At 68.9% G+C, this 56,808-nt stretch carries 53 protein-coding genes and 1 tRNA gene (2 of these 54 running past the window's edge); 45 read left to right on the plus strand and 9 right to left on the minus strand.

Annotation, left to right across the window (positions count from 1 at the left end; translation table 11 throughout):
* From nrdR to QWG60_RS03910, 14 genes are all read left to right on the plus strand, one after another.
* Nucleotides 1-482: the 3' portion of a transcriptional regulator NrdR gene (gene nrdR / locus QWG60_RS03845; protein ID WP_016856619.1), read on the plus strand. The gene continues 4 nt to the left of window position 1, outside the view; only the last 482 of its 486 coding nucleotides appear in the window; its start codon lies beyond the left edge, outside the window; it ends in the stop codon at nt 480-482.
* A complete protein-coding gene (gene ribD, locus QWG60_RS03850) occupies nt 479-1,609 on the plus strand; it encodes a bifunctional diaminohydroxyphosphoribosylaminopyrimidine deaminase/5-amino-6-(5-phosphoribosylamino)uracil reductase RibD (protein WP_146907888.1) in 1,131 nt (376 codons plus the stop codon). The genes nrdR and ribD overlap by 4 nt, the downstream gene beginning before the upstream one ends.
* Before the next feature lie 193 nt (nt 1,610-1,802).
* Nucleotides 1,803-2,969 (plus strand): bifunctional 3,4-dihydroxy-2-butanone-4-phosphate synthase/GTP cyclohydrolase II, encoded by a 1,167-nt coding sequence (gene ribBA, locus QWG60_RS03855; protein WP_035597745.1) that lies wholly within the window; start codon nt 1,803-1,805, stop codon nt 2,967-2,969.
* An 85-nt stretch (nt 2,970-3,054) separates the two neighbouring features.
* Entirely contained in the window at nt 3,055-3,546 is a 492-nt protein-coding gene (gene ribH, locus QWG60_RS03860) for a 6,7-dimethyl-8-ribityllumazine synthase (RefSeq protein ID WP_046079221.1), read from the plus strand.
* On the plus strand, nt 3,543-4,043 hold the full coding sequence (gene nusB, locus QWG60_RS03865; protein ID WP_046079220.1) for a transcription antitermination factor NusB: 501 nt from the start codon (nt 3,543-3,545) through the stop codon (nt 4,041-4,043). Before ribH ends, nusB begins: the two co-directional genes overlap by 4 nt.
* A gap of 13 nt (nt 4,044-4,056) precedes the next feature.
* A complete protein-coding gene (gene thiL / locus QWG60_RS03870; RefSeq protein WP_146907890.1) occupies nt 4,057-5,010 on the plus strand; it encodes a thiamine-phosphate kinase in 954 nt (317 codons plus the stop codon).
* Nucleotides 5,007-5,480, plus strand: coding sequence for a phosphatidylglycerophosphatase A family protein (locus QWG60_RS03875; RefSeq protein ID WP_035597758.1), 474 nt, complete (start codon nt 5,007-5,009; stop codon nt 5,478-5,480). The genes thiL and QWG60_RS03875 overlap by 4 nt, the downstream gene beginning before the upstream one ends.
* A 50-nt stretch (nt 5,481-5,530) precedes the next feature.
* Nucleotides 5,531-6,772, plus strand: a complete 1,242-nt coding sequence (locus QWG60_RS03880) for a DUF945 family protein (RefSeq protein ID WP_146907892.1) — start codon at nt 5,531-5,533, stop codon at nt 6,770-6,772.
* 78 nt (nt 6,773-6,850) lie between these two features.
* Nucleotides 6,851-9,280, plus strand: coding sequence for an endopeptidase La (gene lon / locus QWG60_RS03885; RefSeq protein ID WP_146907895.1), 2,430 nt, complete (start codon nt 6,851-6,853; stop codon nt 9,278-9,280).
* Nucleotides 9,281-9,572: 292 nt separating this feature from the next.
* Entirely contained in the window at nt 9,573-10,577 is a 1,005-nt protein-coding gene (gene thiB / locus QWG60_RS03890) for a thiamine ABC transporter substrate binding subunit (RefSeq protein ID WP_146909019.1), read from the plus strand.
* 53 nt (nt 10,578-10,630) lie between these two features.
* Nucleotides 10,631-12,250, plus strand: a complete 1,620-nt coding sequence (thiP, locus tag QWG60_RS03895; protein ID WP_222593867.1) for a thiamine/thiamine pyrophosphate ABC transporter permease — start codon at nt 10,631-10,633, stop codon at nt 12,248-12,250.
* Nucleotides 12,234-12,890 carry an ATP-binding cassette domain-containing protein gene (locus QWG60_RS03900; RefSeq protein WP_046079214.1) on the plus strand — a complete coding sequence of 219 codons (657 nt, stop codon included), beginning with the start codon at nt 12,234-12,236 and terminating at the stop codon, nt 12,888-12,890. The genes thiP and QWG60_RS03900 overlap by 17 nt, the downstream gene beginning before the upstream one ends.
* Nucleotides 12,891-13,059: 169 nt before the next feature.
* Nucleotides 13,060-14,904 (plus strand): dihydroxy-acid dehydratase, encoded by a 1,845-nt coding sequence (gene ilvD, locus QWG60_RS03905; protein WP_146909023.1) that lies wholly within the window; start codon nt 13,060-13,062, stop codon nt 14,902-14,904.
* A gap of 91 nt (nt 14,905-14,995) precedes the next feature.
* The gene (locus QWG60_RS03910) at nt 14,996-16,087 is read left to right on the plus strand and encodes an oxidoreductase (protein WP_046079212.1); all 1,092 of its coding nucleotides are present in this window, start codon (nt 14,996-14,998) and stop codon (nt 16,085-16,087) included.
* A gap of 111 nt (nt 16,088-16,198) precedes the next feature.
* Here QWG60_RS03910 and nudE read toward each other — a convergent pair whose 3' ends face one another.
* Nucleotides 16,199-16,786, minus strand: a complete 588-nt coding sequence (nudE, locus tag QWG60_RS03915; RefSeq protein ID WP_046079211.1) for an ADP compounds hydrolase NudE — start codon at nt 16,784-16,786, stop codon at nt 16,199-16,201.
* Nucleotides 16,787-16,996: 210 nt separating this feature from the next.
* Here nudE and yrfG point away from each other — a divergent pair, with 210 nt between their 5' ends.
* The 10 genes from yrfG (at nt 16,997) to QWG60_RS03965 (ending at nt 27,957) form a co-directional block, all read left to right on the plus strand.
* Nucleotides 16,997-17,674, plus strand: a complete 678-nt coding sequence (gene yrfG, locus QWG60_RS03920) for a GMP/IMP nucleotidase (RefSeq protein WP_046079210.1) — start codon at nt 16,997-16,999, stop codon at nt 17,672-17,674.
* Entirely contained in the window at nt 17,671-18,051 is a 381-nt protein-coding gene (gene hslR / locus QWG60_RS03925; protein ID WP_035594179.1) for a ribosome-associated heat shock protein Hsp15, read from the plus strand. Before yrfG ends, hslR begins: the two co-directional genes overlap by 4 nt.
* 130 nt (nt 18,052-18,181) lie before the next feature.
* A complete protein-coding gene (gene hslO / locus QWG60_RS03930; protein ID WP_046079209.1) occupies nt 18,182-19,057 on the plus strand; it encodes an Hsp33 family molecular chaperone HslO in 876 nt (291 codons plus the stop codon).
* 217 nt (nt 19,058-19,274) lie between these two features.
* Nucleotides 19,275-20,828, plus strand: a complete 1,554-nt coding sequence (locus QWG60_RS03935) for a phosphoenolpyruvate carboxykinase (RefSeq protein WP_107182264.1) — start codon at nt 19,275-19,277, stop codon at nt 20,826-20,828.
* Between the two features lie 141 nt (nt 20,829-20,969).
* A complete protein-coding gene (gene msrB / locus QWG60_RS03940; RefSeq protein ID WP_046079207.1) occupies nt 20,970-21,476 on the plus strand; it encodes a peptide-methionine (R)-S-oxide reductase MsrB in 507 nt (168 codons plus the stop codon).
* An 86-nt stretch (nt 21,477-21,562) separates the two neighbouring features.
* Entirely contained in the window at nt 21,563-23,962 is a 2,400-nt protein-coding gene (locus QWG60_RS03945) for a Tex family protein (RefSeq protein ID WP_146909025.1), read from the plus strand.
* A 127-nt stretch (nt 23,963-24,089) separates the two neighbouring features.
* On the plus strand, nt 24,090-25,721 hold the full coding sequence (gene gshA / locus QWG60_RS03950; RefSeq protein WP_046079205.1) for a glutamate--cysteine ligase: 1,632 nt from the start codon (nt 24,090-24,092) through the stop codon (nt 25,719-25,721).
* A complete protein-coding gene (locus tag QWG60_RS03955; protein WP_107182266.1) occupies nt 25,718-26,269 on the plus strand; it encodes a disulfide bond formation protein B in 552 nt (183 codons plus the stop codon). Before gshA ends, QWG60_RS03955 begins: the two co-directional genes overlap by 4 nt.
* An 83-nt stretch (nt 26,270-26,352) precedes the next feature.
* A complete protein-coding gene (gene rsd, locus QWG60_RS03960) occupies nt 26,353-26,844 on the plus strand; it encodes a sigma D regulator (protein WP_035594197.1) in 492 nt (163 codons plus the stop codon).
* Between the two features lie 138 nt (nt 26,845-26,982).
* On the plus strand, nt 26,983-27,957 hold the full coding sequence (locus QWG60_RS03965; protein WP_046079203.1) for a malate dehydrogenase: 975 nt from the start codon (nt 26,983-26,985) through the stop codon (nt 27,955-27,957).
* Nucleotides 27,958-28,101: 144 nt separating this feature from the next.
* Here QWG60_RS03965 and QWG60_RS03970 read toward each other — a convergent pair whose 3' ends face one another.
* Nucleotides 28,102-28,758 carry a histidinol-phosphatase gene (locus QWG60_RS03970; RefSeq protein WP_035594203.1) on the minus strand — a complete coding sequence of 219 codons (657 nt, stop codon included), beginning with the start codon at nt 28,756-28,758 and terminating at the stop codon, nt 28,102-28,104.
* A gap of 183 nt (nt 28,759-28,941) precedes the next feature.
* Between QWG60_RS03970 and QWG60_RS03975 the strand changes: the two genes are divergently transcribed.
* On the plus strand, nt 28,942-29,436 hold the full coding sequence (locus QWG60_RS03975; protein WP_035594262.1) for an RNA pyrophosphohydrolase: 495 nt from the start codon (nt 28,942-28,944) through the stop codon (nt 29,434-29,436).
* Nucleotides 29,437-29,511: 75 nt separating this feature from the next.
* A complete protein-coding gene (ptsP, locus tag QWG60_RS03980; protein WP_146909068.1) occupies nt 29,512-31,776 on the plus strand; it encodes a phosphoenolpyruvate--protein phosphotransferase in 2,265 nt (754 codons plus the stop codon).
* Nucleotides 31,777-31,784: 8 nt separating this feature from the next.
* Here ptsP and QWG60_RS03985 read toward each other — a convergent pair whose 3' ends face one another.
* Nucleotides 31,785-32,579 (minus strand): NRDE family protein, encoded by a 795-nt coding sequence (locus tag QWG60_RS03985; protein ID WP_146909027.1) that lies wholly within the window; start codon nt 32,577-32,579, stop codon nt 31,785-31,787.
* Nucleotides 32,580-32,687: 108 nt separating this feature from the next.
* Between QWG60_RS03985 and QWG60_RS03990 the strand changes: the two genes are divergently transcribed.
* The 7 genes from QWG60_RS03990 to QWG60_RS04020 all read left to right on the plus strand — a co-directional run bounded on the left by QWG60_RS03990 (nt 32,688) and on the right by QWG60_RS04020 (nt 40,012).
* On the plus strand, nt 32,688-33,833 hold the full coding sequence (locus QWG60_RS03990) for a response regulator (RefSeq protein WP_290130918.1): 1,146 nt from the start codon (nt 32,688-32,690) through the stop codon (nt 33,831-33,833).
* Between the two features lie 145 nt (nt 33,834-33,978).
* On the plus strand, nt 33,979-34,779 hold the full coding sequence (lgt, locus tag QWG60_RS03995) for a prolipoprotein diacylglyceryl transferase (RefSeq protein ID WP_146909031.1): 801 nt from the start codon (nt 33,979-33,981) through the stop codon (nt 34,777-34,779).
* Between the two features lie 78 nt (nt 34,780-34,857).
* Complete coding sequence (locus QWG60_RS04000; protein WP_146909034.1) at nt 34,858-35,685, plus strand: thymidylate synthase; 828 nt, start codon at nt 34,858-34,860, stop codon at nt 35,683-35,685.
* Nucleotides 35,682-36,221 carry a dihydrofolate reductase gene (locus QWG60_RS04005; RefSeq protein WP_146909036.1) on the plus strand — a complete coding sequence of 180 codons (540 nt, stop codon included), beginning with the start codon at nt 35,682-35,684 and terminating at the stop codon, nt 36,219-36,221. The genes QWG60_RS04000 and QWG60_RS04005 overlap by 4 nt, the downstream gene beginning before the upstream one ends.
* 89 nt (nt 36,222-36,310) lie before the next feature.
* Nucleotides 36,311-37,342, plus strand: coding sequence for a ProQ/FINO family protein (locus tag QWG60_RS04010; protein ID WP_246124675.1), 1,032 nt, complete (start codon nt 36,311-36,313; stop codon nt 37,340-37,342).
* 475 nt (nt 37,343-37,817) lie between these two features.
* Nucleotides 37,818-38,894, plus strand: a complete 1,077-nt coding sequence (locus QWG60_RS04015) for a porin (RefSeq protein WP_146909038.1) — start codon at nt 37,818-37,820, stop codon at nt 38,892-38,894.
* Nucleotides 38,895-38,995: 101 nt separating this feature from the next.
* The gene (locus tag QWG60_RS04020) at nt 38,996-40,012 is read left to right on the plus strand and encodes a hypothetical protein (protein WP_146909040.1); all 1,017 of its coding nucleotides are present in this window, start codon (nt 38,996-38,998) and stop codon (nt 40,010-40,012) included.
* Nucleotides 40,013-40,059: 47 nt separating this feature from the next.
* Here the strand turns inward: QWG60_RS04020 and QWG60_RS04025 are convergent, their stop codons facing one another.
* Nucleotides 40,060-40,278, minus strand: coding sequence for a hypothetical protein (locus QWG60_RS04025; RefSeq protein WP_146909042.1), 219 nt, complete (start codon nt 40,276-40,278; stop codon nt 40,060-40,062).
* Between the two features lie 336 nt (nt 40,279-40,614).
* Between QWG60_RS04025 and QWG60_RS04030 the strand changes: the two genes are divergently transcribed.
* Together QWG60_RS04030 and QWG60_RS04035 are read left to right on the plus strand one after the other, a co-directional pair.
* The gene (locus tag QWG60_RS04030; RefSeq protein WP_146909044.1) at nt 40,615-42,624 is read left to right on the plus strand and encodes a sensor domain-containing diguanylate cyclase; all 2,010 of its coding nucleotides are present in this window, start codon (nt 40,615-40,617) and stop codon (nt 42,622-42,624) included.
* Nucleotides 42,625-42,771: 147 nt separating this feature from the next.
* Nucleotides 42,772-43,899: an alkene reductase gene (locus QWG60_RS04035; protein ID WP_107182273.1), complete on the plus strand. Its 1,128-nt coding sequence runs from the start codon at nt 42,772-42,774 to the stop codon at nt 43,897-43,899.
* Between the two features lie 147 nt (nt 43,900-44,046).
* On the opposite strand, the gene QWG60_RS04040 is transcribed toward QWG60_RS04035, so the two are convergent.
* Nucleotides 44,047-44,123, minus strand: a tRNA-Arg gene (locus tag QWG60_RS04040).
* Nucleotides 44,124-44,235: 112 nt separating this feature from the next.
* Here QWG60_RS04040 and QWG60_RS04045 point away from each other — a divergent pair.
* Both QWG60_RS04045 and QWG60_RS04050 read left to right on the plus strand, forming a co-directional pair.
* On the plus strand, nt 44,236-45,027 hold the full coding sequence (locus QWG60_RS04045; protein ID WP_107182274.1) for a methyltransferase domain-containing protein: 792 nt from the start codon (nt 44,236-44,238) through the stop codon (nt 45,025-45,027).
* A complete protein-coding gene (locus QWG60_RS04050; protein ID WP_046079193.1) occupies nt 45,024-46,037 on the plus strand; it encodes a class I SAM-dependent methyltransferase in 1,014 nt (337 codons plus the stop codon). Before QWG60_RS04045 ends, QWG60_RS04050 begins: the two co-directional genes overlap by 4 nt.
* Before the next feature lie 86 nt (nt 46,038-46,123).
* Here the strand turns inward: QWG60_RS04050 and QWG60_RS04055 are convergent, their stop codons facing one another.
* Nucleotides 46,124-46,534, minus strand: coding sequence for an EF-hand domain-containing protein (locus QWG60_RS04055; protein ID WP_146909047.1), 411 nt, complete (start codon nt 46,532-46,534; stop codon nt 46,124-46,126).
* A gap of 278 nt (nt 46,535-46,812) precedes the next feature.
* Nucleotides 46,813-47,346 carry a transcription elongation factor GreB gene (gene greB, locus QWG60_RS04060; protein WP_082090894.1) on the minus strand — a complete coding sequence of 178 codons (534 nt, stop codon included), beginning with the start codon at nt 47,344-47,346 and terminating at the stop codon, nt 46,813-46,815.
* Between the two features lie 150 nt (nt 47,347-47,496).
* Here greB and QWG60_RS04065 point away from each other — a divergent pair, with 150 nt between their 5' ends.
* The 6 genes from QWG60_RS04065 to cysN all read left to right on the plus strand — a co-directional run bounded on the left by QWG60_RS04065 (nt 47,497) and on the right by cysN (nt 52,641).
* Nucleotides 47,497-48,138, plus strand: coding sequence for a hypothetical protein (locus QWG60_RS04065; protein WP_046079191.1), 642 nt, complete (start codon nt 47,497-47,499; stop codon nt 48,136-48,138).
* Nucleotides 48,139-48,216: 78 nt separating this feature from the next.
* On the plus strand, nt 48,217-48,864 hold the full coding sequence (locus QWG60_RS04070) for an NUDIX domain-containing protein (RefSeq protein ID WP_246124676.1): 648 nt from the start codon (nt 48,217-48,219) through the stop codon (nt 48,862-48,864).
* 1 nt (nt 48,865) lies between these two features.
* Entirely contained in the window at nt 48,866-49,312 is a 447-nt protein-coding gene (locus QWG60_RS04075) for a DUF1249 domain-containing protein (RefSeq protein ID WP_035594237.1), read from the plus strand.
* Between the two features lie 58 nt (nt 49,313-49,370).
* Nucleotides 49,371-50,105: a metallophosphoesterase gene (locus QWG60_RS04080; RefSeq protein ID WP_046079189.1), complete on the plus strand. Its 735-nt coding sequence runs from the start codon at nt 49,371-49,373 to the stop codon at nt 50,103-50,105.
* Between the two features lie 128 nt (nt 50,106-50,233).
* Nucleotides 50,234-51,211 (plus strand): sulfate adenylyltransferase subunit CysD, encoded by a 978-nt coding sequence (cysD, locus tag QWG60_RS04085; protein ID WP_146909051.1) that lies wholly within the window; start codon nt 50,234-50,236, stop codon nt 51,209-51,211.
* A gap of 2 nt (nt 51,212-51,213) precedes the next feature.
* Nucleotides 51,214-52,641, plus strand: a complete 1,428-nt coding sequence (gene cysN / locus QWG60_RS04090; protein WP_046079188.1) for a sulfate adenylyltransferase subunit CysN — start codon at nt 51,214-51,216, stop codon at nt 52,639-52,641.
* 194 nt (nt 52,642-52,835) lie between these two features.
* Here the strand turns inward: cysN and cmoB are convergent, their stop codons facing one another.
* Entirely contained in the window at nt 52,836-53,828 is a 993-nt protein-coding gene (cmoB, locus tag QWG60_RS04095) for a tRNA 5-methoxyuridine(34)/uridine 5-oxyacetic acid(34) synthase CmoB (RefSeq protein ID WP_046079187.1), read from the minus strand.
* 1 nt (nt 53,829) lies between these two features.
* A complete protein-coding gene (cmoA, locus tag QWG60_RS04100) occupies nt 53,830-54,573 on the minus strand; it encodes a carboxy-S-adenosyl-L-methionine synthase CmoA (RefSeq protein WP_046080386.1) in 744 nt (247 codons plus the stop codon).
* An 82-nt stretch (nt 54,574-54,655) separates the two neighbouring features.
* Here cmoA and pgi point away from each other — a divergent pair, with 82 nt between their 5' ends.
* Nucleotides 54,656-56,347 carry a glucose-6-phosphate isomerase gene (pgi, locus tag QWG60_RS04105; protein WP_082090893.1) on the plus strand — a complete coding sequence of 564 codons (1,692 nt, stop codon included), beginning with the start codon at nt 54,656-54,658 and terminating at the stop codon, nt 56,345-56,347.
* 55 nt (nt 56,348-56,402) lie between these two features.
* On the plus strand, nt 56,403-56,808 hold the 5' portion of the coding sequence (locus QWG60_RS04110; RefSeq protein ID WP_146909054.1) for a YqiA/YcfP family alpha/beta fold hydrolase. Its footprint extends 221 nt past the window's final position; only the first 406 of its 627 coding nucleotides appear in the window; the start codon lies at nt 56,403-56,405; the stop codon falls past the right edge of the window.

Below are 56,808 nucleotides of genomic sequence, written 5' to 3' on the forward strand. Positions count from 1 at the left end.
ACTGTCCCTTCTGCGGCGCCTCCGACACCCGCGTGACCGATTCCCGACTGGTCGTCGACGGCGATCAGGTGCGGCGGCGGCGCCAGTGCGCGGCCTGCGGCGAGCGCTTCACCACCTACGAGACCGCCGAACTGGTGATGCCGCGGGTGATCAAGGGCGACGGGTCCCGGGAGCTGTTCGACGAGGCCAAGCTGCGCGCCGGCATGCTGCGCGCCCTGGAGAAGCGCCCGGTGAGCGCCGAGTCGATCGAGGCCGCGGTGGAGCGCATCCGCCAGACCCTGCGCGCCCGCGGCGAGCGCGAGATCCACGCCCGGGACGTCGGCGAGGAGGTCATGCATGCCCTGAAGCGCCTCGATCAGGTGGCCTACATCCGCTTCGCCTCGGTCTATCGCCGCTTCCAGGACATCGACGAGTTCCGCGCCGAGATCGACCGCCTGGCCCAGGAGCCGAGCTTCCAGCCCGATGGGTCCGGTGAATCATGAGCGCCGTGGTCCGTTCCCCCGAAAGCTGGATGGCCCGAGCCCTGGTGCTGGCCCGGCGCGGCCTCTATACCACCGACCCCAACCCGCGGGTGGGCTGCGTGCTGGTCAAGGACGGCCGCCGGGTCGGCGAGGGCTGGCACCAGCGCGCCGGCGAGCCGCACGCCGAGGTTCACGCCCTGCGTGACGCCGGCGAGGCCGCCCGCGGCGCCACCGCCTACGTCACCCTGGAGCCCTGCTCCCACCACGGCCGCACCGGCCCCTGCGCCGAGGCGCTGGTCGAGGCCGGCGTGGCGAAGGTGGTGGTGGCCATGCGCGACCCCAACCCGCTGGTGGCCGGCAACGGCATCGCCCGACTGCGCGCGGCCGGCATCGAGGTCGAGGTCGGCCTGCTCGAGGCCCAGGCCCGGGCGCTGAACCCCGGCTTCGTCTCGCGCATGGCTGCGGGGCGGCCCTTCGTGCGGCTGAAGATGGCGATGAGCCTCGACGGCCGCACCGCCATGCGCTCCGGCGAGTCCCAGTGGATCACCGGGCCCCGGGCGCGCTGCCAGGTGCAGCGCCTGCGGGCCCGCTCCAGCGCGGTGATCACCGGCGTCGAGTCGGTGATCTTCGACAATTCCCGGCTGACCCTGCGCGCCGATCAGCTCGAGCTGCCCGATGCGGAGGCGATCGCCGCCCGCCAGCCGCTGCGGGTGGTGGTCGACTCGCGCCTGCGCCTGCCCGAGGCGGCGGCCTGTCTGCGCGAGCCGGGCCGTACCCTGGTGGCCACCGTCGACGGCCACGACGCCGAGCGCCGTGCTCGGCTCGAGGCCGCCGGCGCCGAGGTGCTGGCGCTGCCCGCGGGGAAGGACGGGCGCGTCGACCTGGCGGCGCTGCTGGGGCATCTCGCCGAGCGCGAGGCGGTCAACGAGGCGCTGCTCGAGACCGGCGCGACCCTGGCCGGCGCCATGCTCGATGCCGGGCTGGTCGACGAGATGCAGCTGTTCGTCGCTCCGACCCTGCTCGGCGGTGAGGCACGGCCGCTGTTCGCGCTGCCGGGCCTCGAGACCATGGCCGAGCGGAAGCCGCTGGAGATCCTCGACATCCGCGCCGTGGGCCGCGACTGGCGCATCACCGCGCGCCCCGCCTGACGGCAGGACGCGCCTCCTCGCCGCGCCGTTCCGAGGGCGTCGCCCGGCCGCCCGATGGGCGCCGTCGGGCGAGCCACTACTAGCGCCGGCGGTCACGCCACGGTACCCTGACGCGGTTTCGAGCGGACGACGCCCGACGGCGACTTCGGTGTCGTCGCGTCGCGACGACCGCAGCAGAGTCAATGGAGATTCCATGGAGCACTCCTCCTCCGGGGGCCTGGCCCCCATCGCCGAACTGATCGAGGACATCCGCCAGGGGCGGATGGTGATCCTGATGGACGATGAGGATCGCGAGAACGAGGGCGATATCATCATGGCCGCCGAGAAGGTGGAGGCCGAGCACATCAACTTCATGGCGCGTCACGCCCGCGGCCTGATCTGCCTGCCGATGACCCGCGAGCGCTGCGAGCGCCTGCAGCTGCCGCTGATGGTGCGCGACAACGGCTCCGGCTTCGGCACCAAGTTCACGCTCTCCATCGAGGCCGCCGAGGGCGTCAGCACCGGAATCTCCGCCGCCGATCGCGCGCGCACCGTCCAGGCGGCGGTGGCCCGCGATGCCGAGCCGACCGACATCGTCCAGCCCGGCCACATCTTCCCGCTGATGGCCGAGCCCGGCGGCGTGCTGCGCCGCGCCGGCCACACCGAGGCCGCCTGCGACCTGTCGGCCCTGGCCGGCCTGGACCCCAGCGGCGTGATCTGCGAGGTGATGAACGAGGACGGCAGCATGGCGCGCCGCCCCGAGCTCGAGGCCTTCGCTCGCGAGCACGGCCTGAAGATGGGCACCATCGCCGACCTGATTCACTATCGCATCCACAACGAGCAGACCGTCGAGTCGCTGGAGTCGATGCCGGTGCAGACGCCCCACGGCGAGCTGACCCTGCACGTGTTCCGCGATCGCATCCAGGGCGCCCATCACCTGGCGCTGGTCAAGGGGCGCCCGCATCCCGAGGACCTGACCACGGTGCGCGTGCATCTGTCCAACGTGATGCGCGACCTGCTGCTGCTGCAGAAGGGCGAGCACGACAGCTGGACCGCCCACGAGGCGATCGCCGAGGTTGCTAGCGCCGAGCACGGGGTGTTCGTGCTGCTCGACGACGGTCGCCCGCAGCAGGATCTTCACGACCTGCTCGAGGTCTTCCTGGAGCGTCGCCGGGCGCCGCGCACCACCGATTCCGATGGCGCCGGCAACTACCTCACCATCGGTACCGGGTCGCAGATCCTGCGCGAGCTGGGTGTGGGCCGCATGCGCCTGCTCAGCTCGCCGTGGAAGTTCTCGGCGCTCTCAGGCTTCGACCTGGAAGTGATCGAACGCGTCGAGCCCGGCCAGACGCCGGCCGCCGAGGGTGACGACGGCGCCTGACGCCTTCATCCGACATCTCGCCGGGGCGCCGACCGTCGCGCGCCCCGGCGATTCCGTTTTCATCGGGTTCAGCAGGAAAGAGACCATGCAACCGATTTCCCAAGTCGAAGGCAGCTTCGTCAACGTCGATGGCCGCTACGTGATCGTGGTGGGCCGCTTCAATCATCATGTGGTGGACAGCCTGGTCGAGGGCGCCGTGGACAGCCTGACGCGTCACGGCGTCGATGAGGAGAACATCGACATCGTGCACACCCCGGGGGCCTGGGAACTGCCGCTGGCCATCAAGCGGGCGCTGCAGGTGGTCCGCCCCGATGCGGTCATCGCCCTGGGCGCGGTGATCCGCGGCGGCACGCCGCACTTCGAGCACGTGGCCGGTGAATGCAACTCGGCCATGAACCGTCTGCAGCTGGAGTTCGACACCCCGGTGGCCAACGGCGTGCTGACCGTCAACTCCATCGAGCAGGCCATCGAGCGTGCCGGCACCAAGGCCGGCAACAAGGGCACCGAGGCGGCCATGGCGGCCATGGAAATGGTCTCGCTGCTGCGCCGCTTCGGCGACGGGGAGAACGCCCGATGAGCGAACAGCGTCGCGAACCGTCCAAGGCACAGCTGGCCCGTCATGCGGCCCGTGAACTGGCCGTCCAGGGGCTCTACCAGTGGCAGCTGACCGAGAAGCCGATCGCCGCCGTCGAGGCCGAGTTCCGCAGCCAGATCGCCGACGAGGATCTGGAGGATCACGAGAACTGGCACAAGGTGATGGGCATCGCCGACCTGGCGCTGTTCCACCAGCTGCTGCACGAGGTGGCGCGCCACCGCCGCGAACTTGACGCCACCATCGCGCCGCTGCTCGACCGTCGCCTCGAGGATCTCGATCTGATCGAACTGGCGATCCTGCGCCTGGGGGCCTACGAACTCGCCAAGCGTCCCGAGGTGCCGTACCGCGCGGTGATCAACGAGGGCGTCGAGCTGGCCAAGTCCTTCGGCGCCACCGAGGGGCACAAGTACGTCAACGGCATCCTCGACAAGCTCGCCGCCAAGCTGCGCGGCGCCGAGGTCTCCGCGCGTCGTCGCTGAAGGCTTCGAACCGATGTCCAGCGAATTCGAGCTGATCGCCCGTCATCTCGCTCCTGACCCCGCGGCCGATGCCGCGGGGGTGAGCCTCGGTGTCGGCGACGACTGCGCGCTGCTCGCGCCCACGCCCGGCACGCGGCTGGCGGTGAGCGTCGACACTTCGGTGGCCGACGTGCACTTTCCCGCCGATGCCCCGGCTTCCACCATCGGCCACCGGGCGCTGGCGGTCAGCCTCAGCGACCTGGCCGCCATGGGCGCCGAGGCGCGCTGGTGCCTGATGTCGCTGACCCTGCCCGAGGCCGATGACGCCTGGGTCGCGGCGTTTGCGGCCGGCTTTCATGCCCTGTGCGACGCCTGCGGCGTGGCGCTGGCCGGCGGCGACGTCACCCGCGGTGAGCTGGCGGTGGGCGTGACGGTGATGGGCGAGGTGCCCGAGGGCGAGGCCCTGACCCGCTCCGGTGCGCGCCCTGGCGAGGTGATCGCGGTGACCGGCGCGCTGGGCGGCGGTGCCGGCGGCCTGGCCCGTTGGCAGGCCGGCGAGCGCGATCCCGACGATGCCCTGCTGCGTCGCTACCTTCGCCCCGAGCCGCGTCTCGCCGCCGGCCTGGCGCTGCGCGAGTTGGCCTCCGCGGCGATCGACGTCTCGGACGGCCTGCTGGCCGACCTCGGTCATCTCTGCGTGGCGTCCGGCGTGGGCGCCGCCCTGACGCCCGAGGCACTGCCGCTGGCCGAGGGGCTCGTGGCGGCACTCGGCGACGACGATGTCATGGACGCGGCCCTGCGCGGCGGCGACGACTACGAACTGCTGGTGACGCTGCCCGAGGCGCACCTCGCGCCGGCCCGGGCGCGGCTGGCCGCCGAGGGGCTGGCGCTGACCGCGATCGGCCGCGTCACCGACACCCCGGGGGTCGCCGGCGTCGCCGATGACGGCGCCACGGGCTGGCAGCACTTCTCAGGAGACACGCCATGAACCGCGCCCCCCAGAGCGTCTGGCACCGGCCGGTCCACTTCCTTGCCTTCGGCTTCGGCAGCGGCGCCGTCCCCTTCGCCCCGGGCACCGTCGGTACCCTGGCGGCCATCCCCTTCTACTGGCTGATGTCGGAACTGCCGCTGGGCTGGTACCTGTTCGTGGTGGCCATCACCTTCGTGTGGGGGGTCTGGCTGTGCGAGAAGACCTCCCGCGACCTCGGCGTCCACGACCACTCGGGCATCGTCTGGGACGAGTTCGTCGGCTACTGGCTGACCATGATGGCGGTGCCCTTCTCCTGGGAGGCGGCCCTGTGGGGCTTCGTGGTCTTCCGGGTGTTCGACGTCTTCAAGCCCTGGCCGATCCGCTGGGCCGACCGCCGCGTGGCCGGCGGCTTCGGCATCATGATCGATGACGTCCTGGCCAGCGCCTACGCCTGGTGTACCATGCACCTGTGGTTCTGGCTCCACTGAGGTCGACGCCTCGGCCCGGGGCAGGGCGTCACGTCGACAAGGAGTGAGCGATGCGCAAGGAGCGCCTGATCGTGCCGGTGCTGGCGGTGCTGGCCCTGGCCTGGGCGGTGGCCCAGACCCTCGCCGGCCTGCTGTTCGAGCGCGAGCTCACCCGGCTCGTGGCCGAGCTTCGCCAGGGCGGCGAGCTGAGCGTGCGGCGCAGCGACGTGGAACGCGGCTGGCTGACCTCCCACGGCGTGATCCATCTGGCGCCGCTGTTCGGCAACGCCTGGCATCTCGACGTGGTCTACCGCGCTCGTCATGGCGTGCTGGAGACCCGGCTGGACGGCACCTTGCGCCCCCACGCGCCGGAGATCGAGCCCGCCCAACGGGCGGTGGGCGCCGCGCCGCCCCGCTGGGACGCCCATTTCCGCCCCTATTCCTCGACCCTCGATGCCACCCTGGAACTCGCCCCCCTGGTCTTTCAGCAGCAGGCGCGCACCCTGACCCTGCAGGGCGGCCGGGTCGCGATCCACGGCGACGTCGGCGACTGGCGGCTGCGCGCGCGGCTCGCCGAGCTGCGCCTCGACGACGGCGAGACCCGCCTGAGTGCCGGCCCGCTGGTGCTGGAGAGCCGCTTCGCCTATACCCAGGACGGCTTCCATTTCAATCAGGGCGACCACTGGCGTCTCCAGAACCTGGCCTGGCGCTCCCCGGAGCTGGCCTTCGACGCCGCCGAACTCAGTCTGAAGACCCGGACCGTGCTGGATGCCGAGGAGCTGCGTCTGAAGGCCCGGCTCGACGTCGGCGAGGTGTTGTCCGGCGACGAGGTGCTGCTGACCGGCGAGCTGGCGGGCGAGCTGTCGCGCCTGGATGCCGATGCGCTACGCGCGCTGTCGGCCCTGCTGCATCGCGAGGCGTTCCTCGGCCATGCCGAGGCGGATGATCATTCCCTTGGCGAGATGCTGACGCCGGCCCTGCGCGAGCTGCTGTCCGATTCCCCGCGGCTGGATATCCTCGAGGCCGACCTCGAGAGCCCCATGCTGGGGCTGTCCCTCGACGGCGAGGGCGTGCTGGTCTTCGACGCCCGCGACCTCGATGCCCTCGACCCGATGGCGCTGGAGTCCGAGGCGGAGCGCGCGGCCTGGCGTGAGCGGGTCGACGGCGACTTCCTGTGGCAGCACCTGCCGCCGGTGATCGCCCTGGGGCTGGGGCTGCCGCTGGACACCCGGGAACTGCAGGTTGACGTGGTGCGCGGCACGGTGAGGATCAACGGTCGCCCGCTGCCGCCGGTGCTCGAACGCTGGCGATGACTTGAAGTTCGGCCTCGTCGCCCGCATTGCGGAAACATCACGGGTCGAGATGTCCCGTCCCTTCAGGATGAGGTACGCATGAGCGAAGACGATCAGCGCTACGAACAGGACGGCCTGGAATGGGTCCAGGCCGACACGGATGATGAGCTGGACCTCGACGAGGGCGCCGGCCACGCGGTGGTGCCGGCCAGCGATACCCTGCCCGAGCGGCTCTACCTGCTGCCGATCCACAATCGTCCCTTCTTCCCCGCCCAGGTCCAGCCCCTGGTGATCAACCGCGAGCGCTGGGAGGACACCATCGGCCGGGTCGGCAACACGCCGCACCACATGGTCGGCCTGGCCTTCGTCGGCGAGGCCGGCGTCGAGGACCTGAGCCCTGGCGACTTCCCCGAGATGGGCACCGCGGTCAAGGTGCACAAGCTCCAGGGCGAGGACTCGCAGCTGCAGTTCATCGCCCAGGGCATGCGCCGCTTCCGCATCCAGCGCTGGCTGTCCAAGGCGCCGCCGTACCTGGTCGAGGTCAGCTATCCCCGCGAGCCGGTGGACGCCGAGGACGAGGAGACCCGCGCCTACGCCATGGCGCTGATCAACGGGATCAAGGAGCTGCTGCCGATCAACCCGCTCTACGGCGAGGAGCTCAAGCACTATCTCAACCGCTTCAGTCCCCACGAACCGGGCCCGCTGACCGACTTCGCCGCCGCCATCACCTCGGCCAAGGGGCCCGAGCTGCAGGACGTGCTGGAGTCGCTGCCGGTGATGGAGCGCATGCAGAAGGTGCTGCCGCTGCTGCGCAAGGAGATCGACGTCGCCCGGCTGCAGAGCGAGATCAGCGAGCAGGTCAACGCCCAGATGCAGGAGCGCCAGCGGGAGTTCTTCCTGCGCGAGCAGCTCAAGATCATCCAGCGTGAGCTGGGTATCTCCAAGGACGATCGCGAGAACGACGTCGATACCTTCCGCGCCCGCCTCGAGGACAAGACGGTACCGGAGCGCGTGCAGGAACGCATCGACGACGAGCTCGACAAGCTCTCGGTGCTGGAGACCGGCTCGCCGGAGTACGGCACCACCCGCCACTACCTGGACTGGCTGACCTCGCTGCCGTGGGGGCTGACCAGCGACGACCAGCTCGACCTGGGCCACGCCCGGGAGGTGCTCGACCGCGACCACGACGGCCTCGCGGACGTGAAGGAGCGCATCGTCGAGTTCCTCGCCGAGGGCACCTTCAAGGGCGACGTCGGCGGCTCGATCCTGCTGCTGGTGGGCCCGCCGGGCGTCGGCAAGACGTCCGTCGGGCGCTCCATCGCCGAGGCGCTGGGCCGCGAGTTCTACCGCTTCTCGGTGGGTGGCATGCGCGACGAGGCCGAGATCAAGGGCCACCGCCGCACCTACGTCGGCGCCATGCCCGGCAAGCTGGTGCAGGCGGTCAAGGAGGTCGGCGTCGAGAACCCGGTGATCATGCTCGACGAGATCGACAAGCTCGGACAGTCGTTCCAGGGCGACCCGGCCTCGGCGCTGCTCGAGGTGCTCGACCCGGAGCAGAACGTCGACTTCCTGGACCACTACCTGGACGTGCGGCTGGACCTGTCCAAGGTGCTGTTCGTGTGCACTGCCAATACCCTGGACTCGATCCCGGCGGCGCTGCTCGACCGCATGGAGCAGATTCGCCTCTCCGGCTACATCGCCCAGGAGAAGATGGCCATCGCCAAGCATCACCTGTGGCCCAAGCTGCTCGAGCGCGATCGCATCCCCAAGAAGCGCTTGAATCTCACCGACGCCGCGCTGCGTCAGGTGATCGAGGGCTACGCCCGCGAGGCCGGGGTACGCCAGCTCGAGAAGCAGCTGCACCGCATCGTGCGCAAGTCCGCGGTCAAGCTGCTCGAGAACGACCAGCAGACGGTCAAGGTCTCGGTGAAGAACCTCGAGGAGTTCCTCGGTGCGCCCACCTTCCGCAAGGAGAAGGTGATGAAGGGCGAGGGCGTTGTCACGGGGCTGGCCTGGACCGCCATGGGCGGCGCGACCCTGTCGGTGGAGGCCGGCAAGGTGCACGCCCTGGATCGCGGCTTCAAGCTTACCGGCCAGCTTGGCGACGTGATGAAGGAGTCCGCCAACATCGCCTACAGCTACGCGCTGGGTCATCTCGGCGAGTACGGCGCCGACCCGGACTTCTTCGACTCCGCCTTCGTGCATCTGCACGTGCCGGAGGGCGCTACGCCCAAGGACGGCCCCTCGGCCGGCGTGACCATGACCACCGCGCTGCTGTCGCTGGCCAAGCACCGGCCCATCGACCGGCCGCTGGCGATGACCGGCGAGCTGACCCTGACCGGCCACGTGCTGCCGGTGGGCGGCATCCGCGAGAAGGTGATCGCCGCCCGGCGCAGCGAGATCTTCGAGGTGATCCTGCCCGAGGCCAACCGCCGCGACTACGAGGAGCTGCCGGACTACCTCAAGGAGGACGTCACGGTGCACTTCGCGGGGCATTATCGGGATGTGGCGAAGGTCGTTTTCGGCTGAGGAAAACACCGATTTATTGCTGCGCTCGATATCCTGGCCGCCGGCGGTGTCGAGGCGTCGAACCGTCGCTATCCTCATGTAGCAGGCTACACTCCGGTAGCTGCGCTCCGGCGGCGGCCAGCCTCTCTTCGCTCGCGACATAAATCGGCGCTTTCCTGACTGTCAGGAAAGCATTGCATTACCTACCGCCCCATCCCTCCGTAACGCGCCCGCCGATGGCATAATGGCGGGCGCGTTTTCGTGTCCGACCCCTCACTCTTCGCTTCCCACTTCTCGAACAACAGGAATGTCCATGGCTCCCAAGGTTCAGGTCGTCGGTGTGGCGCTTGCCGCGCTGCTGGTCGCCGGCTCCGTTCAGGCCGGCGAGACCCTCACCGTCTATACCTACGACTCCTTCGTCTCCGAGTGGGGGCCGGGGCCCGGCATCGAGGAGGCCTTCGAGGCCCGCTGCGGCTGCGATCTCGCGTTCGTCGCCTTGCCCGGCGGCGTCGACATCCTCCAGCGGCTGCGTCTCGAGGGGCAGGACACCGCCGCCGACGTGGTGCTGGGGCTGGACATGAACCTGATGGCCGAGGCCCGCGCGCTGGACCTGCTGGCGCCCCACGGCGTCGACACCGGCGCCCTCGACCTGCCCATCGACTGGAGCGACGACAACTTCCTGCCCTACGACTGGGGCCACTTCGCCTTCGTTTACGACACCGAGCGGCTCGAGACGCCGCCCGGGAGCTTCGAGGAACTGCTCGACGCCCCGGACGACGTCAAGGTGATCCTCCAGGACCCGCGCACCAGCGTCACCGGCCTGGGGCTCTTGCTGTGGATCAAGAAGGTCTACGGCGAGCGGGCGCCGGAGATATGGGCGCGCCTCAACGAGCGCGTGCTGACCGTCACCAGCGGCTGGAGCCAGGCCTACTTCTCGCTGTTCATGAACGGCGAGGCGCCGATGGTGCTCTCCTACGCCACCTCGCCGGCCTATCACATGGCCGTCGAGGGCACCGACCGCTACCAGGCCGCCGAATTCGACGACGGCCACTACCTGCAGGTGGAAACGGCCGCCCGGGTGGCGACCAGCGAGCATCCCGCGCTCGCTCGCGAGTTCCTGGCCTTCATGCTGACGCCGGACTTCCAGCGCCATATTCCGCTGGGCAACGTCATGCATCCGGCCATCGACCTCGGCGATGAGCTGCCCGAGGTCTATGAGCGGCTGATCGCCCCCGAGAGCCTGACCTTCACGCCCGAAGCGGTGCAGGCCCATCGTCGCGAGTGGCTCCGCGAGTGGCGCAACGCCGCCGCCCGATGAGCCCGATCACGCGCTGGGCCACGCATTCGCGCTGGCCCCTGGGAGCCGGCATCGTGGCGCTCGTCGCGGTGGCGGGGTTAGGCCTCGGCAGCCTCGGCGCGCTCCTGTGGCAGGCCCGCGAGCTGCATCCGGCGATGCTGTGGCAGGAGCCGTGGCTGGCCGCCGTGCTGCGCTTCACCCTGTGGCAGGCCAGCCTCTCCACGCTGCTGTCGATCGGCCTGGCGATTCCCGTGGCCCTGGCGCTGGCCCGGCGGCCGCGCTTCCTCGGCCGGCGCCTGCTGCTGCGGGCCATGGAGCTGTCGCTGGTGATCCCGAGCCTGATCGCGCTGTTCGGGCTGGTCGCCGTACACGGCCGGCGCGGCTGGCTGGCGCCGCTGAGCGATTGGCTGGGCGGGCTGCCCGACGACTATCTCTACGGCCTCTCCGGCATCGTGCTGGCCCACGTCTTCTACAACCTGCCGCTGGCCGCGCGGCTGATGCTGCAGGCTCTCGAGGAGGCGTCGCCGGCCCAGTGGCGGCTGGCCGGCCAGCTGGGGCTGTCTCGCGGCGTGCTGTGGCGGGCGCTGGAGTGGCCGCGGCTGGCACCGCTGCTGCCGCGTCTCGCCGCGCTGGTGTTCACGCTGTGCTTCACCAGCTTCGCCATCGTCATGACCCTGGGCGGCGGGCCGGCGTCCTCGACTCTGGAAGTGGCGCTCTACCAGGCCATGAAGTTCGACCATGACCTGGCCCTGGCGGCGCTGCTGGCGCTGACCCAGCTGGCGATCTGCCTGACGCTGTGGCTCGTGGCGCTGTCCCGCGGCGGCACGCCGTCGCTGGCGGTGGGCGGGCGCCCCGGCCGGCCTGCCGGGCGCTGGTGGCGCCGCGACGCTCAGGGGCTCTCGCGCCTCACCGATGCCTTCTGGCTCATCGGGCTGGCCGCGCTGCTGTTGCCGCCGCTGGTGGCGGTGCTGGTGGCCGGCGTGCTCGGCCTGCCGGAGATGCCCCGCGGCGCGAGCCTCTGGCCGGCGGCGCTGCGCAGTCTCTCGATGGCATTCGCCGCCGGGCTCGGTTCGCTGGCGCTGGCCGTGGCGCTGCTCGCCGGGCGCCAGTGGCTGCGCGACCGGCGGCGGCCGCTTGCCGCCGCGCTGATGGAGGGCGGCGGCCAGCTGATCCTGGTGATTCCGGCGCTGGTGTTCGGCACCGGCCTGTTCCTGCTGCTGCGCCCGCGGCTCGGCAGCGGCTGGGAGGGCTATGCCCTGGTGGTGCTGGTCAATGCCTTCATGGCGCTGCCCTTCGCCATGCAGGTGATCCGCGGTGCGCTGCCGGGCCTCTCGGCGCCGGAGCGGCGGCTGGCCGACCAGCTCGGGGTGCGCGGCATGGCCCGGCTGCGCTGGCTGCAGTGGCCGCGGCTGCGCCGCCCGCTGGCCCTGGCGCTGGCCTACGCGATGACGCTGTCGCTCGGCGACTTCAGCGTCATCGCGCTGTTCGGCAGCCCCGCGGCGCCGACCCTGCCGATGCTGCTGTTCCAGCAGCTGGGCGGCTACCGCTGGCAGGGCGCGGCGGCTACCGCGCTGCTGCTGCTGGCCCTGGTGGCGCTGGTGTTCGCCGCCCTCGACCGCCTGACCCGACACCCGCCGCGCCACCGCTGGCGGGCCGCTTCGCCGCAAGGACGCCCCGATGCTCGACTGCCATGACCTGACCTTCCACTACACGCGCTGCGATCCGGGCGAGACGCCGGACTTCCGCTTTGCCTTCCGGCTCGCGCCGGGGGAATGCCTGTCGGTGGAGGGGCCGTCGGGGTCCGGCAAGAGCACGCTGCTGGCGTTGCTGGCCGGCTTCCTCGAGCCCGGCGGCGGGCGGCTCGACTGGACGGGGGAGGACCTGCTGGCGCGGCCGCCCTGGGAGCGCGGCATCACCACCGTCTTCCAGGAGCACAACCTGTTCGATCACCTGCCGGTGTGGCTCAACGTGGGCCTCGGCCTGGCGCCGGACATGAAGCTCACTCGCGAGCAGAAACGGCGTATCCGCGAGGGGCTGGCCGAGGTCGGGCTCGAGGGGCTCCACGACCGGCTGCCCGACGAGCTCTCCGGCGGCCAGCGCCAGCGGGTGGCACTGCTGCGTGCGCTGCTGCGGGGCGCGCCGCTGCTGCTGCTCGACGAGCCCTTCACCGGGCTCGACGACGCCACCCGGCGCGGGCTGTGGGCGCTGGTGCGTCGTCAGAAGGCGGCCGGCGTGGCGGTGCTGCTGGTCAGCCACGACCGCGACGACATCGAGGCCCTGGCCGACCGCCGCTGCCGGCTCGAAGGCGGGCGGCTGGTGGCGGTCGGCGACTAGCCGTCAGGGGCCGGCTGGAGGGGCGTGGCGCTGGCCTGTCGCCCGGGGGCATGACAGAATCGGATCACTGGACACCAAGACCGCCCGGGACCTCGCCGACGCGTCGCGCGAGCTCATTGCGATCGTGCGCGCGAGGCCACGGACGGCAGCAGCATATCAAGAGGACACCATGCCCGAGTATCGCTCCCGCACCACCACCGCCGGCCGCAACATGGCCGGTGCCCGCGCCCTGTGGCGCGCCACCGGCATGAAGGACGACGACTTCCACAAGCCGATCATCGCGGTGGCCAACTCCTTCACCCAGTTCGTGCCCGGCCACGTCCACCTCAAGGACATGGGCCAGCTGGTGGCTCGCGAGATCGAGAAGGCCGGCGGGGTGGCCAAGGAATTCAACACCATCGCCGTCGACGACGGCATCGCCATGGGCCATGACGGCATGCTCTACTCGTTGCCGAGCCGCGACATCATCGCCGACAGCGTCGAGTACATGGTCAACGGCCACTGCGCCGACGCCCTGGTGTGCATCTCCAACTGCGACAAGATCACCCCCGGAATGCTGATGGCCGCCATGCGCCTCAACATCCCGGTGATATTCGTCTCCGGCGGCCCCATGGAGGCCGGCAAGACCAAGCTCTTGGACCACGGCCTCGACCTGGTCGACGCCATGGTCATGGCCGCCGACGACTCGGTGGACGACGAGACCCTGAGAGAGGTCGAGCGCAGCGCCTGTCCGACCTGCGGCAGCTGCTCCGGCATGTTCACCGCCAACTCCATGAACTGCCTGACCGAGGCGCTGGGTCTGGCGCTGCCGGGCAACGGCACCCTGCTGGCCACCCACGGCGACCGCCGCCGGCTGTTCGAGACCGCCGGCCATCGCATCGTCGAGCTGGCCAAGCGCTACTACGAGGGCGACGAGGCGCATCTGCTGCCGCGCGCCATCGGCGCCAAGCCGGCGTTCAAGAACGCCATGACCCTGGACATCGCCATGGGCGGTTCCACCAACACCATCCTGCACCTGCTGGCCGCGGCCCAGGAAGCCGGCATCGACTTCGACATGGACGACATCGATCGCCTGTCCCGCGAGGTGCCGCAGCTGTGCAAGGTGGCGCCCAACACCCAGAAGTATCACATCGAGGACGTGCATCGCGCCGGCGGCATCATGGCGATCCTCGGCGAGCTGGACCGCGCCGGGGTGCTGGATACCCGGGTGCCCACCGTCTACGGCGACAGCCTGGCCGAGGCCCTCGAGGAGTGGGACATCATGCGTTCGCCGAGTGCCGAGGTCGTGGAGTTCTACAAGGCCGGCCCCGGCGGCGTCCCGACCCAGACCGCGTTCTCCCAGAGCGCCCGCTGGCCGAGCCTCGACGGCGACCGCGCCACCGGCTGCATCCGCGACCTGGCGCACGCCTTCTCCCGTGAGGGCGGCCTGGCCGTGCTCAAGGGCAATATCGCCCTCGACGGCTGCGTGGTGAAGTCCGCCGGCGTCGACGAGTCGATCCTGGTCTTCGAGGGGCCGGCCCACGTGGTCGAATCCCAGGATCAGGCGGTGGAGCACATCCTCGGCGACAAGGTGAAGGAAGGCGACGTGGTGGTGATCCGCTACGAGGGGCCGAAGGGCGGCCCGGGCATGCAGGAGATGCTCTACCCGACCTCCTACCTGAAGTCCAAGGGCCTGGGCAAGGCCTGCGCGCTGCTCACCGACGGCCGCTTTTCCGGCGGCACCTCGGGCCTGTCGATCGGCCACGCCTCCCCGGAAGCCGCCGCCGGTGGCGCCATCGGCCTGGTCCGGAGCGGCGATATCATCCGCATCGACATTCCCAACCGGACCATCGACGTGAAGCTCTCCGACGAGGAGCTCGCCGAGCGTCGCCGCGCCGAGGAAGCCCGCGGCCGCGATGCCTGGAAGCCGAGCATCCAGCGCGTGCGCAAGGTCTCGGCGGCGCTCAAGGCCTATGCGCTGCTGGCCACCTCCGCCGACAAGGGTGCGGTGCGCGACCTGACCAAGCTCGACTGAGCCGAAGGCCCCGGCATCGGCCGGGGCCGATTTCCCTTCCACGCGCGACCATCACCCAGATAACGATTCGATCCAGCAGGGAAGCCTTGCAATGAAGACCCAGACCCTCAACGTCGGCCTGATCGGTTTCGGCATGGCCGGACGCACCTTCCATGCGCCCTTGATCCAGACCGCACCGGGCCTCGAGCTCACCGCCGTGGTCTCCAGCGACGCGGAACGGGTCCAGGCGGTCTATCCCGAAGTGGCGGTGCATGCCAAGTCGGCCTCGCTGTTCGCCGATCCCGACATCGACCTGGTGGTCATCGCCACGCCCAACGAGACCCACTTTCCACTGGCCAAGGCGGCGCTGGCCAAGGGCAAGCACGTGGTGCTCGACAAGCCCTTCGCCGTGTCGCTGGCCGAGGCGCGTCAGCTCAAGAGCCTGGCCGACGGCGCCGAGCGCCTGCTCAGCGTCTTCCACAACCGTCGCTGGGACAGCGACCTCCTGACCCTCAAGGGCTTGCTCGACGAGCAACGCCTGGGTCGGGTGGTCGAGGTGGAATCGCGCTTCGACCGCTTCCGACCGACGGTGCCCGACCGCTGGCGCGAGCAGCATCGCCCCGGCAGCGGCATCTGGTTCGACCTGGGCCCGCACCTGCTCGACCAGGCCCGGTCGCTGTTCGGCATGCCTCGGGCCATCCTGCTGGAACTCGCCAGCCTGCGCGACGGCGCCGAGATCGACGATGACTTCCAGGCGGTGCTCGAATACGACCGGCTGCGCGTGACCCTCAAGGCCAGTGCCCTGGTGGCCGAGCCCACGCCGCGCTGGCGGGTCAACGGCACCCGTGGCAGTTTCGTGAAGTACGGCCTGGACCCGCAGGAGGACTGGCTCAAGGCCGGCGAGATTCCGCAGCCGGCCTGGGGCGTCGATCCGTCGCCGGGACGGCTGACGCTGAACGAAGGGGAGGGCGACGCGGTCGAGCTCGTCCATCACGAGGTCGAGGCCGTGCCGGGCGATTACCGTGCCTACTACGACGCCATCGCCCGTACCCTGCTGCGCGGCACGCCGCCGCCGGTGAGCGTCGACGAGGCGCTGGACGTGATGAGTCTGCTCGAGGCGGGGCTGGACAGCTATCGCCAGGGGCGCTGGGTCAAGCTCAAGGAGGGTGGCAGCCTGCCGCGCCGGCTGCACGCCAAGGGCTGAGACGCCAGGGGCTGAGACGCCAGGGGCTGAGACGCCAGGGGCTGACACGACCAGGGCTCACATGCTCGCCGCTTCCCCGTGGGTCGGGGAAGCGGCGTTTTTCGGTCGGGCCTACCAGATCGAGGGGCTGGCGTTCTCGGCGCGCATCTTGTCCCGGGCGATGTAGAGGGCCGCGATGGCGCGGGCCTCGTGGAAGTCCTCCCGGGTCAGCAGCGCGCCGATCTCGTCGATGGCGTGGGTCTCGACGATCAGCGGCTCCGGCTCGTCGCCGGGCAGGCGCCTGGGGTAGAGGTCCGTGGCCAGCATCACCTGCATGCGGTGACGCATGTAGTTCGGCGCCAGGGTCAGTTCCACCAGCGGCTCCAGGCGATGGGCGCCGAAGCCGCATTCCTCCATCAGCTCGCGATTGGCGGCGGTGACGATGTCCTCGCCGGGATCCACCAGCCCCTTGGGCAGGGTCAGGGCGTAGTCCTCGACGCCGGCGGCGTACTCGCGGATCAGCAGCACGTGCTCGGGATCGGGCATGGCCACGATCATCACCGCGCCGACGCCGCGTCCGGTGCCGCCCAGCCGCTCGAAGGTGCGCTCGGCACCGTTGGAAAAGCGCAGCTCCATCTCCTCGATGTTGAACAGCCGGCTGCGGGCGACGCTGCGCCGGGCCAGGACGTGCGGCTTGTGGGGGGCATGGTCGTCGGTCATGGGATCTCCGGTCGTTCGGCGTCTGTCGTGCCCTTGGGATGCCGGTCGCGGGCGTCCGATCAATCCCGCCAATCGGGGCGATAGCCCGGAGCGGTCGGGCGCTGGAATGCGTCCTCGGCATCGTTTGGGTACACTACCACGTCTTCCCCTGGCGGACGTCACCGCACCGCCGCCGACCCGCCCGAAAGGCGTCCATCCCTAAGGAGTCCCATGATCGACTGGCGTGCCATCGATACCGTCCTTCTCGACATGGACGGCACCCTGCTGGACCTGCACTTCGACAGCCACTTCTGGCTGGAGCACCTTCCGCGCCGCTACGTGGAGCTGCATCGGCTCGACGAGGCGAGCCAGGAGGCGATCCGCGCGCGGATCCTGCGCGAACAGGGCACGCTCAACTGGTACAGCCTGGCCTACTGGAGCCGCGAGCTGGACGTCGACATCCTGGCGCTCAAGCGCGAGGTTCAGCACCTGATCGGCCTGCGCAGCGACGCCCTGGACTTCCTGCGCTGGCTGAAGCGCGCCCATCCGCGCGTGGTGCTGGCCACCAACGCCGACCGCGAGAGCCTGGCGCTGAAGCTGCCGCTCACCGGGCTCGAGGACTACCTGGACGCCATCGTCTCCTCCGCCGACCTCGGCGTGCCCAAGGAGGCCCAGGAATTCTGGTTCTCGCTGCAGGAGGTCGAGCCCTTCGACCCGGCCCGCACGCTGTTCATCGACGACAACGCGGCGGTGCTGGAGAGCGCCCGCGAGTACGGCATCCGCCACCTGCTGGGCATCAAGCAGCCCGACAGCCGGCGACCCGAGAAGGCGCTCGAGGAATTCATCGCCCTGGACCGCTTCGCCGCCATCCTGCCCGAGGAGCGGCCCGACGACGAGGAGAACGCATGAGCGGCGTGCGTCTCGACAAGTGGCTATGGGCGGCGCGCTTCTTCAAGACCCGGGCGCTGGCCAAGAAGGCCATCGAGGGTGGCAAGGTCCATTACAACGGCGGCCGCGCCAAGACCAGCAAGACCGTGGAAGTCGGCGCCCTGATCCGCGTGCCCCAGGGCTGGGACACCTGGGAGGTCGAGGTGGTGGCGCTGTCCGAGCAGCGCCGTGGTGCCCCGGAGGCCCGCGAGCTCTACCAGGAGACCGCGGAGAGCCAGGCGCGCCGGACCAAGGAAGCCGAGAGCCGTCGCCAGGCCAACCAGGCCATGCAGCATCCGCTCAAGCGCCCCGACAAGAAGCAGCGACGCGAGATCAAGCGCTTCATGCGTGGCGACTGAGCCGAGCGGCGCGAGACACCGGGGTCGCCAGAGAGGGAAGACGCGCAGGGCGCGTCTTCTTCGCTCCAGTGTCGTGCCCCGTCCAACCTTCATTCCGTATTCCCGATTTCATTACGATCAGGCAAGCATCATGAGTGATCAGATTCAGCGTTTCCTCTTCGAGGAGACCAATGTCCGCGGCGAGATCGTCACCCTCCAGGAGGCGCACGCCGAGGTCATGGAGCGCCACGAGTATCCGCCGGCGGTGACCCGCCAGCTGGGCGAACTGCTGGCCGCGGTGGCCCTGCTCACCGAGACCGTCAAGCTCGACGGCACCATGAGCATCGAGGTGCGCGGCGACGGCCCGCTGTCGCTGCTGATGGCCGAGTCCAACCCGGGCGGCGAACTGCGCGCCATCGCCCGGCTCGACGAGGAGGCGGCGATCCCCGCCGAGGACGCGAGCTTCACCGAGCTGGTCGGCGAGGGCAAGGTGACCATCACCCTGGACCCGCGCGAGGGCCATCGCTACCAGGGCATCGTGGCGCTGACCCGCGACAGCCTGGCCGGCTGCCTGGAGGACTACTTCGCCCAGTCCGAGCAGCTGCCGACTCGCCTGTGGCTGGCCGACGACGGTCAGCGCGCCGCCGGCCTGCTGCTCCAGCGCCTGCCCGACGAGGCGCAGAATCAGGACGATGACGCCTGGGAGCGCACCGTTCACCTGGCCTCGACCCTCACCGACGCCGAGCTGCTCGAGGTGGAGCAGCGCGAACTGCTGCATCGCCTCTATCACGAGGAGACCGTGCGGGTCTTCGACCCCAAGGCACTGCGTTTCGCCTGCACCTGCTCCCGCGAACGCATCGCCGGCGCCCTGCTGTCGCTGGGCAGCGCCGAGCTGCGCGACATCCTCGCCGAGCAGGGCGGCATCGCCACCCAGTGCCACTTCTGCCACACCCGCTACGAGTTCACCCTCGCCGAGGTGGAAGCGATGCTCGAGGACCCCGAGGGTCCGCCTCCCACCGTCCACTGAGCCGGCGCCGGTGTGCTAGTAAAGTTACGAGAAAGTCGTTGATCTGACGGCATTTCCTGCCGCTCGACTTGTTTGCCATACTCCCCGGACTCATCCGCGTTCCGGTCGTCGCCTCACAAGACGGTCAACCGCATGCGGCCACCGGGGATGGGTCGAGACCGCATCGCGGACGCCCGGCAAACGAGAGAGAACGGCCTCGAGGCCCAGGAACTGCCACATGACAACGACACGACACGCGACCACCCACCTCAACCTGTCCCGCGCCGAGCTGATCGAGCGGGCGCTGGCGGCCGGCGAGGGCCGCCTGTCCGCCCAGGGGGCGCTGGTGGTCAATACCGGCGCGCGCACCGGACGTTCACCCAGTGACCGCTTCATCGTCGACGAGCCCTCGACCCGGGGCGAGATCGACTGGGGCAGCGTCAACCGGCCCTTCGACGCCGAGCGGTTCGAGACGCTGTGGACGCGCGTCGAGGCCTTCCTGGCCGACGGCGAGCGCTACGTCTCCGAGCTCCATGTGGGCAGTGATCCGGCTCACTACCAGCCGGTTCGGGTGACCACCGAGACCGCCTGGCACAACCTCTTCGGCCGTACCCTGTTCGTGCGCCCCGAGGCCTTCAATCCCTCGTCGAAGCCCGAGTGGCGCATCCTCAATGCGCCTGGCTTCGAATGCGATCCGGCACGGGACGGCACGAACTCCGAAGGCTGCGTGATTCTCGACTTCGCCGGCCGGCGGGTGCTGATCGCCGGCATGCGCTACGCCGGCGAGATGAAGAAGGCCATGTTCTCGGTGCAGAACTTCCTGCTGCCCGAGGCCGACGTGCTGCCCATGCACTGCAGTGCCAACGTCGGCGAGAACGGCGAGACCACGCTGTTCTTCGGCCTCTCCGGCACCGGCAAGACGACCCTCTCCGCCGACCCGTCGCGCTACCTGATCGGCGACGACGAGCACGGCTGGGGACCGGGCACCGTGTTCAACATCGAGGGCGGCTGCTACGCCAAGTGCATCGACCTCTCGGCGAAGAACGAGCCGGTGATCTGGAACGCCATCCGCTTCGGCACCGTGCTGGAGAACGTGGTGCTCGACGAGCACCGCGTGCCGGACTACACCGACGATCGCCTGACCCAGAACTCCCGCGCCGCCTATCCGCTCGAGCACATCGACAAGCGCGTCGCCGAGAACCGCGCCGGCGAGCCCAGCGCCATCGTCTTCCTGACCTGCGACATGAGCGGCGTGCTGCCGCCGGTCTCGGTGCTTTCCAAGGAGGCCGCGGCCTACCACTTCCTGTCCGGCTACACCGCCAAGGTGGGCTCCACCGAGATGGGCGCCTCCGAGGGCCTGGAAGCGACCTTCTCGACCTGCTTCGGCGCGCCGTTCTTCCCGCGGCCGGCCCGGGTCTACGCCGATCTGCTGGTCAAGCGCGTGGCCGAACAGGAGGCTCAGGTCTACCTGGTCAACACCGGCTGGACCGGCGGCGCCTACGGCGAGGGCGGCGAGCGCTTCTCGATTCCCACCACCCGGGCCATCGTCGAGGCGATCCAGAGCGGGGCGCTGCGCGGCGTGGAGACCCGCCGACTCGAGGGTCTCAATCTCGACGTGCCCACCGCCGTGCCCGGCGTGGACGCCACGCTGCTCGACCCCCGCGAGACCTGGGCCGACAAGGCCGCCTACGACCGCCGCCGCGACGACCTGGCCGCGCGCTTCGTCGACAACTTCCGCAAGTTCGAGGGCGTGAGCCCGGCGATCGTCGAGGCCGGGCCGATCGTTCGATGAACCGGCGCCTCGGTGTCGGGTCCCAGAGGGAGGCGCCATCCGGCGGCTCCCTCTCGTTTTTTCGGCAGAGAATCCGTCGGGAAGGTAAGGATGTCGTGATGGGGCCGACCAAGGGCTATCTCGCATCAACGGAGGCGCATCATGAAACGACGCATCTTTCTCGGGTTGCTGGGGATCGGCGGCCTGGCCGGCGCGATGCCGGGGCTGGTCTCGGCGCGGCCCAAGCTCGATCTCGCGCGTGCTCCGGGCATCGAGCCGCTCGCGCTCAGCGAGGCCGAGTGGCGCGAGCGGCTGTCCGAGGCGCGCTTCGAGATCCTGCGCGAGGCCGGTACCGAGCGGGCCTTCTCGAGCCCGCTGGACAAGGAGACCCGTGACGGCGAGTACCGCTGCGCCGGGTGCGATCTGCTGCTGTTCACCAGCGACATGAAGTACGACTCCGGCACCGGCTGGCCGAGCTTCTTCACCCATGTGGAAGGGCATCTGCTCACCGAGCTCGACCTGGTGATGCTGATTCCGCGCACCGAGTACCACTGCGCCCGCTGCGGCGGCCACCAGGGCCACGTGTTCGAGGACGGTCCCGAGCCCACCGGGCTGCGCTGGTGCAACAACGGCCTGGCGCTGCGCTTCGTGCCCGCCACCAGCGGCTAGGCAGCCCACAGGCGCCTGCGCCTCCCGGCGCCGCCGGGGGTGTGATACCTTGTCGCGATCGTCTGTCCCGGATTGGCAAGGATTACATGGACGCACAAGCCAAGATCATCGATCGTCTCGCCGAGGAACTCGGCGTTCGCGGCCCTCAGGTTTCGGCCACCGTGGAACTGCTCGACGGCGGCGCCACCGTGCCCTTCATCGCCCGCTATCGCAAGGAAGTCACCGGCGGGCTGGATGACACCCAGCTGCGCCAGCTGCACGAGCGGCTGGGCTATCTGCGCGAGCTGGAGGAGCGCCGCGAGGCGGTGCTGGCCAGCATCGACGAGCAGGGCAAGCTGACGCCCGAGCTGACCGCCAGCATTCGCGCCGCCGATACCAAGCAGCGTCTGGAAGACCTCTACCTGCCGTATCGCAAGAAGCGTCGCACCAAGGCGCAGATCGCCCGCGAGGCCGGCCTCGAGCCGCTGGCGGATGCGCTGCTGGCCGATCCCACGCTCGACCCCGAGGCCGAAGCCGCCCGCTACCTGCGTGCCGCCGATGGCGACATCCCGGCCATCGAGGACGCCAAGGCCGCCCTGGACGGCGCCAAGCAGATCCTGATGGAGCGCTTCGCCGAGGAGGCCGAGCTGGTCGGCCGTCTCCGCGAACGGCTGTGGAGCGACGGCGAGCTCTCCTCGCGGCTGATCGCCGGCAAGGAGCAGGAGGGCGCCAAGTTTTCCGACTACTTCGAGCACGACGAGCCGCTGGCCAAGGTGCCCTCGCATCGGGCGCTGGCGATGTTCCGCGGCCGCAACGAGGGCGTGCTGGCGCTGACCCTGCGCCTGCCCGGCGAGGACGAGGCCCCGCTGCATCCGGCCCAGGTGGCGATCGCCAGGCACTTCGAGATCGCCGACCGCGGCCGTCCCGCCGATCGCTGGCTGGCCGAGGTGGTGCGCTGGACCTGGCGCGTCAAGCTCTACACCCATCTCGAGACCGAGCTGATGGGCCGGCTGCGCGAGCGCGCCGAGCTCGAGGCCATCGAGGTGTTCGCCGCCAACCTCAAGGATCTGCTGCTGGCCGCACCGGCGGGCCAGAAGGCGACGCTGGCCATCGACCCGGGCCTGCGTACCGGCTGCAAGGTCGCGGTGGTCGACGCCACCGGGCGTTTCCTCGAGCACGCCACCATCTTCCCCCATGCCCCGCGCAACCAGTGGGACGAGTCGCTGGCCGTGCTGGCACGGCTGGTGAACAAGCACGACGTGACCCTGGTGGCGGTGGGCAACGGCACCGCCAGCCGCGAGACCGACAAACTGGCGGGCGACCTGGTCAAGGCCCTCTCTTCAAGCACCGGGGCCAGTCAGAAGCGGCTGTCCAAGGTGATGGTCAGCGAAGCCGGCGCCTCGGTGTACTCGGCCTCGGAATACGCCGCCCGGGAGCTGCCCGAGCTCGACGTGACCATCCGCGGTGCGGTCTCCATCGCCCGTCGGCTGCAGGACCCGCTGGCCGAGCTGGTCAAGATCGAGCCCAAGTCGATCGGCGTCGGTCAGTACCAGCACGACGTCTCCCAGGTGCAGCTGTCGCGCAGCCTGGAGGCGGTGATCGAGGACTGCGTCAACGCCGTGGGCGTCGATCTCAACACCGCCTCCAGCGCGCTGCTGTCGCGGGTGGCCGGCCTCAACGCGGGGCTGGCCGAGAACATCGTCGCCCGTCGCGACGCCGAGGGCGCCTTCGCCAGCCGCAAGCAGCTGCTCGACGTCAGCCGCCTGGGGCCGAAGACCTTCGAGCAGTGCGCCGGCTTCCTGCGCATCATGGGCGGCGACAATCCGCTGGATGCCAGTGCCGTGCACCCCGAGGCCTACCCGCTGGTCGAGCGCATCGCCAAGCAAAGCCAGCGCGAGCTGGGCGGGCTGATCGGCGACAGCGCGACCCTCAAGGCCCTCAAGCCCGCCGACTTCGCCGACGAGCGCTTCGGCGTGCCCACCGTCAGCGATATCCTCAAGGAGCTCGACAAGCCGGGTCGCGACCCGCGTCCCGAGTTCAAGGCGGCCGAGTTCCGCGAGGGCGTCGAGACGCTCAAGGACCTGGAGCCCGGGATGGTGCTCGAGGGCAGCGTCACCAACGTCACCCACTTCGGCGCCTTCGTCGACATCGGCGTGCACCAGGACGGCCTGGTGCACATCTCGGCGCTGTCCGACACGTTCGTCGAGGATCCGCGCTCGGTGGTCAAGGCCGGCGACATCGTCAAGGTCAAGGTGATGAGCGTGGATCTCGAGCGCGCCCGCGTCGGGCTCTCCATGCGCCTCGACGACCAGCCCGGCGAAGACGGCCAGCCGACCCGGCGCGGCGGCGAGCGCCAGGGCCAGAAGGCCCCACGCAAGGGCGGCGGTCGAGGCCAAGGTCAGGGTAGCAAGGCCCAGGGCGGCAAGGGCCAGCAGGGCGGCGGCCAGAACGACGGCCAGCTCGGTGCCCTGGGCGCGGCGCTGCTCAAGGCCAAGAAGGGGCAGTAGGCCGGGCGATCGATTAGCCGGCTTACCTTGAATCGCCGAGTTTCGGCACCATAATCTGAGGTCTTTGCGGGTGCCGCGGCGCCCGAAACGTCCACCGGGACGCCGGCATCGGCGTCCCCGACACGGGGTGATCACCTTGTCCGAATCGCTTTCCCCCCACATCGAGCGCCTCGGCCGGCTGGCCGACCAGGGGCGTTTCGGTCGTCTGCGCCGCGGTATCGAGAAGGAAGGGCTGCGCGTCGACGGCGCGGGGCGCATCGCTCAGAGCCCGCATCCCCGGGCGCTGGGCTCCAAGCTCACCCATCCGCACATCACCACCGACTATTCCGAAGCGCTGCTGGAGTACATCACCCCGGTCTACAGCCGCCCGGAAGACGCCCTGGATTTCCTCGCCGACCTGCATCGCTTCAGCTATCGCCAGCTGGGCGAGGAGCGGATCTGGCCGGCCAGCATGCCGGCCCGGCTCGACGGCAACGACAGCGTGCCGATCGCCGACTACGGCGACTCCAACGTGGGTCGCATGAAACACGTCTATCGCCGCGGCCTGGACGTGCGCTACGGGCGCATCATGCAGGCGATCGCCGGGGTGCACTACAACGTCTCGCTGCCCGACGACCTGTTCGCGCTGCTGCGCGAACTCGACGGCGAGGGCGAGACGGCGATACAGGACTATCGCTCGGCGCGCTATTTCGCGCTGATCCGCAACTTCCGCCGCCACAGCTGGCTGCTGCTGTACCTGTTCGGCGCCTCGCCGGCGGTGGACCGCAGCTTCCTGCCCGACGGTCGGGTGCCGGAGGGGCTCGAGCCCCACGCTGACCAGACGCTGGTCTCGCGCTACGCCACCAGCCTGCGCATGTCCGACCTGGGCTACCAGAACAAGGTGCAGGAGCAGCTCAAGATCTGCTTCAACTCGCTGTCGAACTACGTCAACACCCTGCGCCACGCTATCTTCACGCCCTGGCCGGACTATGAGGCCCGCGGCGTGCGCGTGGACGACGAGTGGCGCCAGCTCAATGCCAACATCCTGCAGATCGAGAACGAGTACTACAGCGACATCCGGCCCAAGCGGGTAGCGCGCCACGACGAGACGCCCAGCCAGGCGCTGGAGGCCCGCGGCGTGGAGTACATCGAGGTGCGCTGCCTCGACCTCAACCCCTTCGATCCGCTCGGCATCGACGCCCACCAGAGCCGTTTCATCGACGTCTTCCTGCTGTGGTGCCTGCTCACCGAGAGCCCCTGGATCTCCGACGAGGAGTGCGAGCACCTGGACTTCAACCGCCGCCTGGTGGTGTCCCGCGGCCGCGACCCCGAGCTGCGCCTGGATCACCACGGCGCCAAGCGCTCCATCGCCGACTGGGGCGGCGATATCTTCAAGGGGCTCGGCGAGATCGCCGCGCTGCTGGATCGTCTCGAGGAGGGTGCGCCCCACGCCGCCGCCCTGGCGGCGCTGGCGCCACGCCTCGAGGATCCGTCGCTGACGCCGTCCGGGCGGATGCTCGAGCGCCTGGAAACCGGCGGCGAGGAGTTCGTGGAGGCGATCCTGGCGCTGGCCGGCGAGCAGGGCGAGCGCCTGCGGGAGGAGCCCATCGAGCGCGCCCGCGAGGCGCTGTTCGACCAGCTGGTGGAGACCTCCCATCAGCAGCAGGGCGACATCGAGGCCGCCGACGTCGAACCCTTCGCCGACTTCCTGGCCGACTACTTCGCCCGGGCGCGTGAGTCTCGCGCCTTCAGCCCGCTGCGTTCGGGGGGTGCAGCATGATCGATGCGATGCGCGAGGCGCGCGTGCGCGGCTGGAGCCTGGTGGGCCTGGCCTTCTGCGTGATGATGATGGCGGTGGCCCTGGGCCTCGAGCACCTCGGTGGGCTAGAGCCCTGCCCGCTGTGCATCTTCCAGCGGGTGGCGGTGATCGCCGCCGGTGTGGTGTTCGCCGTGGCGGCACTGCACGACCCGAAAGGGCGCCTCGGTGGGGCGCTCTACGGGTTGCTGTCGCTGGGGGCGGTGGGCACCGGCATCGGCCTGGCCTGGCGTCACCTGTGGCTGCAGTCGCTGCCCGCCGACGAGGTGCCGAGCTGCGGCCCCGGCCTCGACTACATGATGGAGGTGCTGCCCCTGCAGCAGGTGGTGTCCATGGTGCTCAACGCCTCCGGCGAGTGTGCCGAGATCAGCGCGCGCTTCCTGGGGCTGTCGCTGCCGGGCTGGACGCTGATCGGCTTCGCGATGCTGGCGGTGGTGCCGCTGGGGCTGCTGTGGCGTGCCTGCCGGTCGCGCACCGGCTATCGTTGGTCGGAGGATGCGCCGCAGGATTGACAGCGCCCGCCCCAGGGAGGACTCTGAGTCTCCACCGGGCGGTTGGGTGTCCGAGGTCGGATTCATCGAGCGAGGGAAGCACCATGCTGGAAGACTGCAAGAGCGCGCAGGAGCGCTGGGGAGGCGTTCACAGGCTGATCGATCGCTGGCTCGGCGAGCGGCGCACGCTACTGGCGCACTTCGACGAGCTCAAGGCGGCCTGTGACGCCGACCTGGAGGAGATCACCAAGCCACGTATCGATGCCTTCAGCGAGCTGCTGATGGACTACATCAGCGCCGGGCACTTCGAGATCTACCCCCAGCTCAAGGCCGAGGCCGAGGCCTTCGAGGACGGCGGCGCCCTCGAACTCGCCGATCGCCTGCTCGAGCGTCTCGAGATGTCCACCGAGCTGGTGCTGGCCTTCGACGAGGACTACGCCACGCCGGTACGCTGCCAGCATTATCTGACGCGGCTGCCGGCCTGGCTGGATCGCCTGTCCAAGGGGCTCGGCGAGCGCTTCTCCCTGGAGGACCGCCTGATCGCCCGACTGCACGCGGCACACGCCCCCGAGGTTCGCGCCTCCAGCGGCGCCTGATCCTGGCCTCCTGCGAGTGCGTCGCACGTCGAATTGAGTTTTGTGCAGCGCAGGCATACCATTTCCCTCGGTTTTGATCCTGGCCGGGCCGCTCAGGCGCCCCGGCCGATCCTCACGGCGACAACCGAAGGAGCCACGATGAAAGACCCCGTCCGTATTGCCATTACCGGCGCTGCCGGCCAGATCAGCTACTCCCTGGCGTTCCGCATCGCCTCCGGCGACATGCTCGGCAAGGACCAGCCGGTCATCCTGCAGCTGCTCGAGATCACGCCGGCCATGGACGCGCTCAACGGTGTGGTGATGGAACTCAACGACTGCGCCTTCCCGCTGGTGCAGGACATCGTCGCCTCCGACGACCCCAACGTCGCCTTCAAGGATGCCGATTTCGCCCTGCTGGTCGGCGCCCGTCCGCGCGGTCCGGGCATGGAACGCAAGGACCTGCTGGAAGCCAACGCCGCCATCTTCTCTGCCCAGGGCAAGGCCCTGAACGACGTCGCCAGCCGCGACGTGCGTGTGCTGGTGGTGGGCAACCCGGCCAACACCAATGCCCTGATCGCGTCCTGCAACGCGCCGGACCTCGATGCCGGCCAGTTCACCGCCATGATGCGTCTGGACCACAACCGCGCCCTGACCCAGCTGGCCCAGAAGACCGGCAAGCACAGCACCGACGTCGAGTCGATGATCGTGTGGGGCAACCACAGCGCCACCCAGTATCCGGATCTGGCCCACTGCAAGGTCGACGGCAAGCCGGCCCTGGAGCTGGTCGAGCGCGACTGGTACGAGAACGACTTCATCCCCACCGTGCAGCAGCGCGGCGCGGCCATCATCAAGGCCCGCGGTGCCTCTTCCGCCGCCTCCGCGGCGTCCGCGGCCATCGACCACATGCGTGACTGGGCGCTGGGCAGCGACGGCATCGTCAGCATGGGCATCCCGGCCGACGGCAGCTACGGCATCGAGCCGGGCATCATGTATTCCTACCCGGTGGTGTGCAAGGACGGCAAGTACGAGATCGTGCAGGACCTGGCGGTCGACGACTTCAGCCGCGAGCGCATGACCGCCACCGAGAACGAGCTGCGCGAAGAGCGTGCCGCGGTGGAGCATCTGCTTGGCTAAGCTCTAAGCCTGAAGCTTGAAGAGCGGCGCTGCGCGCCTGGAAGGAAAAACAGAAAACCCCGCTCAGGCGACTCCTGGCGGGGTTTTCTTATGGCTTCGAGCTTCGAGCTTCGAGCTCCGAGCTCCCGGCGAAGCCGGGCCGGCTCAGTCCCGCAGGCTGATGATCCGCCAGTCGCGCTGCTCGGCGGCCTGGCGAAGCGAGTCGTCCGGGTCCACGGCCACCGGGTGGTCGACGAGCTCCAGCAGCGGCAGGTCGTTGTGGGAATCGCTGTAGAACCAGGCGCCGTGCAGGGAGAGTTCGCGTTGCTCGAGCCACTGCTCCAGGCGCGTCACCTTGCCTTCACGAAAGCTCGGTACGCCGCTGACCCGGCCGGTGTAGCGCCCGTCGACCATCTCCGGTTCCACGGCGATCAGCTCGTCGATGCCCAGGCGCTCGGCGATGGGGCCGGTGATGAAGCGGTTGGTGGCGGTAACGATCAGCAGGGTGTCGCCGCTGGCCCGGTGGCGGGCGATCAGCTCTTCGCCGCGGGGCAGGATGTGCGGCTCGATCTTGCTGGCCATGAACTGCTGGTGCCAGGCCGCCAGCTGTGCAGGAGAGTTGTCGGCCAGAGGCTTGAGCGCCACCGCCAGGAATTCGTTCATGTCCAGGGTGCCGGCCTCGTAGTCGGCCATGAAGCGGTCGTTGGCTTCCTTGTAGGCCACCGGGTCCACGGCGCCCTGCTCGAGCAGGAACTCCCCCCAGGCGTGGTCGCTGTCGATGGAGAGCAGGGTGTTGTCCAGGTCGAAGATGGCGAGGCTCACGGCTTTCCTCTTGGTTGTCGGGCGCGCGTCGCGGGTCGGGGCGCGTCGGTATCGTTGTCGCGTCGAGCCAGGGATTATGGCAGAACCGCCCGGCCCCTACGAGCATGGCCCCATTGGTGTATTGATACGTTTCACGGCCTTGTGGAAGAATGCAGTGAAGACTGGATTCATAAGGTGAAGTCCGTGATCGACGCAGATGGCTTTCGCCCCAACGTTGGCATCATTCTCGCCAACGACGAAGGGCAACTGCTATGGGCGCGTCGGGTAGGGCAGAATGCGTGGCAGTTTCCCCAGGGAGGCATCAAGGCGAACGAGACACCGCAACAGGCACTGTTTCGCGAACTCTACGAGGAGGTCGGCCTGACGGCCGATGACGTCGAGGTGCTTGCCTGTACCCGAGGCTGGTTGCGCTACCGCCTACCGCGCCGCATGGTAAGAACCCGTTCCCGGCCGGTGTGCATCGGCCAGAAGCAGAAGTGGTTCCTGCTCAGGATCCGCTGTGGCGAGACCCGCATCAGCATGGATGGCGGTGCGGCCAAACCGGAGTTCGACGGCTGGCGCTGGGTCAGCTACTGGTACCCGCTGGGCCAGGTGGTGCCCTTCAAGCGCGAGGTCTACCGGCGCGCGCTGCGCGAGCTGTCACCGCGCGCCCAGCGCCTGGCGCTGGGGCATGGCTGACGCCACGACACGCGCCGGGCTCGGCCCCGGCTATACCCTCAGCGAGGCATAACGACAATGGACAGTAAAACGCCGATGCTCGAGGTACTGCGCCGCATCATCCTGGAGGTCAACGGGGCTCGCAATCTGGAGGCCGCCCTGTCGACCATGGTGCGGCGCATCCGCAAGGCCATGCGTACCGACGTATGCTCCTTCTACCTCTTCGATACCCAGCTCGACCGCCTGGTGCTGATGGAGACCATCGGCCTGCGCACCCAGGCCGTGGGCCATGTGAGCCTGCCGGTGGGCGAGGGCCTGGTCGGGCTGGTGGCCCAGCGGGAGGAACCCCTCAATCTCGAGGACGCCCGGGCCCATCCCTATTTCCGCTACTTCGAGACCACCGGCGAGGAGCGCTATTCCAGCTTCCTCGGCGTGCCGATCATCCATCAGCGTCGCATGCTCGGCGTGCTGGTGGTTCAGCAGGCCGACAAGCGTCGCTTCGACGAGGCCGACGAGGCCTTCCTGGTCACGATGGCCGCACAGCTCGCCGGCGTGCTGGCTCATGCGCTGGCCACCGGCAGCCTGACTCGGCCGTCGCTGCCCGGCGGTCAGGCCACCTTCACCGGGGTCGCGGCCTCGCCGGGCATGGCCATCGGCGAGGCGGTGGTGATCGCGCCGCCCGCCGATCTCGACAGCGTGCCCGACCTCATCCCCACCGACGAAGAGTACGAGATCGAGCGGCTCAGCGAGGCGATCGGTCGGGTTCGCGACGAGATACGCGCCGCCGGCGAGCGCCTGGCCAACCGCATTTCCGCCCAGGAACTGGCGCTGTTCGACGTCTATCAGCAGATGCTCGGCGAGGAGGCGCTGTTCCAGGAGGTGGTCAAGCGCATCCGCGAGGGACAGTGGGCCCCCGGGGCGCTGGCCGACGTGGTGCGTCGCCACGTGCAGTACCTGGAGCGAGTGAGCGACGACTACCTGCGCGAACGGGCGGCGGACGTGCGCGACCTGGGGCGGCGCGTGCTGGCCCATCTGCAGGAAAACACCTCCGCGACGCCCGACGTGTATCCGGAGCGCACCGTGCTGGTCAGCGACGAGATCAGCGTGGCGATGCTCGGCGAGGTGCCGCGGGACAAGCTGGCGGGCATCGTCTCGGTGCGCGGCTCCAGCACGTCCCATGTGGCGATCGTGGCCCGCGCCATGGGTATTCCCACCGTGCTGGGCATGGTCGATCTGCCGCTGCCCAGGCTCAACGGCGCCAGACTGGTGCTCGACGGCCACCGCGGGCGGCTGTTCGTGCGTCCGAGCCCCGATATCGAGAGCCACTACGAAGGCCTGATCGAGGAGGAGCGGGCGCTCTCGGAGCTGCTCGAGCACGAACAGGATCTGCCGAGTCGCACGCCGGACGGTCACGACGTGCGGCTGCTGGTCAACACCGGCCTCGCGGTGGACGCCATGGCATCGCTCAAGTCGCGGATCGGCGGGGTGGGGCTGTATCGCACCGAAGTGCCGTTCATGATCACCGAACGTTTCCCCGGGGAGCAGGAGCAGACCCGGCTCTACCGCGAGCAGCTGGAGGGCTTCGCCCCGCTGCCGGTGGTGATGCGCACCCTGGACATCGGCGGCGACAAGGATCTGCCGTACTTCCCCATCGAGGAGGCCAACCCCTTCCTCGGTTGGCGGGGCATTCGCGTCACCCTGGACCATCCCGAGGTGCTGATGGTCCAGCTGCGGGCCATGCTGCGGGCCTCCCAGGGGCTCGACAACCTGCAGATCCTGCTGCCGATGATCACCAACGTCGATGAGGTCGATGACGCCCTGCGCCTGCTGGACCGGGCCATCCGCGAACTCGGCGAGGACGGCGTCGAGGTGGTCAGGCCCAAGGTCGGTGCGATGATCGAGGTGCCCGCGACCCTCTATCAGCTCGATGCCCTGGCCGAGCGGGTGGACTTCTTCTCGGTGGGCAGCAACGACCTGACCCAGTACCTGCTGGCGGTGGATCGCAACAACCCCCGGGTGGCGGATCTCTACGACGCCTGCCACCCGGCGGTGCTGTCGGCCATGGCACGCCTGGCGCGTGAGGCGACGGCGTTGGAGGTGCCGATCTCGGTATGCGGCGAGCTGGCGGCCGATCCGGCCGGAGCCCTGCTGCTGATGGGCATGGGCTTCGATGCGCTGTCGATGAACGCGCCGAGCCTGCCCAAGGTACGGGCCGCCATCCGCCGCGTCAGCCTGGCGTCGGCGCAGGCGCTGGTGGAAGACGCCCTGGCCGAATCCTCGCCGCTGGGCGTCAGGCGCTGCCTGGAGGCGCGCATGAGCGATTGGCAGCTCGCCCACCTGCTGCCGCCCAAGGACGCCTGACGCCCGGCTCAGGCGCGCCTGACGCCGCCCGGCGGTGGCGTTTCGAGCGTCAGCCGATGTTCGCCGAGCGCGATGCCGTTCGGGCCGAAGCGTCGCTCGCCGAGGGTCAGCCGGCCGTCGGCGCGCCATTCCAGCCAGCTGGTGGCCCGGGTGCCGTAGTCCTGGCCGACGATGAACGCCGCCGAGAGGCGGCGTTCGAGTGCCTGGCCCACGCCGGTGTCCGGCAGTCGTGGGTCCTCGGCCTCGCGAGAATCGGCGAGCGGCGCCAGGGCGTCATCCGGCCAGCGACCGTTTCCCAGGCTGTCGGCGAGCCCGCGGCGCGCGGCCATCAGCTTCGGCCAGGGCGTGTCCCGTTCGGCATTGGAGAGGCCGTGCAGGCCGGGGGCGAGGCGCTCGAGCCGAACACGGTCGCGGCCGCGATGGAGATACCACAGTCGCCGGCCGTCGCCGACCAGCAGGTTGAAGCCCGCGTAGCGCCGAGCGCCGCCGTCGGCGAGCGCACCCAGCCAGCCTTCGAGGTCGTCGGCCTCCAGGGCCGAGCGCACCAGATCGCCGCGGCTGGGGGCGTCTTCGGGGGCCGAAAGCGCCGGGTCGCGGACGTTGGTCACGGCGGAGAAGCGCCCGCGGCGGTGCACGGCGAGCCAGCCGCCGCCGGCCTGCAGGTCGCGGCCGCCGAGGATGCCGGGAGCATCGTCCCAGGCCGCCAGCGGCGCGGTGGGGCGGGCGTGGAACTCGTCACGGTTGGCCACCAGGCGCAGCACGACGGAGGCGTCGGGCCGGTGGGCGAGGGCGATCAGGCACATGTCTGCCAGACTACCCCGCTCGTCGACGCGCGCAAAGCCCCGTCATGACAGGGTCCGCCCGGCATCGTACACTCTGCCGACGACAATCGACGCGATACAGGGATGACGATGAGTGTCGAGAACGACAAGGAACGGGCCTGGCCACGCCTGGTCACGCCGATTCTCTGGCCATTGCTGGTCCTCCAGGTCGTGCTGGTGGGGCTGTGGCTGGCGGTGGGGCTGAGTGGCCGCTGGCTGGTGCTGTCGCCGGTCTCCTGGGGCGATACGTTCTGGTGGCTGCTGGTGCTGGCGGTCGGCAGCGGCCTCAACGTGACGGCCTTCCTGATGCTGCTGCGCCAGCGCCTCCGCGCCGAGGAAGCTCGGGTCGAGGCGGCCTTCGGCCGGCTGAACGAGCGGCTGGTCGCCATCGGCGGCGACGATGCCCCCGGGGCGGGACGGCTTCAGGATGCCGGCCTGCCGCTCGAGCGACGCCTCGAGGCCGTGGCGGAGAGCTGCGATGCCCTCGGCGAGCGCTGGCAGGCCGAGCTGGAGGCCGTGCGCGGCGTGGAGCGTCGCCTCAATGATGACCTTCAGGCCCAGCAGGGCCGCCTGGCTCGGCTCGAGACCGGGCGTGTGCGCGCCCAGGAGGAGTCGCGGCTCAAGTCCGGCTATCTCAGCCACCTGCAACAGATGCTGCAGCCGCTGATGGCTTCCGTGTCCGAGGTGCTGCAGGGCGAGCGTTTCCAGCGCCCGGACGGTGACGCGGAGCGGAACGCCCTGGCGGGGCTGCGGGAGCGGCTGGCGGAGACCGCGGTGCTGCTGGAGAACCTCGGCGACCCGGAATCGACGGAGGCAGCGCTGCCGCCACCGTCCGCCGCCCGGGTGCTGGTCGTCGACGATGGCCCGGTCAACCTGATGCTGGCGCGCAAGGTGCTGGAGGGGCGGGGCCTCGAGGTGGTCACGGCCACCAGCGGCCGGGAAGCCCTCGACAGCCTGGAGGCGTCGCCTTTCGACCTGGTCTTTCTGGATATCTACATGGCCGGCCTGGACGGCGTGGAGACCTGCCGCGCCTGGCGGGCCCGCGAGGCCGAGCGTGGCGATCGGGGGCGCAGCGTGCTGGTGGCCTTGACCGCCAATGCCGGCGAAAGCGATCGCCGACGCTTCCGCGAGGCCGGCATGGATGACTACCTGGCCAAGCCTTATCGTCCCCAGGACCTGCTGGATCGCGTGCAACACTGGTTGCCGGGGCGCCTGGCCGGGGAGGACGACGCATGAGCCGCCTCCCGTTCGCCAGCGGTGCCTCTCCTTCGCCGGCCTGCCGGTGACGGTCGCCCCCGGCTTGCTGCTATGATCCCGACCGCGGCGCCACCGCGGTCTGCCCCTGTCCTTACCTTTCTTCCCCGCATCGTTCGAGGCCCCCATGCTGCGCTATCCCGATATCGACCCCGTGGCCATCTCGCTTGGTCCGCTCCAGGTTCACTGGTATGGCCTGATGTACGTCATCGGCTTCATCGCCGCCTGGTGGCTGGGCCGCCGCCGCGCCGCTCGCATCGGCCTCAATGGCGACGATGTGGGTGACCTGATCTTCTATGCCGCCCTGGGCGTGGTGCTCGGCGGACGGCTGGGCTATGCGCTGTTCTACGGCCTCGACCAGTGGCTGGCCGATCCGCTGTGGATCCTGCGCGTCTGGGACGGCGGCATGAGCTTCCACGGCGGCCTGATTGGCGTGCTGCTGGCCTCGCTCTACTTCGCTCGCAAGAAGCGGCTGGCGTTCTTCACCCTCACCGATTTCGTCGCCCCGCTGGTGCCGATTGGCCTGGGGGCCGGGCGCATCGGCAACTTCATCAACCACGAGCTGCCGGGCCGGGTCACCGACCTGCCCTGGGGGCTGGTGTTCCCCGGTCTGGGGAACGAGCCGCGCCATCCTTCATCGCTGTATGAGGCGGTGCTGGAAGGGGCGGTACTGTTCGCGGTGCTGTGGTGGGTCTCGGCCACGCCGCGCCGTCGTGGTCTGGTGTCGGGGCTGTTCCTGACGCTCTACGGCGTGTTCCGCTTCGGCGTGGAGTTCGTGCGTCGCCCGGACCCGCAGCTCGGCTTCATCGCCTTCGACTGGTTGACCATGGGCATGCTGCTGTCGCTGCCGATGATCATCGCCGGCGTGGCACTGATGGCCTGGTCCCGCGGCCGGCCGGTGGATGCCAGGGTCGACGCTGCGGCCTGAGCGCAGCAGGGCGGTGGCCGCTATGGGCGGCCACCGCCCGGGCATGTAGAATGTGTGGCCCATTTTCAGCCGTCGACCATGCCCGTGACCGCCAACGCCCCTCCCGCCCTCGAACAGCCCTATCTGGACCTGATGCGCGCCGTGCTCGATCACGGCGTGGAGCGCGACGACCGCACCGGCGTCGGCACCCGCTCGCTGTTCGGCCACCAGATGCGCTTCGACCTGTCCCGTGGTTTCCCGCTCGTCACCACCAAGAAGCTGCACCTGCGCTCGATCATCCACGAGCTGCTGTGGTTCCTGGCCGGCGATACCAACATCGCCTACCTCAAGGACAACGGGGTGCGCATCTGGGACGAGTGGGCCGACGAGAACGGCGAGCTGGGCCCGGTCTATGGCTATCAGTGGCGTAGCTGGCCGGACCCGCGCGGCGGGCACGTCGACCAGATCGCCAATCTGCTGGAGCAGCTGCGGACCAATCCGCGCTCGCGGCGGCTGATCGTCTCGGCCTGGAATCCGGCGCTGGTCGACGAGATGGCGCTGCCGCCGTGCCACTGCCTGTTCCAGTTCTACGTCGCCGACGGCAAGCTCTCCTGCCAGCTCTACCAGCGCAGCGCCGACATCTTCCTCGGCGTGCCCTTCAATATCGCCAGCTACGCGCTGCTGACGCAGATGATCGCCCAGGTGGCAGGCCTCGAGCCCGGTGACTTCGTGCACACCCTGGGCGACGCCCATCTCTATCTGAATCACCTGGACCAGGCCCGGGAGCAGCTGTCGCGTGACCCGCGCCCGGCGCCGCGACTGGCGCTCGACCCGAGCGTGACCGATCTGTTCGACTTCCGCTTCGAGCACATCGCCATCGAGGGCTACGACCCGCACCCCCACATCAAGGCAGAGGTGGCCGTATGAACGACGAGACGCTCGTCCCGGTGGCTATGATCGCCGCGATGTCCGCGAACCGGGTCATCGGCGTGGACAACCAGCTGCCCTGGTACCTGCCCGAGGACCTGAAGTTCTTCAAGCGCATGACCCAGGCCAAGCCGCTGGTCATGGGCCGCAAGACGTTCGAGTCCATCGGCCGGCCGCTGCCCGGGCGGCTCAACATCGTCGTCACGCGTGATTCCGGTTTCCAGCCCGAGGGCGTGCGGGTCTGCCACGACCTCGATGAAGCGCTGGCGCTGGCCGACCGGCAGGCCACCATCGACGGCGTCGACGAGATCATGGTGATGGGCGGCGGCCAGATCTATGCCCAGGCGCTGCCGAAGGCGAGCCGACTCTATCTCACCGAGGTGGGCGTCGAGGTGGAGGGCGATGCCCGCTTCCCCGAACTGGACGAGGCCGAGTGGGAAGAGCGGCAGCGCGTGCCGGGCCAGCCCGCCGAGGGGCAGCCGGCCTATGACTTCGTGCAATACCGGCGCCGGGGTTTGCCAGACGCCGCGGAGTGACACAGACTGACGACTGGCGCCGCCGGCCCTGAGGCGACGTCATATGGAACCCAGTCGTCTTCCCCCGGGCATGCATGGAGGATCCGGAGTTGATCGATGAACGCCCCCGTCGTCTCATGGCGACCCTGGAATCTCGCGTCGAGGCATTGCTCGAGGCGCGCGTCGAGGGTCGGGTGCAGCATCAGGCCCTGCAGAACCGGCTGAGCGAGCTGGAGCAGAGCCGTCAGGCCCTGGAAGCGCGCAACGCCGAGCTGCAGGCGCGAGCCGAGGCGGTCCAGGGGCAGCGCGATGAGCTGGCGCGGCGCATCAAGGCGCTGGAGGCGACGCTGGCCGAGTCCGAGGCGGCGCGGCTGGAACTCGTCGAGGAGAACCGCGAGCTTGATGAGCAGGGCCGTGAACTCGAGGCGCATGCCCAGCGGCTCCAGGCCCGGCTCGACGAGACCGTGGCGGAGCCGCCCGTTTCGACGCACCGCCAGGGCCTCGGGCTCTCCGCCCTGATGGGGCATCATCGTGCCGCGGCGCCGGCGGCCGATGAGGCGGATGCCGAAGAGACTGCCGCCGTTTCCGCCTCGTCCGATGTCCCACAGCAGGCCGCGCTGCCCGTCGAGGAGGCGCCTTCTCCCCAGGCCCTGCTCGCCCAGTGGTATCAGCGCTACGGCGACGCCTTCTTCAAGGGCCATACCCGGCCGCTCAAGGTCGGCATCCACGAGGATCTGAGCGCCCTGGAGCCCTGGCCCGAGAAGCTGGTACGCCGCGCCCTGGCCTGCTACGTCAACCTGCCGCGCTACCTGAAATCGGTGCGTGAGGGTGCCGAGCGGATCGACCTCGAGGGGTCGCCGGCGGGGGCGGTGGATCGCGGTGCCGCCGAGCATGCTCACCGGAAGCTGGAACGCCTGCAGGCCGAGCGTCAGCGCAAGGGCAAGCCGGCGAAGGCGCGCAAGCCTCGTCAGTCGCGTACCGACGAGCCTTCCTCTCAGCCGAAGGAAGCCAGCGGCGCGCCCGATGCTGCCTCGCCTGCCGCCGCTCGAGCGACGGCCGAGCCTTCCCCCCAGGACGAGCCCGCCGATGACCGGTTTCACCGCAAGCTCGGTGAGCTGATGGCACGCCATAACGGGCGTTGAAGAGGGGGCCGCCAGCGTTGACGGTGAGCCTTGTTCCATCGATCGTCTGACTTGAAACCGTCATATCCCCGGGGCATGATGAGTCCGCTCATCGCTGCCGAACGCTGTTTTAGGACACGGTGAAGCGTGGCGAGGTGCCGTTGCCCTGCCGCGCTTGACGAACGGTAGCGGCGGAGAGGCGCCGTGAGGCGACTCGGCCTCGATCGTGGTGGGAACTGACGGTGATCGGGGGATGTGACGAAGGAAAACAGTGTTTTTTTCTTGTTGCGCTCCTGCAAATCCCGGTATAGAGTTCCTTCTGCGAGCATTGGACTATAACAAGGTTTCGCCGTGGTCAGGCTCGCTGCTGCCGCTTCCCGAGAGGAGGCGAGCAACAACGAGAACCGGCACCAAGACCGGCAAACCCGCCGCAAAGACTCGAAAAGAGCGCGCGGCTATCGATCGAAACAGCAAGCTAGTCAAAAGGATTATCGCAATGAAAAAGACACTGTTAGCGACTGCCATCGCCGGTGCCATGGCTGCCTCCGGCGCCCAGGCCGCCACCGTCTACAACCAGGACGGCACCAAGCTCGACATCTACGGCAACATTCAGATTGCCTATATCAACACCAATGACTCCGCTGGCGACAGCGAAGACGAAATCGCTGATAACGGCTCTACCTTCGGCTTCGCCGCCGAGCACGTCATCTACGACGGCCTGACCGGCTACCTGAAGCTCGAGTTCGACGACTTCCAGGCCGACGAGATGAAAGTTGCGGGCCGTGACAGTGGCGATCAGGCCTATGTCGGCCTGAAGGGCAACTTCGGTGATGTGCGTCTCGGTTCCTACGATCCGCTGATCGATGACTGGATCCAGGATCCGATCACCAACAACGAGTACTTCGACGCTTCCGATTCCAACAGCGGCATTGCCAATGTTGGTACCAATGATCGCGAAGGCGACAAGGTGACCTACACCTCGCCGGTCTTCAGTGGCTTCCAGTTCGCCGTGGGTACCCAGTACAAGGGCGATGCTGAAGAAAATGAGTTTGAAGGTACTCTTGGACAGGGTGTTGAGCACACTGTGGAGGCTGACTCCAATGCCTCCTTCTTCGGTGGCGTGAAATACACCGCTGGTGCTTTCTCCATCGCTGCCGCATACGACAACCTGGATAACTACGACGGCAAGATCACTTCCGTCAATGGCAGCACCACTGCCCCCATCGTTGGTACCGACTACGAGCTGGGCGACCAGTACGGCGTGACTGCCCAGTACACCATCGATGCTCTGCGTCTGGCCGCCAAGTACGAGAAGTTCGACGCCGAGGCTGACGACAGCGACATCGACTTCGTGGCTCTGGGTGCCCGCTACGGCTACGGCATGGGTGACGTCTATGGCGCCTACCAGAACGTCGACTATGACGACAGCAATGTCGACGATCGCGACGAGGTCATTGTTGGTGCCACCTACAACATCTCCGACGCCATGTACACCTGGGCCGAAGCGGCTTGGTATGACAAGGAAAATGACGAAGATGATGGCTTTGGTGTGGGTATCACCTACCTGTTCTGATCCCGCTGGCAGGGGTATCCTGCTGCAGGGTTGATATCGAAAGCCGATCCCCCGGGATCGGCTTTTTTCATTGAGAGCAATCAACGAGCAAGTGAGGTGTTATGAAACGGCCGATCGTGACCGCGAGCCTGCTGGCACTGGGCGTGACGCTCTCCGCCGCACCGGCGCTGGCCAGCGAGATGGAAGAGCGCTTCCGCGAGGAGGGCAAGGGCATGGATCTGACGGGCTTGTTCAACGCCGAGACCGATGCCCACAGTCGCAGCTTCCTGTTCGGTGGCGTCAACGAGCATGCCTTCGAAGTGACCGAGGCGGGGAACTATCGCTTCACCAGCGAGGTGACGGCAGGGTACTCCGAGGACTATCGCATCGCCGCGGTGCTGGAAGACCAGAGCGGTGACGTGATCGCCCGCGGCGAGGCATTGGGCCAGAACGGTGGTCTGGAGATGCGCCAGCAGCTGGCCCCGGGCGACTACGTGCTGCGCGTCGAGGCGCATCGCTTCGGCACCCGTGGCCGCGCCGGGGACGGCTACTCGGTCAATGTGGCCGGCCTGGATAATCAGGGCAACGTCATCGACGACGGTGTCAGTGACGGCGAAGGCATCTTCTTCACCGGCACGAACCGGCAGGGCGGCGATTCCGTATTCGTGCGCGGCGACAGTGCCGTGGCCACCCTCGGCGGCGGCGCCGCTGGGGCGCAAGCCGAGGCGACGGCCCCTGCCACCGAAGCCGCCAGCGCTTCAGTGAGCGCCGAGCCGGCGGCTCAACCTGTGCAGGAGGCGGAGAGCCAGCAGCGCTCCGGCTTCGAGACCATCGTCACCGACGTCAAGATCCGCGCCCGCGGCGAGGTGCTGACCTTCAACGTGGCCGAGCAGGGCAGCGTTGCCATCACGACGTCGACCTACCCCAGCGGCTATGAGGACACCTACCGGATCGAACTCGAGGTGCTCGATGATGCGGGCCGGGTGGTGGCAGAAGGCGCCGGGCAGGGTTTCGACGGCGATGTCGACCTGACCACCGACCTGGCGCCGGGACAGTATCGCATTCGGGTGCAGGGCCAGAAGTTCGGTTCCGCTCACAGTGGCGTCAACAACTACGAGCTTCGCGTCGAGAAGCGCTGAGCTCATGACGGGGCGCCCGAGGGCGCCCCTGAGTATGCCGGGGCGGATTAGTTGGCCTGGTCCTCCTCCATCATCATGTGGATCAGTTCCTGCAGGTCTTCCACCTGCTGCTCCAGGGCGGCGACGCGATCCTCGGAGGCGCTTTCTTCGGCCTTCTCGTTGATCTCGGCCATCTTTTCCTGGAGTACCTCGGAGTCCATGGCGTGGGCGGCGCCGCCCATCATCAGCATGGCCAGGAAGCCTGCGATCATTGTCTTGATGTTCATGGGACACCTCTATGTTCGTGGAGTACGGCATCGGACCCGTCGCCGGGTCTTGCCTGATTAGTGCCGTCACCATCGCATTCCTTACAGCGTGATCGAGCCTGATATTGCATATAACCGCTGGGCCCCGAACGTAGACGGGGCGCCAGGCTTTGTCCGCGCCTGGCCGGTCGATGCTGTCACGCCCCGGTTGTTTCGCTTTCTCGCCTTCTTTCCGGCGTAGCCGGCCAGGAGCATGTGTAGGAAGGCCGGTCCTCGAAGGCGTCGACAAAAGGGGAGGTCAGCAAATTTAGCTTAGTCTGATACAGTAGTGACGGCCCCGTCATATGGAGGTGATCCGTGCCGTTCCGACTCTCGACCTACTGGCGCCATGCCCAGTCGCTGAAGGGCCGTCTGATGCTGGGCCTGCTGGCGACCTGGATCGTCGTCATGGCCCTGTTGCTCACCTTTGGATGGCGAACCGGCGACAGGCTGCTCGAATCCTCCAGCAACACGCATCTGCGCTATGAGGCTCGGCTGATCGCCGATGACCTGACGAGCCAGGTGGCGTCGCGCCTCCGTTCGCTGGAGCGTCTGGCGAATCGGCTCGACGTAGATCGCGTTCCGTCGCCACAGCACGGACTTCGTCATAGCGAGGCGCTGCTCGAGTGGTTCGACTGGCTCATGGTCACCGATGCCGAGGGAAGGGTCTCGGCGCTTTGGCCGGAAAATCGGGATATGCAGGGGGTCGATCTGTCGTTTCGCGACTACTTCCAGCACGTTCGTGCCTTTCGTCGCCCCTACGTCAGCGAGCCTTTTCACTCGTTGCTGAGTGACATCCCGATGGTCGTGTTCGCCGTGCCGAGGCGGGACGAGCTTGGACGTTTCCAGGGCATGGTCGGCGGTGCGTTGCGGCTGAACGGGGGCAGCCAGGGGGGCGGGCTCTTCCAGCGACTGGATCGCCTTCGGCTGGGTGAACAGGGCTATGCCAGCGTGATGAGCGACAACGGAACCTACCTCTACCACCCCCGGGACGACAAGGTGTTGCACACGCTGCCCGAGGAGGAGCGGACGGACTGGCAGGAGCTGGCCCTGATGGGCTGGGAAGGCGAGGCGAGCGAGCTGCTGTCGGGCGAACGGGCGGGTTACAAGGCCTATCGTCAGATCTGGCCGGCGGGCTGGATCGTCAGCGTGACGCTGCCGCGCGACCAGGTGATCGCGCCGCTGGAAGGATGGCTGAGGCGCCTGGGGGGGTGGTTCGTGTTGGTCGCCGGCCTGCTGCTGCCGCTCATTGGCTGGCTGCTGTGGCGGCTGTTGAGCCCTCTGTTACGGCTGAAGCGCCAGATGCAGGAGGTCGGGAGAGGGCATCGGCAACGGGTGTCGCTCGATACGCGCATGCACGAGCTCCAGCAGGTGGCCGATACCTTCAATCACGTCGAGGTGGAGCGCAGCCAGGCGCTGGCCAGCCTGGAAGGTCGCCAGGCCTTTCTGGATGCGGTGCTCGCCAGCTCGCCGGTCGGCATGTTCGTGACCGACACCGAAGGCGCCCTGACCTACATGAACCAGGCCCTCGTCGAGCTGACCGGCTTCAAGGTGTACCAGGAGGCACGTCACGAGTGGATGCGCCATATCCATCCTGACGATAGCGCCACGGTGCTGGAACTCTGGCATCACAGCATGGCGAGCGGCGAGGACTTCCTGCAGCAGTTTCGCTATTACCGTCGAAGCGGCGAGCCGCTTTGGCTCGAGGTGCATACTCGCCTCGCGATGGCGGAGGATCGTGTGCTGGGATTCGTCGGCACGGTGAAGGACATCACCGAGCGGCGCGAGGAGGAGGCGCTTCGTCAGTGGGAGGCCGAGCATGATCCCCTGACCGGACTGCTCAACCGCCGCGGCTTCGAGCGACGCCTCGAGGAAGCCCTGGCGGACTGGCGCAAGACCGGCAATCCGGCTTCCCTGATTCTCTTCGACCTGGATCACTTCAAGCCGATCAACGACGAAGGCGGGCATGCCCTGGGTGACGAGATGCTCAGGCGCATCGCCCAGGTGGTGGCGTGGGAAGTGCGCCGCAGCGATCACGTGGCGCGCCAGGGCGGCGACGAGTTCGCGGTCCTGCTGCCCAGCTGCACGGTGGCCCATGCCGAGCAGCTGGCCCAGTCGCTGGTAGAGGCGGTCGGCGAGGTCGAGGTCTCCCAGGGCGGGCGCGATTTCCGTGTCACGCTGAGCCTCGGGCTGACCAGCTTTCAGGAGGGCGATGAGCGTATCGCCACGGTCATCGAGCGCGCCGATGACGCCACCTATCGGGCCAAGCGGCAAGGGCGCAATCGTGCCGTCACCTGCGAGGTGTCTGCCGAGAGCGACGACGGCTAGGATGTTCTCTCGCTAAAAAATAGAAAGCGAAGGGGTTGTCCGAAAGGCGAAGCGTCTCCATATCTCTCGTCAGGCTGATGCGGCTCTCGATCTGCATGCTGATGAGAGATCGCTCAGATCACCAGATTCTGTGCAAGGAGACGCGACATGTCCGTCGATACCCTGTTGACCCCGTTTCGCCTCGGCGAGCTGACGCTGCCCAACCGCCTCCTCATGGCGCCGCTGACTCGCGCCCGCACGCCGGACAGCGTGCCCGGCGAAGCGCAGCAGGCCTACTACGGTCAGCGTGCCGGGGCCGGGATGATCATCAGCGAGGCGACCAATATCTCACCCACGGCGCGCGGCTACGTCTACACGCCGGGCATCTGGACCGACGAGCAGGAAGCCGGCTGGAAGGGCGTCGTCCAGGCGGTGCATGCCAAGGGCGGGCGCATCGCGCTGCAGCTGTGGCACGTCGGCCGGGTCTCCCACGAATGGGTGCAGCCGGACGGCCAGGCCCCGGTGGCGCCCAGCGCGCTCGACGCCGAAGGCGCGCAGTGTTTCGTCGAGTTTCCGGACGGCAGCGCCGGCCGCCATCCCACCAGCACGCCCCGGGCGCTCGAGATCGATGAGCTGCCGGGCATCGTCGAGGACTATCGCCAGGCGGCACGCCGCGCCGATCGCGCCGGCTTCGACATGGTCGAGGTGCATGCGGCCAACGCCTACCTGCTCAACCAGTTCCTGGCCACCGGCACCAACCATCGCACCGACCGCTACGGTGGCACGCTCGAGAACCGGGCCCGCTTCCCGCTGGAGGTCATCGACGCCGTGGCCGAGGAAGTCGGTCCGCAGCGCGTCGGCGTGCGCCTGACGCCCTTCATCGAACTGTTCGGCCTCACCGATGACGAGTCCGAGGCCATGGCGCACTATCTGGCCGAGCAGCTCTCCGCCCGTGGCATTGCCTACCTGCACCTCAACGAGCCCGACTGGGCCGGCGGCGAGATCCAGTTCACCGACGACTTCCGCCGCAGCATGCGCGAGCGTTTCTCCGGCAGCCTGATCTTCTGCGGCCACTACGACGCCGAGCGCGCCGAGCGCCTGATCGAGGCGGGCATCGCCGACGCCGTAGCGATCGGCCGGCCCTATATCGCCAACCCCGACCTGGTCGAGCGCATTCGTACCGGAGCGGCCTGGAACGAGCCCAATCCCGACACCTTCTACGGTGGTGGCCTGGAGGGCTATACGGACTATCCGTTCCTCGGCAACGGCCACGACCGTCTGGGCCGCGAGGGCTGAATCGTCTTGCCGGCCGTCGGCGCTGTGGCGTCGGCGGTCGAGATCATCGGCGTGACTGTCGAGAAGCGCACGGTTTTACCGGCGAGCAGCACGGGCATCTTGTCGATAGCAGGACGTGTCGAGAGAAATGAAGAGGGGAGGAAGGCGTGGCGCCCCCATCAGGATTCGAACCTGAGACCTTCCCCTTAGGAGGGGGACGCTCTATCCAGCTGAGCTATAGGGGCGAAACGAGCGCTAGTATAAGCGCCTGAGCGGGCGAGATAAACCCGTCGCAGCGGTGCCGTGGCGGCGCCTTCCCGGGTAGAATGCCGGCATCACTCATGCGGATGACGTGGCATGCCCGAGCCTTTTCTTTCCCCGGCGGGAGACCGCCACTTCGATGGCCTGGCCGACAAGTTCGCAGCCAGCCTCTACGGTGGCCTGCGCGGCGAGCTGCGCCTGGCGCTGCTCGACCGCCTGCTGCCCGAGATGCTCGATCTGCACGGCCAGCCGGCGCTGGAGGTCGGCGGCGGGCTCGGTCAGCTGGCCGGCTGGCTCGCCGAGCGCGGCCATGACGTGACCCTGTGCGAGCCCGCCGCCGAGATGCGCGAGCGCGCCCGGGAAGCGCTGGCCGGTCGTCCGGTGCGTTTCGTCGAGGCGCCGCTGCAGGCGCTGACCGAGGCGGCCCCGGGCCCCTGGCCGCTGATCACCTGTCACGCGGTGCTGGAGTGGCTGGGCGACCCGCGGGCGGCGCTGGCCACCCTGGCCGGCCTGCTGGCCCCCGGCGGCCAGCTGTCGCTGATGGTCTTCAATCGTGATGCGCTCAGGCTCTCCAACGTGGTCAAGGGCAACCTCGAGAAGGCCCTGGCCGACCGCCTGGAGGGCAAGGGGCAGCGCAAGCGCCTGACGCCCATCTCGCCGCTGACCCACGACCAGATCGTGACCTGGGCCGCGGAGCTGGGTCTCGAGGTGCACGCCACGGCCGGCGTGCGCGTCTTCCACGACTACCTGCGCCAGCCGCCGCAGACCGAGGCCGAGCGCCGCGACCTGCTGGCGCTGGAATGGCAGTACTGCCGCATCGATCCCCACTGGCGGCTGGGCCGCTATCTGCTCTACACCCTGATTCGCCCCGAGGAGCCCGTGCGATGAATGCCGAGACCCCCGTCTGCCAGCTGCTGCAGCGCCAGGACGCCGACTACCGCGGCTGGCTGTGGGTGGCGCCGCCCCGCGATGCCTGGCTGGAGGGCGGCGAGGGCGTGCTGCTGGCCGCCGATCAGGCGGTGCTGGCGGCCTGGCGCCAGCGCGGTCGCCCGGCGCTCTCGCCCTTCGACGACGACGCCCCGGCACCGCCAGGCGTGGTGCTGTTCTGGCCCAAGGCCCACGCCCTGGGCGAGTGGTGGCTGCTGTGGCTGTGCGCGCGGCTGCCGGCGGGCACGCCGCTGCAGGTGGTCGGAGAGAATCAGGGCGGTATCAAGCGGGTGCTCAAGGTGCTGGCGGCGCTGGGCCTGGGATGCCGCAAGGTCGACAGCGCGCGACGCTGCACCCTGTTCGCCTCCAGCCTCGACCGCGTCGCCCTCGAACCCGATGCGGCCTGGACCTCGTTCGAGGCGGAGATCGGCAGCGAGCGCCTGACGCTGGCCAGCCATCCCGGCGTGTTCGGCCACGGCAAGCTGGACGACGGCACCCGGCTGTTGCTCGAGCAGCTGCCCGCGGCATTGCCGGCGACGGGCGAGGTGCTGGACCTGGGCTGCGGCGACGGCATTCTCGCCGCCTGGCTGGCGCACCGCGGCCACGGGGTGACCGCCGTCGACGTCAACGGCTTCGCGGTCGAGGCCACGCGGCGCACCCTGGCCGTCAACGGACTCGATGGCGAGGTGCTGGCCGGCGATGTCTTCGACGGCCTGGGCGAGCGGCGCGGCGGCGCCCGGCGCTTCGATGCCATCGTCAGCAACCCGCCCTTCCATCAGGAGCGGGCCATCGACTACGGGCCGGCGGGGCGACTGATCGCCGAGGCGCCCAGGCATCTGCGCCCTGGCGGGCGGCTGGTGCTGGTGGCGAACGCCTTCCTGCCCTATCCCGACCTGCTCGAGCGGGCCTTCGGCGGCTTCGAGGTACTCGCCGATGACCGCCGCTTCAAGGTCTATTCGGCCCGGGTCTGATCGTGGCTCGTGCCCGATACCGCCTACGCCCGCCGGGCGTCCCCGGCGGGCGTGGGTCGAAAGGGCCTGAGGGCCGGGTGTGCGGCCTACTGGGCGGTGGCCTGACCGGCGGAGCCGCTCATTTCCGTGGAGCCGCCCATCTCGCCGGCGCCGCTCATGTCACCCGAGCCGGTCATGCTTCCCGAGCCACTCAGGCCGGCCGAGCCGCTTGTGCCCATGCCGGCCGAACCGCCCATCTCGCTCGAGCCGTTCATGCTGCCGTCGGCACCGCCGGGCAGCGACTGGCGCGCCGCCTCGTATTCCTCGCGGCTGAGGGCGCCGTCGCCGTTGGTATCCGCGGTTTCGAGGTCGATGCCGTCCACGGTGAGGGCTTCCTCGGCGCTCAGCATGCCGTCACCGTTGAGATCCAGCCGATCGAAGGACGGCGGGTTGGCGACGGCGGCGCCGGCACCGAGCAGGGCGAAGGTGAGCAGGGTCGTCTTCAGCAGCGTTTTCATGGGAATCCTCCTGGAATGCGTGCTTGGCGTACCACGAGCCGATGGGCTCGTCTGCTTCCTATCAAGCCAGTCTCATGCCATTGATGAGGTTTCTTCTTGCATAACATGAGGTTGTGTTTCATGGCATGGGGCCGTGTCGGGTGTCTGCCGCGCTTCGAGCGACGCAAGGCGTTGGCGTGTGGCGACGATGCCGCAAGTGCCATAAATACAGGTCACTGAATTTCAAGATGTTATTTCTGTCGCCATGGCGCGTCGCGGGGCGCTTGACGGCCTTCCCGCTAAGGCTGGCGGTAGTCGATCTCGGTGATGATGTAGGTGGTCTCGCCGCCCGGTGCGGCCACCGTCACCTCGTCGTCCAGCGGGCGGCCGAGCAGGGCCTTGGCCAGCGGCGCGTCGACGCTGATCCAGTGCTTGCCGGTATCGGTCTCGTCGTGGCCGACGATGCGCAGGCGCATCTCCTCGCCGTCCTCGTCCTCCAGGGTCACGAAGGCGCCGAAGAACACCCGCTCGGTGTCCTCGGGCAGCCGGTCCACCACCGTGAGTTCGTCGAGCCGCTTGGTCAGGTAGCGGATCCGGGCGATCACCCGGTTGAGCTCCTTCTTGTTGTAGGTGTAGTCGGCGTTCTCGCTGCGATCGCCCAAGGCAGCGGCTTCGCCGACCTTGGTCGAGAGGGCGGGACGCTTGACCCGCGACAGGTGATCCAGGATGCCGCGCAGGCGCTCGGCGCCCTCGGCGGTGATCAGGTTGCTCTTGGGCTCCTGGCGCGGGTCCTTGGCGGGATCGCGCCAGCGAGTCATGTTGCGGCCTTTCATCGGCAGCGCCCTCCTGTGGGATGCGAAGCAAAGGCCTTCATTGTGAGGCGAGGGCACGGTCGAGGCCAGACTGGCGGCTGATTCAAACGTTCGTTACATTCTCGTGGTGTCGCCTCGACCATCACAACCACAATGCATGAGGAAAGCGCCATGTCTGCACGCCGCCTGCCGACCGTCGTTCTCGGGATGGGGCTCGCGTTCGCCCCGCTGCTCCAGGCCCAGACGCCGCAGGACGACCTGTTCTCGCTGCGCAGCCGCTGGGAGCACACCACCACCGCCATGCCGGAGACGCGTCGCGTCGACGCTCTCGAGGCCCTCGCCGCGGAGGCGAAGACCCTGGCCGAGTCTCATCCCGAGAGGGCGGAGGCGAGCGTGTGGCGCGGCATCATCCTGGCATCCCTGGCCCGGGAAAGCAGCGGCCTCGACGCCCTGGGGGCGGCCAAGGAGGCGCGTCGGGTGCTGGAGTCGGCCCTCGAGCGGGCCCCCGGCGGGCTCCAGGGGTCGGCCTATGTGACGCTCGGGGCGCTCTACGATCGTGCGCCGGGCTGGCCGGTGGCCTTCGGCGACGAGGAAACCGCCGAGCGGATGTTCCGGCGCGCCGAGGCGATCCGCCCCGAGGGCATCGACGTCCACCTCTACTACGCCGCCTTCCTCGAGGGTGAGGGACGGGAAGCCGAGGCGCTGGTGCATGCCCGGCGGGCCGTCGATGGCCCCCTGCGCGAGGGGCGTGAGGCCTCCGATGCGGCGCTGCGTGACGAGGCCAGGGCCATGGTCGCTCGACTCGAAGAGTAGGGCGCGAGGCCGGCAGCGAGGTTGGCACGCCGTCGCCACGCCGGGATAATGGGCGCTTTCGCGATCATCGGAGGGCTCATGTCGCAATACGATCCACACCAGGCCGCCGATGCCCTCGACGCCGCCCCCTTCGACGCCGGCGACGTGGAGCTGATCGAGCGGCGCTGCCTGCATCAGGGCTTCTTCCGCCTCGAGGAGCTGCACCTGCGGCACCGCCTCTTCGAGGGCGGGTGGAGCGCGCCGGTGGTGCGCGAGGTGCATCGCCGGCATGACGCCGTGGGCGTGCTGCTCTACGATGTGGAGCGGGACGCCGTAGCGCTGGTGGAGCAGTTTCGCGCCGGTGCCCTGGACGACCCTGCCTCGCCCTGGAAGCTGGAAATCGTGGCGGGGCTGGTCGAGCGCGGCGAGTGCCGCGCCGACGTCGCCCGCCGCGAGGCCGAGGAAGAGGCCGGCTGCCCGGTGGGCGAGCTGATCGAGCTGCATACCTACTACCCGAGCCCGGGCGCCTGCGACGAGCGGGTCACCCTGTTCTGCGGGCTCATCGACAGCCAGGGCCTGGGCGGCATTCACGGCCTCGACGAGGAGCACGAGGACATCCGCGTGCAGGTGATGCCCTTCGCCCGGGCCTGGGAACTCATGCGGGCCGGAAGACTCGACAATGCCATGTGCCTGATCGCCTTCCACTGGCTGGCGGCGGAGCGGGCCTCATTGCGAGCGAGGAGGTAGCGTGTCGAGAAACGCCTATGTGACTGACCTGAAGACCCTGCAGGGCGAGTGCACCGCCAACTACGTGCGGCTGACCCGTCTGCTGGGCGACATGGAGGTCGGCGAGACGCGCGAGGTGGAGCTGGTCAGCCATGGGCGCCGAGTCGGCGCGCTGTGCCTGGAGCTCCTCGAGCGAGCGCCCTACACCAGCATCGTGCGGGTCTCCCAGCGGGGCGTGCTCGACGGCGTGCTCGAATCGCCGCGCATGCGCGTGCACCTCTATCACGACGTGCGCATGGCCGAGGTCAACGACTTCCAGCGCCAGCGCCACTTCGATGGCCGCTACCGCTATCCCAACGCGCGCATGCACCAGCCCGACGAGAAGCTGCAGCTCAATCGTTTCCTGGGCGAATGGCTCGACCACGGCCTGGCCCACGGCCACTCCATGGACCTGCCCGAACTCCCTTGAACCTTCTGCCACTCCCAAGGCCCCGCCAGAGGGCCGTCATCAAGGACGCCCCGGCTCGATGCGACTGATCCAGATCACCGACTGTCATCTCCACGCCGATGCCCAGGCGCGCTCGCGCACCGGCCTGCCCCATCGCCAGCTCGAGCGCGTGGTGGCCGCCGCCGCCGGCCTGCGGCCCGACATGGTGCTGATGACCGGCGACATCAGCGAGGATCGCACCGCCGCCTCCTACGCCGAGGCAGAGCGACTGCTGGCGCCGCTGGCGTGCCCCTGGTTCTGGCTGCCCGGCAATCACGACGAGCCCGGCCTGATGGCCGACTGCCGGCCCTTCCACGAGACCCTGGACCTGGGCCGGCGCCGCCTGCTGCTGCTCGACACCCAGCGCATCGGTCAGGAGGCCGGCGAGCTCGGCGAGGCCCGGCTGACGGCCCTGGCGGAGCGCCTCGCCGAGGACGACCGGCCGACGCTCGTGGCCATGCATCATCCGCCGGTGGCGGTGGGCTCCGCCTGGATGGACGCGCTCGGCCTGACCGACGCCGACGCCTTCTGGGACGTCGTGGCCGGTCATGCGCACGTCGAGGCGGTGATCTGCGGGCATATCCATCAGGCCTTCGTCGGCCGTGGCCCCGAGAGCGCTGGCGGCGTGCCCGTCTACGGTTGCCCCTCGTCCAGCGACCAGTTCCTGCCCGGCGCCGAGGACTTCGCCGTGGACGAGGCCTCGCGCCCCGGCTTCCGGGTCATCGATCTGACGCGGGAAGGCCTCTCCACCTGGGTCGAGCGCGTCGACCTCTGAGGGAAAAGGCCAATAGCGCTTTTGCGTCTAAAAAGATAGATATTAATTCTTTTACGTTATTATTGCTTGGGCGGTAACCTGCGGCGCATGATCCTTTTTCCGCCCATGTCATGCGAGGTAGCCGGGCCATGAACAGTCTTCATGCACCGACACGCGAGAGTGCCGTCACGGCCGAAGGCAGCAGTGCCGCTGCCGGTCTGACGCCGCGGCGGCTGACGCATCTGCAGCAGCTGGAAGCCGAGTCCATCCACATCATCCGCGAGGTGGCGGCCGAGTTCGCCAACCCGGTGATGCTCTACTCCATCGGCAAGGACTCCTCGGTGATGCTGCACCTGGCGCGCAAGGCCTTCTATCCCGGGTCGCCGCCGTTCCCGCTGATGCACGTCAACACCACCTGGAAGTTCCGCGAGATGATCGAGTTCCGCGACCGCATGGCCGCGGAATCCGGCATGGAGCTGATCGAGCACATCAACCAGGAAGGCGTCGAGGCGGGCATCAACCCCTTCGATCACGGCTCCAGCGGCTACACCGACGTGATGAAGACCCAGTCGCTCAAGCAGGCGCTGGACAAGTACGGCTTCGATGCCGCCTTCGGCGGCGCGCGCCGCGACGAAGAGGCCAGCCGCGCCAAGGAGCGTGTGTTCTCCTTCCGCGACAAGCATCACCGCTGGGACCCGAAGAACCAGCGTCCCGAGCTGTGGAACCTCTACAACGCCCGCGTCAACAAGGGCGAGTCGATCCGCGCCTTCCCGCTCTCCAACTGGACCGAGCTGGACATCTGGCAGTACATCTACCTCGAGTCGATCCCGATCGTGCCGCTGTACTTCTCCGCGCCGCGTCCGGTGGTCGAGCGCGACGGCATGCAGATCATGGTCGACGACGACCGCCTGCCGCTCGAGGAGGGCGAGGTGCCGGAAGAGAAGTGGGTGCGTTTCCGCACGCTCGGCTGCTACCCGCTGACCGGCGCGGTGGAGTCCACCGCCACCACGCTGCCCGAGATCATCCAGGAAATGCTGCTGACCCGCACCAGCGAGCGCAGCGGCCGCGCCATCGACCACGACCAGGCCGGCTCGATGGAGAAGAAGAAGCGCGAGGGGTATTTCTAAACATGTCACATCAGTCCGAACTCATCGCCGACAACATCGAGCAGTACCTGCACGAGCACGAGAACAAGGACCTGCTGCGCTTCATTACCTGCGGCAGCGTCGACGACGGCAAGTCGACCCTGATCGGCCGGCTGCTGCACGACTCCAAGATGATCTTCGACGATCAGCTGGCGGCCATCACCCAGGCGTCGAAGAAGAGCGGCACCACCGGGGAAGAGGTGGATCTGGCGCTGCTGGTCGACGGCCTGCAGTCCGAGCGGGAGCAGGGCATCACCATCGACGTGGCCTATCGCTTCTTCTCCACCGACAAGCGCAAGTTCATCATCGCCGACACCCCGGGCCACGAGCAGTACACCCGCAACATGGCCACCGGCGCGTCCACCGCCGGCCTGGCGGTGATCCTGATCGACGCCCGCTACGGCGTGCAGACCCAGACCAAGCGCCACAGCTTCATCGCCGACCTGGTGGGCATCCGCCACCTGGTGATCGCGGTCAACAAGATGGACCTGGTCGAGTACAGCCAGGCGCGCTTCGACGAGATCGTCGCCGAGTACCGCGCCTTCGCCGAGCAGCTGGGCGCCGACGACATCCGCTTCGTGCCGCTGTCCGCGCTGAAGGGCGACAACGTCGTCAACCAGAGCGAGACCATGGGCTGGTACGACGGCCCGGCGCTGCTCGAGCTGCTCGAGAGCGTCGAGGTCCGCGCCGACCACAACCTCACCGACCTGCGCCTGCCGGTGCAGTACGTGAACCGCCCGAACCTGGACTTCCGCGGCTACGCCGGCACCCTGGAAGCGGGCGTGCTGCGCCCCGGCCAGGCGGTCAAGGTGCTGCCGTCCGGCAAGACCTCCACGGTCGAGCGCATCGTCACCTTCGACGGCGACCTGGACGACGCCTACCCGGGGCAGGCGATCACCGTGACCCTCGCCGACGAGATCGACATCTCCCGCGGCGACTGGATCGTGGCCGCCGATGCCGAGGTGACCGAGGCCGCGGCCTTCGACGCCGACATCGTGTGGATGAGCGAGCAGGCCCTCGAGCCGGGTCGCCAGGTCGACATCCGCCTCGCCGGCCGCTCGGTGGCGGGCAACGTCGACACCATTCACTACCAAGTGGACGTCAACACCCTGGAGCAGCATCAGGCCGAGCGCCTGGAGCTCAACGCCATCGCCCGCTGCCGCGTGGCGCTGACCGGCGAAGTGCCGATCGACAGCTACGACCGCAGCCCGGGCACCGGCAGCTTCATCGTCATCGACCGGCTGTCCAACATCACCGTGGGCGCGGGCATGATCCGCGGCGCTGCCGAGGCCGGCAGCGTGGCCGCGGGCGATGTCGACTGGGCCGGCTTCGAGGTCGAGCTCAACGCCCTGGTGCGCAAGTACTTCCCGCACTGGGAGGCCAAGGACATCAGCCAGCTGCTCGGCCGTTGATGCCCTGATCCGCCCTGCGGATAACACGAGGCCCCATCGCGCAAGCGACGGGGCCTCGTTGCTTTCAGGGCATGAAGGCACGGGCTTTTATGGGGTCAGACCCCGGCCAAGCCGCCAGGCCCGTCATGGTGCACTTCGCCCGCCGTATCGCCGCCGCCGGGGTCTGACCCCCATGGCGGCAGCCGAAAGCGGTATCAGCGTGGCCGGTTGGCGACCAGCACCGCGCGGCGCGGCGCGGGGTGGCCCTCGCGAGTCCTGGTCGGATCGTCGGGGTCGAGGAAGTCGGCCAGCGACTGGAAGGTCATCCACTCGGTGGCGCGCTGCTCGTCCAGCGAGGTGTCGGCCTCGTCGACCACCCGCACGTTGTCGAAGCCGGCGCGCTCGAGCCACTGGCACAGCGCGGCGGAGGAGGGCAGGAAGTAGACGTTGGGCATGGCGGCGTAGCGGTCGCCCGGCAGCAGCACCGTGGTGGCGTCGCCCTCGACCACCAGGGTCTCCAGCACCAGCTCGCCGCCTGGGCGCAGCGCGGCCTTGAGCTGGGCCAGATGCTCCAGCGGCGAGGGGCGGTGGTAGAGCACGCCCATCGAGAACACGGTGTCGAAGAAGGCCAGCGCCTCAGGCACGTCCTCGATGCCCACCGGCAGGAAGTGAACCGCACCGTCATCGGCGTCGCCGACGAAGTGGCGCACCGCCTGGAACTGCCAGTAGAAGCGCGGCGAGGGGTCGATCACCAGCACGAAGCCGGCGCCGTCGCCGGCCATGCGCCAGGCGTGATAGCCGTTGCCGCCGCCCACGTCGAGCACCCGCCGGCCGGCCAGCGGCGCCAGGTGCGGCGCCACCCGCTGCCATTTCCAGTCGGAGCGCCATTCGGTGTCGATGGTCACGCCGCCGAGCTTGTATGGCCCCTTGCGCCACGGCGCCAGCACGCGCAGCAGGCTCTCGCTCTGGCGGCGGCGCGAGGCGTCCAGCTCGGCGTCCACCGTGACGTGGTCGGCGTCGAGGCGCACCTCGCGCCGTTCCGGCAGCGGCGGCAGCTTGGCCACCGCCTTCTCCCAGGCCGGCAGGTCGCCGAAGCGCGAGCGGTCGAGGCCGCGGGCCAGCTGCTCGGGCAGCCGGGCCAGCCAGGTGTCGAGCCCCTGATCGAGGAAGGCCCGGTAGAGCGGGCGATGGGCATCGGGAATCGGCACGTCAGTCTTCCTTGAAGGCGATCAGCGAGGCGAAGTTCAGGTACTGGAACCACACCAGCGAGCGCGAGAAGCCGGCGCGGGCCAGCCGCTCCTTGTGCGCGTCCAGGGTGTCCGGCACCAGCACGTTCTCCAGCGCGGTGCGCTTCTGACTGATTTCCAGGTCGCTGTAGCCGTTGGCGCGCTTGAAGTCGTGGTAGCGCTCCACCAGCCAGGCGTTCTCCTGCTCGTCGGCGGCCTTGATCTTCTCCGAGAGCACCAGCACGCCGCCGGGCTCCAGAGCCTCATAGAGCCGGGCGATCACGGCGTCGCGATCTTCCGGCGCCAGGAACTGCAGGGTGAAGTTGAGCAGGATCATCCCCGACGGCGCGTAGTCGAGGACGCGGATATCGCCCTCGATCACCGTCAGGTCGTGATCCGGGCTCTCGGTGGCCAGCGTCTCGCGGGCGCGCTCGACCATGGCCGGGGACAGGTCTACCCCGGTATAGCGAAAGGCCGCCGGCGGCAGCTGACCGGCCAGGGCGAGTCCGGAGGCGCCCAGCGAGCAGCCCAGGTCATAGACGTGGCCGCCGTGACGCAGGTGTCGCCGGGCCAGCGGGCCGAGCATGGCCAGTATCTGGCCATAGCCCGGCACCGAACGCCGGATCATGTCGGGGAAGCAGGAGACCACCCGCTCGTCGAATGAAAAGCGCGCCACCCGGTCCAGGGGTGTGGAAAAGATGGCGTCACGGTAAGATGCGTCACTCATATCGCAGGGATTCATGGGCTGGAAGCCCGACATTCTACTCCCCTGTTGTCGGCTACACGACAGGATGTCCAGGAGAAATTCCATGAGCCATACCCCCATCGATCAGCAGAGGGCCTGGTGTGCCCTCGCCGAGCATGCCGCGGGCATGGGGCGCCGGCACCTGCGCGACCTCTTCGACGAGCAGCCGAGCCGCTACGAGACCTTCGGCCGTAGCGCCGCGGGTCTGACCCTCGACCTTTCCAAGCAGCGTTGGACCGACCAGACCCTCGAGCTGCTGCTCGACCTGGCCCGCGAGGCCGACGTGCCCGAGGCGATCCGCGGCCTGCTGGCCGGCGAGCGCGTCAATCGCAGCGAGGACCGTCCGGCGCTGCACACCGCCCTGCGCCTGCCCGCCGACGCCCGCCTCGAGGTCGAGGGCCAGGATCTGGTCGCCTCGGTCCACGCTACCCTGGATCGCATGGAGGCCATGGTCGAGCGCTTCCACAACGGCCAGTGGCGCGGCGCCACCGGCAAGCCGATCCGCGACGTGGTCAACCTCGGGGTCGGCGGCTCCGATCTGGGGCCGCTGATGGTCACCCATGCCCTGGCCGACTATCGTCCCGACGTCGAGCAGCACATCGACGTGCACTTCGCCTCGACCATGGACGGCTCCCAGCTGGCCGACTATCTGGCGCGGCTGAATCCCGAGACCACGCTGTTCGTGCTGTCGTCGAAGTCCTTCACCACCATCGACACCCTGTCCAATGCGCGCACCGCGCGGGACTGGCTCAAGGCGCGGCTGCTGGGCGGCGCTCGCCAGGAGGGCGTCGACGAGGCGCTGCTGATGCGCCAGCACTTCATCGGCGTCTCGGCGAGCCCCGAGAAGATGAGCGAATGGGGCATCGCCGACGATCACCAGCTGGAGTTCTGGGAATGGGTCGGCGGGCGCTACTCGCTGTGGGGCGCCATCGGCCTGCCCATTGCCCTGGTGGTGGGCATGGAGCACTTCCGCGGCCTGCTGGCCGGCGCCCACGAGATGGACCGCCACTTCCGCGAGGCGGAGCTTGCCGACAACCTGCCGGTACTGCTGGCACTGGCCGGCATCTGGAACGTCAACTTCCTCGACATCCGCGCCCACTCCATCCTGCCCTACGACGGCCGGCTCGAGTATTTCGCCGCCTACCTCGAGCAGCTGGAGATGGAGTCCAACGGCAAATCGGTGACCCACGACGGCGAGAGCGTGAGCTACTCCACCTGCCCGGTGCTGTGGGGCCAGCTCGGGCCCAACGCCCAGCACGCCTTCTATCAGCTGCTGCACCAGGGCACCCAGGCCGTGGAGTGCGATTTCATCGCGCCCAAGGTGCGCTACGACGACGTGCCGGATCCGGCCACCCGCGACCACCTGATGGGCCAGCACCGGCTGACGCTCGCCAACTGCTTCGCCCAGTCCCGGGCGCTGATGCTCGGCGACGCCGCCGTGGCCGACGACGAGGACGGTCCGCGCCCGGGCCACCGTCGCTATCGCGGCAACCAGCCCTCCAGCACCCTGCTGCTGGATCGCCTCACGCCCCGGACCCTGGGCGCGCTGGTGGCGCTCTACGAGCACAAGGTGTTCGTGCAGGCGACGATCTGGGACATCAATCCCTTCGACCAGTGGGGCGTGGAGCTGGGCAAGACCATGGCCGGCGAGACCCAGCGCATCCTCCAGCACGAGGCCGGGCTCGAGGGCATGGACGACTCCACCCGCGGCCTGATCGAGGCGGTATGGGCGGCCGAGCCCCGGGCGGACGCGTGAGCGTCATGGTGCCCGTTCCTCGTGCCGGGCTGGCCATTTATACAGGGGTTCGGGTATGCTGAGCGCCGCTCTGCCGCGCGAGCCGGCCAGCGGCGTGCTCTACCTGCACGGCTTCAACAGCGGCGCCGCCTCGCCCAAGGCGGCGCTGATGCGCGAGGCCTGCGAGACGCTCGGCCTGCCCTGCGCCGCGCCGGACCTGCCGCATCGCCCCGAGCGGGCCCTGGAAGCGGCCGAGGCCCGGCTCGGTGAGCTGGGCGATCGGCCGCTGGTGGTCGGCAGTTCACTGGGTGGCTTTCTGGCCACGGTGCTCGCCGAGCGCCATGATCTGCCGGCGGCGCTGATCAATCCGGCGGTGGCGCCGGCGCGGCTGGTCGAGGCCTGGATCGGCGAGGTCTTCGTCAACCCCTACCACGGCCAGCGCTTCACGGTGGACATCGCCCATCGGCGGGGGCTGGAGACGC

Source organism: Halomonas halophila (assembly GCF_030406665.1).
Classification (GTDB): domain Bacteria; phylum Pseudomonadota; class Gammaproteobacteria; order Pseudomonadales; family Halomonadaceae; genus Halomonas; species Halomonas halophila.

Bases quoted from the DNA above. Each gene is read 5' to 3' on its own strand.
- ribD (WP_146907888.1), top strand. From the start codon at position 479: ATGAGCGCCGTGGTCCGTTCCCCCGAAAGCTGGATGGCCCGAGCCCTG.
- ribBA (WP_035597745.1), top strand. From the start codon at position 1,803: ATGGAGCACTCCTCCTCCGGGGGCCTGGCCCCCATCGCCGAACTGATC.
- ribH (WP_046079221.1), top strand. From the start codon at position 3,055: ATGCAACCGATTTCCCAAGTCGAAGGCAGCTTCGTCAACGTCGATGGC.
- nusB (WP_046079220.1), top strand. From the start codon at position 3,543: ATGAGCGAACAGCGTCGCGAACCGTCCAAGGCACAGCTGGCCCGTCAT.
- thiL (WP_146907890.1), top strand. From the start codon at position 4,057: ATGTCCAGCGAATTCGAGCTGATCGCCCGTCATCTCGCTCCTGACCCC.
- QWG60_RS03875 (WP_035597758.1), top strand. From the start codon at position 5,007: ATGAACCGCGCCCCCCAGAGCGTCTGGCACCGGCCGGTCCACTTCCTT.
- QWG60_RS03880 (WP_146907892.1), top strand. From the start codon at position 5,531: ATGCGCAAGGAGCGCCTGATCGTGCCGGTGCTGGCGGTGCTGGCCCTG.
- lon (WP_146907895.1), top strand. From the start codon at position 6,851: ATGAGCGAAGACGATCAGCGCTACGAACAGGACGGCCTGGAATGGGTC.
- thiB (WP_146909019.1), top strand. From the start codon at position 9,573: ATGGCTCCCAAGGTTCAGGTCGTCGGTGTGGCGCTTGCCGCGCTGCTG.
- QWG60_RS03900 (WP_046079214.1), top strand. From the start codon at position 12,234: ATGCTCGACTGCCATGACCTGACCTTCCACTACACGCGCTGCGATCCG.
- ilvD (WP_146909023.1), top strand. From the start codon at position 13,060: ATGCCCGAGTATCGCTCCCGCACCACCACCGCCGGCCGCAACATGGCC.
- QWG60_RS03910 (WP_046079212.1), top strand. From the start codon at position 14,996: ATGAAGACCCAGACCCTCAACGTCGGCCTGATCGGTTTCGGCATGGCC.
- nudE (WP_046079211.1), bottom strand. From the start codon at position 16,786: ATGACCGACGACCATGCCCCCCACAAGCCGCACGTCCTGGCCCGGCGC.
- yrfG (WP_046079210.1), top strand. From the start codon at position 16,997: ATGATCGACTGGCGTGCCATCGATACCGTCCTTCTCGACATGGACGGC.
- hslR (WP_035594179.1), top strand. From the start codon at position 17,671: ATGAGCGGCGTGCGTCTCGACAAGTGGCTATGGGCGGCGCGCTTCTTC.
- hslO (WP_046079209.1), top strand. From the start codon at position 18,182: ATGAGTGATCAGATTCAGCGTTTCCTCTTCGAGGAGACCAATGTCCGC.
- QWG60_RS03935 (WP_107182264.1), top strand. From the start codon at position 19,275: ATGACAACGACACGACACGCGACCACCCACCTCAACCTGTCCCGCGCC.
- msrB (WP_046079207.1), top strand. From the start codon at position 20,970: ATGAAACGACGCATCTTTCTCGGGTTGCTGGGGATCGGCGGCCTGGCC.
- QWG60_RS03945 (WP_146909025.1), top strand. From the start codon at position 21,563: ATGGACGCACAAGCCAAGATCATCGATCGTCTCGCCGAGGAACTCGGC.
- QWG60_RS03955 (WP_107182266.1), top strand. From the start codon at position 25,718: ATGATCGATGCGATGCGCGAGGCGCGCGTGCGCGGCTGGAGCCTGGTG.
- rsd (WP_035594197.1), top strand. From the start codon at position 26,353: ATGCTGGAAGACTGCAAGAGCGCGCAGGAGCGCTGGGGAGGCGTTCAC.
- QWG60_RS03965 (WP_046079203.1), top strand. From the start codon at position 26,983: ATGAAAGACCCCGTCCGTATTGCCATTACCGGCGCTGCCGGCCAGATC.
- ptsP (WP_146909068.1), top strand. From the start codon at position 29,512: ATGCTCGAGGTACTGCGCCGCATCATCCTGGAGGTCAACGGGGCTCGC.
- QWG60_RS03985 (WP_146909027.1), bottom strand. From the start codon at position 32,579: ATGTGCCTGATCGCCCTCGCCCACCGGCCCGACGCCTCCGTCGTGCTG.
- QWG60_RS03990 (WP_290130918.1), top strand. From the start codon at position 32,688: ATGAGTGTCGAGAACGACAAGGAACGGGCCTGGCCACGCCTGGTCACG.
- lgt (WP_146909031.1), top strand. From the start codon at position 33,979: ATGCTGCGCTATCCCGATATCGACCCCGTGGCCATCTCGCTTGGTCCG.
- QWG60_RS04000 (WP_146909034.1), top strand. From the start codon at position 34,858: ATGCCCGTGACCGCCAACGCCCCTCCCGCCCTCGAACAGCCCTATCTG.
- QWG60_RS04005 (WP_146909036.1), top strand. From the start codon at position 35,682: ATGAACGACGAGACGCTCGTCCCGGTGGCTATGATCGCCGCGATGTCC.
- QWG60_RS04015 (WP_146909038.1), top strand. From the start codon at position 37,818: ATGAAAAAGACACTGTTAGCGACTGCCATCGCCGGTGCCATGGCTGCC.
- QWG60_RS04020 (WP_146909040.1), top strand. From the start codon at position 38,996: ATGAAACGGCCGATCGTGACCGCGAGCCTGCTGGCACTGGGCGTGACG.
- QWG60_RS04025 (WP_146909042.1), bottom strand. From the start codon at position 40,278: ATGAACATCAAGACAATGATCGCAGGCTTCCTGGCCATGCTGATGATG.
- QWG60_RS04035 (WP_107182273.1), top strand. From the start codon at position 42,772: ATGTCCGTCGATACCCTGTTGACCCCGTTTCGCCTCGGCGAGCTGACG.
- QWG60_RS04045 (WP_107182274.1), top strand. From the start codon at position 44,236: ATGCCCGAGCCTTTTCTTTCCCCGGCGGGAGACCGCCACTTCGATGGC.
- QWG60_RS04050 (WP_046079193.1), top strand. From the start codon at position 45,024: ATGAATGCCGAGACCCCCGTCTGCCAGCTGCTGCAGCGCCAGGACGCC.
- QWG60_RS04055 (WP_146909047.1), bottom strand. From the start codon at position 46,534: ATGAAAACGCTGCTGAAGACGACCCTGCTCACCTTCGCCCTGCTCGGT.
- greB (WP_082090894.1), bottom strand. From the start codon at position 47,346: ATGAAAGGCCGCAACATGACTCGCTGGCGCGATCCCGCCAAGGACCCG.
- QWG60_RS04065 (WP_046079191.1), top strand. From the start codon at position 47,497: ATGTCTGCACGCCGCCTGCCGACCGTCGTTCTCGGGATGGGGCTCGCG.
- QWG60_RS04070 (WP_246124676.1), top strand. From the start codon at position 48,217: ATGTCGCAATACGATCCACACCAGGCCGCCGATGCCCTCGACGCCGCC.
- QWG60_RS04080 (WP_046079189.1), top strand. From the start codon at position 49,371: ATGCGACTGATCCAGATCACCGACTGTCATCTCCACGCCGATGCCCAG.
- cysD (WP_146909051.1), top strand. From the start codon at position 50,234: ATGAACAGTCTTCATGCACCGACACGCGAGAGTGCCGTCACGGCCGAA.
- cysN (WP_046079188.1), top strand. From the start codon at position 51,214: ATGTCACATCAGTCCGAACTCATCGCCGACAACATCGAGCAGTACCTG.
- cmoA (WP_046080386.1), bottom strand. From the start codon at position 54,573: ATGAGTGACGCATCTTACCGTGACGCCATCTTTTCCACACCCCTGGAC.
- pgi (WP_082090893.1), top strand. From the start codon at position 54,656: ATGAGCCATACCCCCATCGATCAGCAGAGGGCCTGGTGTGCCCTCGCC.